Origin of the sequence: Streptomyces sp. NBC_01485, assembly GCF_036227125.1 — a bacterium.
Taxonomy (GTDB): domain Bacteria; phylum Actinomycetota; class Actinomycetes; order Streptomycetales; family Streptomycetaceae; genus Streptomyces.
Map to the genome: position 1 here is coordinate 115344 of NZ_CP109435.1, position 57671 is coordinate 173014.

The 57671-nt window shown below is 69.6% G+C and carries 48 protein-coding genes and 1 pseudogene (2 of these 49 cut by a window edge); 21 read left to right on the forward strand and 28 right to left on the reverse strand.

Going from position 1 to position 57671, the window contains the following annotated elements; all coding sequences use genetic code 11:
* The 11 genes from OG352_RS00390 to OG352_RS00440 form a co-directional block, all read right to left on the reverse strand.
* On the reverse strand, positions 1 to 4532 hold the beginning of the coding sequence (locus OG352_RS00390) for a non-ribosomal peptide synthetase (RefSeq protein WP_329213074.1). It extends 8590 nt beyond the left edge of the window; 4532 of the gene's 13122 nt are visible here — the first part of the coding sequence; it begins with the start codon at positions 4530 to 4532; its stop codon lies beyond the left edge, outside the window.
* A gap of 12 nt (positions 4533 to 4544) precedes the next feature.
* Positions 4545 to 5747, reverse strand: a complete 1203-nt coding sequence (locus tag OG352_RS00395) for an alpha/beta fold hydrolase (RefSeq protein WP_329213076.1) — start codon at positions 5745 to 5747, stop codon at positions 4545 to 4547.
* Between the two features lie 20 nt (positions 5748 to 5767).
* Positions 5768 to 6718 (reverse strand): chlorinating enzyme, encoded by a 951-nt coding sequence (locus tag OG352_RS00400; protein ID WP_329213077.1) that lies wholly within the window; start codon positions 6716 to 6718, stop codon positions 5768 to 5770.
* Positions 6719 to 6736: 18 nt separating this feature from the next.
* The gene (locus OG352_RS00405) at positions 6737 to 8584 is read right to left on the reverse strand and encodes an amino acid adenylation domain-containing protein (RefSeq protein ID WP_329213079.1); all 1848 of its coding nucleotides are present in this window, start codon (positions 8582 to 8584) and stop codon (positions 6737 to 6739) included.
* Between the two features lie 92 nt (positions 8585 to 8676).
* On the reverse strand, positions 8677 to 9645 hold the full coding sequence (locus OG352_RS00410) for a DUF6039 family protein (protein ID WP_329213081.1): 969 nt from the start codon (positions 9643 to 9645) through the stop codon (positions 8677 to 8679).
* 79 nt (positions 9646 to 9724) lie between these two features.
* A complete protein-coding gene (fabD, locus tag OG352_RS00415; protein ID WP_329213082.1) occupies positions 9725 to 12091 on the reverse strand; it encodes an ACP S-malonyltransferase in 2367 nt (788 codons plus the stop codon).
* Positions 12091 to 12870 carry an enoyl-CoA hydratase-related protein gene (locus OG352_RS00420; protein ID WP_329213084.1) on the reverse strand — a complete coding sequence of 260 codons (780 nt, stop codon included), beginning with the start codon at positions 12868 to 12870 and terminating at the stop codon, positions 12091 to 12093. The genes fabD and OG352_RS00420 overlap by 1 nt, the downstream gene beginning before the upstream one ends.
* 2 nt (positions 12871 to 12872) lie before the next feature.
* Complete coding sequence (locus tag OG352_RS00425) at positions 12873 to 14102, reverse strand: hydroxymethylglutaryl-CoA synthase family protein (protein WP_329213086.1); 1230 nt, start codon at positions 14100 to 14102, stop codon at positions 12873 to 12875.
* Positions 14103 to 14104: 2 nt separating this feature from the next.
* Positions 14105 to 15067: a DUF6039 family protein gene (locus tag OG352_RS00430; RefSeq protein ID WP_329213088.1), complete on the reverse strand. Its 963-nt coding sequence runs from the start codon at positions 15065 to 15067 to the stop codon at positions 14105 to 14107.
* Positions 15068 to 15095: 28 nt separating this feature from the next.
* Positions 15096 to 16373, reverse strand: coding sequence for a cation:proton antiporter (locus OG352_RS00435; RefSeq protein WP_329213090.1), 1278 nt, complete (start codon positions 16371 to 16373; stop codon positions 15096 to 15098).
* A gap of 107 nt (positions 16374 to 16480) precedes the next feature.
* Entirely contained in the window at positions 16481 to 17254 is a 774-nt protein-coding gene (locus OG352_RS00440) for a Crp/Fnr family transcriptional regulator (protein WP_329213092.1), read from the reverse strand.
* 433 nt (positions 17255 to 17687) lie between these two features.
* Here OG352_RS00440 and OG352_RS00445 point away from each other — a divergent pair, with 433 nt between their 5' ends.
* Complete coding sequence (locus OG352_RS00445; RefSeq protein WP_329213094.1) at positions 17688 to 19217, forward strand: 4'-phosphopantetheinyl transferase superfamily protein; 1530 nt, start codon at positions 17688 to 17690, stop codon at positions 19215 to 19217.
* On the opposite strand, the gene OG352_RS00450 is transcribed toward OG352_RS00445, so the two are convergent.
* The 8 genes from OG352_RS00450 to OG352_RS00485 form a co-directional block, all read right to left on the reverse strand.
* Positions 19177 to 19845, reverse strand: a complete 669-nt coding sequence (locus OG352_RS00450) for a Crp/Fnr family transcriptional regulator (protein WP_329213096.1) — start codon at positions 19843 to 19845, stop codon at positions 19177 to 19179. The genes OG352_RS00445 and OG352_RS00450 overlap by 41 nt on opposite strands.
* Positions 19846 to 21085: 1240 nt before the next feature.
* On the reverse strand, positions 21086 to 22339 hold the full coding sequence (locus OG352_RS00455; RefSeq protein WP_329213098.1) for a HAMP domain-containing sensor histidine kinase: 1254 nt from the start codon (positions 22337 to 22339) through the stop codon (positions 21086 to 21088).
* A gap of 1 nt (position 22340) precedes the next feature.
* Positions 22341 to 23108: a two-component system response regulator CseB gene (cseB, locus tag OG352_RS00460; RefSeq protein WP_329213099.1), complete on the reverse strand. Its 768-nt coding sequence runs from the start codon at positions 23106 to 23108 to the stop codon at positions 22341 to 22343.
* A gap of 118 nt (positions 23109 to 23226) precedes the next feature.
* The gene (locus tag OG352_RS00465; RefSeq protein ID WP_329213102.1) at positions 23227 to 24849 is read right to left on the reverse strand and encodes a trypsin-like serine protease; all 1623 of its coding nucleotides are present in this window, start codon (positions 24847 to 24849) and stop codon (positions 23227 to 23229) included.
* A gap of 550 nt (positions 24850 to 25399) precedes the next feature.
* On the reverse strand, positions 25400 to 26788 hold the full coding sequence (locus OG352_RS00470) for a serine hydrolase domain-containing protein (protein WP_329213104.1): 1389 nt from the start codon (positions 26786 to 26788) through the stop codon (positions 25400 to 25402).
* Between the two features lie 51 nt (positions 26789 to 26839).
* Positions 26840 to 27553: a response regulator transcription factor gene (locus tag OG352_RS00475; protein ID WP_329213106.1), complete on the reverse strand. Its 714-nt coding sequence runs from the start codon at positions 27551 to 27553 to the stop codon at positions 26840 to 26842.
* Positions 27550 to 28884 carry a sensor histidine kinase gene (locus OG352_RS00480; RefSeq protein ID WP_329213107.1) on the reverse strand — a complete coding sequence of 445 codons (1335 nt, stop codon included), beginning with the start codon at positions 28882 to 28884 and terminating at the stop codon, positions 27550 to 27552. Before OG352_RS00480 ends, OG352_RS00475 begins: the two co-directional genes overlap by 4 nt.
* A 637-nt stretch (positions 28885 to 29521) precedes the next feature.
* A complete protein-coding gene (locus OG352_RS00485) occupies positions 29522 to 30073 on the reverse strand; it encodes a TetR/AcrR family transcriptional regulator (protein WP_329213109.1) in 552 nt (183 codons plus the stop codon).
* A gap of 123 nt (positions 30074 to 30196) precedes the next feature.
* Here OG352_RS00485 and OG352_RS00490 point away from each other — a divergent pair, with 123 nt between their 5' ends.
* The 4 genes from OG352_RS00490 to OG352_RS00505 all read left to right on the forward strand — a co-directional run bounded on the left by OG352_RS00490 (position 30197) and on the right by OG352_RS00505 (position 33775).
* Positions 30197 to 31042, forward strand: coding sequence for a patatin-like phospholipase family protein (locus OG352_RS00490; protein WP_329213111.1), 846 nt, complete (start codon positions 30197 to 30199; stop codon positions 31040 to 31042).
* Positions 31043 to 31566: 524 nt separating this feature from the next.
* A protein-coding gene (locus tag OG352_RS00495; protein WP_443072116.1) for an IS5 family transposase occupies positions 31567 to 32552 on the forward strand; the annotation gives its coding sequence in 2 pieces (ribosomal slippage) (positions 31567 to 31974 and positions 31977 to 32552; 984 coding nt in all).
* Between the two features lie 23 nt (positions 32553 to 32575).
* The gene (locus OG352_RS00500) at positions 32576 to 33193 is read left to right on the forward strand and encodes a DUF4232 domain-containing protein (protein ID WP_329213113.1); all 618 of its coding nucleotides are present in this window, start codon (positions 32576 to 32578) and stop codon (positions 33191 to 33193) included.
* Between the two features lie 303 nt (positions 33194 to 33496).
* On the forward strand, positions 33497 to 33775 hold the full coding sequence (locus OG352_RS00505) for a hypothetical protein (protein ID WP_329213115.1): 279 nt from the start codon (positions 33497 to 33499) through the stop codon (positions 33773 to 33775).
* 43 nt (positions 33776 to 33818) lie between these two features.
* Here OG352_RS00505 and OG352_RS00510 read toward each other — a convergent pair whose 3' ends face one another.
* On the reverse strand, positions 33819 to 34592 hold the full coding sequence (locus OG352_RS00510; RefSeq protein WP_329213117.1) for a TetR/AcrR family transcriptional regulator: 774 nt from the start codon (positions 34590 to 34592) through the stop codon (positions 33819 to 33821).
* 258 nt (positions 34593 to 34850) lie between these two features.
* Between OG352_RS00510 and OG352_RS00515 the strand changes: the two genes are divergently transcribed.
* The 3 genes from OG352_RS00515 to OG352_RS00525 all read left to right on the forward strand — a co-directional run bounded on the left by OG352_RS00515 (position 34851) and on the right by OG352_RS00525 (position 36613).
* Entirely contained in the window at positions 34851 to 35552 is a 702-nt protein-coding gene (locus OG352_RS00515; protein ID WP_329213119.1) for a DUF998 domain-containing protein, read from the forward strand.
* 50 nt (positions 35553 to 35602) lie between these two features.
* Complete coding sequence (locus OG352_RS00520; RefSeq protein ID WP_329213121.1) at positions 35603 to 36304, forward strand: IS3 family transposase; 702 nt, start codon at positions 35603 to 35605, stop codon at positions 36302 to 36304.
* A 129-nt stretch (positions 36305 to 36433) separates the two neighbouring features.
* Entirely contained in the window at positions 36434 to 36613 is a 180-nt protein-coding gene (locus tag OG352_RS00525) for a hypothetical protein (RefSeq protein ID WP_329213123.1), read from the forward strand.
* A 298-nt stretch (positions 36614 to 36911) separates the two neighbouring features.
* On the opposite strand, the gene OG352_RS00530 is transcribed toward OG352_RS00525, so the two are convergent.
* The 4 genes from OG352_RS00530 to OG352_RS00545 form a co-directional block, all read right to left on the reverse strand.
* Positions 36912 to 37613, reverse strand: a complete 702-nt coding sequence (locus OG352_RS00530) for a TetR/AcrR family transcriptional regulator (protein WP_329213125.1) — start codon at positions 37611 to 37613, stop codon at positions 36912 to 36914.
* Between the two features lie 77 nt (positions 37614 to 37690).
* A complete protein-coding gene (locus OG352_RS00535; RefSeq protein WP_329213127.1) occupies positions 37691 to 37831 on the reverse strand; it encodes a hypothetical protein in 141 nt (46 codons plus the stop codon).
* A 409-nt stretch (positions 37832 to 38240) separates the two neighbouring features.
* Entirely contained in the window at positions 38241 to 38384 is a 144-nt protein-coding gene (locus tag OG352_RS00540) for a hypothetical protein (RefSeq protein WP_329224179.1), read from the reverse strand.
* The gene (locus OG352_RS00545) at positions 38368 to 39069 is read right to left on the reverse strand and encodes a TetR/AcrR family transcriptional regulator (RefSeq protein ID WP_329213129.1); all 702 of its coding nucleotides are present in this window, start codon (positions 39067 to 39069) and stop codon (positions 38368 to 38370) included. Before OG352_RS00545 ends, OG352_RS00540 begins: the two co-directional genes overlap by 17 nt.
* Positions 39070 to 39175: 106 nt before the next feature.
* On the opposite strand from OG352_RS00545, the gene OG352_RS00550 reads away from it, so the two are divergent.
* The 11 genes and pseudogenes from OG352_RS00550 to OG352_RS00600 form a co-directional block, all read left to right on the forward strand.
* On the forward strand, positions 39176 to 40243 hold the full coding sequence (locus OG352_RS00550; protein ID WP_329213131.1) for a medium chain dehydrogenase/reductase family protein: 1068 nt from the start codon (positions 39176 to 39178) through the stop codon (positions 40241 to 40243).
* Positions 40244 to 40514: 271 nt separating this feature from the next.
* On the forward strand, positions 40515 to 42746 hold the full coding sequence (locus tag OG352_RS00555) for an MMPL family transporter (RefSeq protein WP_329213133.1): 2232 nt from the start codon (positions 40515 to 40517) through the stop codon (positions 42744 to 42746).
* A gap of 353 nt (positions 42747 to 43099) precedes the next feature.
* Complete coding sequence (locus OG352_RS00560) at positions 43100 to 44350, forward strand: vanadium-dependent haloperoxidase (protein WP_329213136.1); 1251 nt, start codon at positions 43100 to 43102, stop codon at positions 44348 to 44350.
* 370 nt (positions 44351 to 44720) lie between these two features.
* Complete coding sequence (locus OG352_RS00565) at positions 44721 to 45230, forward strand: sigma-70 family RNA polymerase sigma factor (protein WP_329213138.1); 510 nt, start codon at positions 44721 to 44723, stop codon at positions 45228 to 45230.
* A gap of 23 nt (positions 45231 to 45253) precedes the next feature.
* Positions 45254 to 45916, forward strand: coding sequence for a zf-HC2 domain-containing protein (locus OG352_RS00570; protein ID WP_329223640.1), 663 nt, complete (start codon positions 45254 to 45256; stop codon positions 45914 to 45916).
* A gap of 589 nt (positions 45917 to 46505) precedes the next feature.
* A complete protein-coding gene (locus OG352_RS00575) occupies positions 46506 to 47003 on the forward strand; it encodes a sigma-70 family RNA polymerase sigma factor (protein WP_329213140.1) in 498 nt (165 codons plus the stop codon).
* 380 nt (positions 47004 to 47383) lie between these two features.
* Positions 47384 to 47665, forward strand: a complete 282-nt coding sequence (locus tag OG352_RS00580; protein ID WP_329213143.1) for a hypothetical protein — start codon at positions 47384 to 47386, stop codon at positions 47663 to 47665.
* 168 nt (positions 47666 to 47833) lie between these two features.
* Complete coding sequence (locus OG352_RS00585) at positions 47834 to 49300, forward strand: beta-propeller fold lactonase family protein (RefSeq protein ID WP_329213145.1); 1467 nt, start codon at positions 47834 to 47836, stop codon at positions 49298 to 49300.
* Between the two features lie 62 nt (positions 49301 to 49362).
* Complete coding sequence (locus OG352_RS00590; protein ID WP_329213147.1) at positions 49363 to 50079, forward strand: DUF1775 domain-containing protein; 717 nt, start codon at positions 49363 to 49365, stop codon at positions 50077 to 50079.
* Between the two features lie 280 nt (positions 50080 to 50359).
* Complete coding sequence (locus OG352_RS00595; protein WP_329213149.1) at positions 50360 to 50884, forward strand: hypothetical protein; 525 nt, start codon at positions 50360 to 50362, stop codon at positions 50882 to 50884.
* A gap of 90 nt (positions 50885 to 50974) precedes the next feature.
* Positions 50975 to 51282, forward strand: a pseudogene (locus tag OG352_RS00600) (NF041680 family putative transposase); the annotation flags it as partial.
* A gap of 560 nt (positions 51283 to 51842) precedes the next feature.
* Here OG352_RS00600 and OG352_RS00605 read toward each other — a convergent pair.
* A complete protein-coding gene (locus tag OG352_RS00605) occupies positions 51843 to 52676 on the reverse strand; it encodes a PIG-L family deacetylase (protein ID WP_329213151.1) in 834 nt (277 codons plus the stop codon).
* A 423-nt stretch (positions 52677 to 53099) separates the two neighbouring features.
* Positions 53100 to 53285, reverse strand: a complete 186-nt coding sequence (locus tag OG352_RS00610) for a hypothetical protein (protein ID WP_329213153.1) — start codon at positions 53283 to 53285, stop codon at positions 53100 to 53102.
* Between OG352_RS00610 and OG352_RS00615 the strand changes: the two genes are divergently transcribed.
* Entirely contained in the window at positions 53268 to 53618 is a 351-nt protein-coding gene (locus OG352_RS00615; protein WP_329213155.1) for a VOC family protein, read from the forward strand. The genes OG352_RS00610 and OG352_RS00615 overlap by 18 nt on opposite strands.
* 679 nt (positions 53619 to 54297) lie before the next feature.
* Here OG352_RS00615 and OG352_RS00620 read toward each other — a convergent pair.
* Complete coding sequence (locus tag OG352_RS00620; RefSeq protein WP_329213157.1) at positions 54298 to 54810, reverse strand: carboxylesterase family protein; 513 nt, start codon at positions 54808 to 54810, stop codon at positions 54298 to 54300.
* 915 nt (positions 54811 to 55725) lie between these two features.
* On the opposite strand from OG352_RS00620, the gene OG352_RS00625 reads away from it, so the two are divergent.
* Complete coding sequence (locus OG352_RS00625) at positions 55726 to 57579, forward strand: hypothetical protein (RefSeq protein ID WP_329213159.1); 1854 nt, start codon at positions 55726 to 55728, stop codon at positions 57577 to 57579.
* 20 nt (positions 57580 to 57599) lie between these two features.
* On the opposite strand, the gene OG352_RS00630 is transcribed toward OG352_RS00625, so the two are convergent.
* A protein-coding gene (locus tag OG352_RS00630; RefSeq protein ID WP_329213160.1) for a hypothetical protein crosses the window boundary here: on the reverse strand, positions 57600 to 57671 show its end. The gene runs 357 nt beyond the window's last position; the window shows 72 of its 429 coding nt (coding positions 358–429); its start codon lies off the right edge, out of view — the gene reads right to left on this strand; it ends in the stop codon at positions 57600 to 57602.

Sequence of the window (57671 nt, forward strand, 5' to 3'; positions counted from 1 at the left end):
GCGTCCAGCGGCCACGGCAGCGCCTCGCGGTCCAGCTTTCCGTTGGCCGTCGCGGGGAAGGTGTCCAGCACGGCCACGAAGTTCGGCACCATATAGGCGGGCAGCGCTTTCGCGGTACGGGTCCTGAGGTCATCGGCCGCGAAGTCCGCCGCGGGGTCCACGACGACGTAGGCGACCAGCTTCGCGTCCGCGCCCTTCTCCCCGACGCCGTCCTCGCCCCCGCCCCCGCCCCGCCGTACGAGGACAACGGCCTCCTGGACGGCCGGATGCGTACGCAGGCAGTGCTCGATCTCGCCGAGTTCCACGCGGTGACCCCTGATCTTCACCTGGCCGTCCGCCCTCCCCCTGATGGACAGGTTGCCGTCCGCCATCCACAGCGCCCGGTCCCCGGTCCGGTACATCCGCTCTCCCGGACGGTCCACGAAGGGATCGGGCAGGAAGAGCTCGGCGGTGAGCCCGGGCTGGTTGCAGAATCCGAGGGCCAGGCACTCCCCGCCCGTGTAGAGGTCGCCCTCGACGCCGATCGGGCAGGGCCGCATCCGTTCGTCGAGTACGTAGTGGCGCGTGTTGTCGATGGGCCGCCCGTACGGGATGCTGCGCCAGCCGGGATCCACCGTGGCGACCCGATAGATGTTCGACCACACGGTCGTCTCGGTGGGGCCGCCCAGCGCGATCGTCTCGGCGTTCGGAAAGGTCGCCCGGACGGTACCGGGCAGTGACAGCGGGATGAAGTCGCCGCTGAGCAGCACCAGCCGCAGGTTGGCGGTGGCCGGGCCCGGCCGGGCCGATTCGAGCAGCGGTGTCAGCTGGTACAGGGTGGTGGGCGCGGAGTTCCAGACCGTGACCGGTTGCGTGAGCAGGATGTCCAGCAGCAGTTCGGGGTCGCGCTGCTGCTCCTCGTCGGCGAGGTAGACGCCCGCGCCCCGGCCGAGCAGGCCGAGCATGTCGAAGACGGACAGGTCGAAGCCGAGTGACGTGACGGCCAGTCCCAGATCGGACTCACTCAGGTCGAGGACGCGGTAGCAGAAATTGAGCAGGTTGCAGACCGAACGGTGGGCGACCGTCACGCCCTTGGGGGTCCCGGTACTGCCGGAGGTGAAGATCACGTACGCGGGGTCGTCCATGGTCGAGCACGGCTCGGGATCTGCGTCCGGGTCCGGATCCGCGTCCGCCACGAAGGCGGCTCGGGCAGCGTCGACATCGAGTGCGGTCACGCCCGGCGGGAAGTCGACGGCGGGCGTGCCGGCGCAGGTGAGGACCAGGTCGGCGCCCGCGAGGCCGAGCATGGCGCAGACCCGCGCCTCGGGCAGGGCGGGGTCGATGGGGAGGTACGCGGCGCCCGCCTTGAGCACGCCGTACACAGCGGCCACCATGTCGGGCCCCCGGCGCACCCGGACGCCCACCACGTTCTGCGGGCCGGTGCCTGTCGCCCGCAGCCTCAGGGCGATCCGGTTGGCCCGGCGGTTCAGTTCCCCGTACGTCATGGTTCCGCCGCGCCAGCGCAGCGCCACCGCGTCCGGCTGCCGACGGGCCCGGCTCTCGAACAGCAGATGCACCGGACCTTCGTCGGGCAGCGGTACGGCGGTGTCGTTCCACCGGTGGAGGACCTTCTTGCGCTCGTCGTCGCTCAGCCCGGCCGGTTCCCCGTCGTGCCCGGCCGGTTCGCCCCCCTCGTCGAGGGCCATCGTCCAGGTCGCGTCATCCGCCAGCAGGCGTACGTTCCGCTCGAACTCGGCGAACAGCGCGGCGGCCGTACCGGCCTGGAAGTCGCTCTCCACCACGTCCCAGGCGTAGCTGAGCCGGTCGCCCTCGGCCACCGCGACGCAGTCGAGCGAGCAGCCCGGTGTGCTGGTGAGCCATCGTCCCTGTCGGACACCTGCCGGCAGGGGATGGTCCGTCAGGTCGACCAGGGCGGTGTAGACCACGGGGTAGGCGGAGGCGGCGTCCCGGCGACCCTTGAGGACCAGTCTGCGCATCGCGGTCAGCGCGCTGATCCCGTCAGCCCGCAGGTCCCGGTCGAGCTGCGTGCGGTAGGTGCGTGCGGCGATGGTCAGCGGCAGACCGGCCGGTGCGCCGGTGATCCAGGTCATGAAGGAGAACTCGCCCGGCCGCAGGTCCCTGGCCTGTTGCGGCCAGAGCACCACCGGCACGGCGTAGTCCTGGTCGAAGTGACCGGACAGGGTCCGCGTGAGGGCCGCGAGCAGCAGGTCGTCGGGGTGCAGGCCGTGCTCGGCGGCGCGTTCGCGCAGCTGCCGGTATCCGGAGATCCGGCCCGCCAGCCGGGTGCGTCCCCGGCCTGTCCCGGCCACGGGCACCGGCAGTGGCGGGCCTGCCGGCAGATCGGCGAGCCGCTCCTGCCAGTACGCGGCGGACCGCTCGTGCTCGGGAGTTCCGGCCCTGGCGGAGCGCGGCCCCGGGTACTCCTCGGCGGGATCTCCCGGCTTCGGGTGTGCGCCGGGGTCGTCGTAGCGCCGCCACAGTTCCCGGAACAGGCGGTGGATGCTCTGTCCGTCCGCCACCAGCAGGTCGAAGGCGCAGTGCGCTGTGCAGCGGCCGGCGGCGTCCCGGGTGACCCGCAGTTCGAACAGCGGCCAACGGCCCAGCGGGAAGGGCCGATCGGTCATCTCGGCGCTGATTCGGTCGCAGAGCGCCTGGTGTTCTTCCGCGTCCGCGGCTTCGACGACCGGGATGTGCCATCGCTCGGGCCCGTACGGGCGGACGAGCAGCCCCTCGACTCCCGCCTCGGTCCGCAGGACCGGGTGCGCGTCGACGAGCCGCCGGACGGCGCCCGCGAGACGGTCGACGTCGAGGTCGTCCACAGCGAAGGCCTGATAGCACTGGCAGCCCTCGGCGGACTGCCGGCCGGCCGCCGACCGGGCGACCAGATAGGCCTCCTGGAGTTCGCGCAGGGGCTGCGGCTGTCCGGCCGGTTCCGGGCAGGCGGCCACCGCGAGACCGTTGGCGAACGCGGCGAACGCGGTCTCCACAGCCCCCGGCGCGAAGCGGGCCGGGTCGACATCCCAGCGGTAGCGCAGTCCGCCGTCCTGTTCCCACATCTGGTGGTCGAGGGCGACGTCGGAGGTCTGACTGACGCCGTACTCGATGGCGGAGCCGAAGCCCCCGGCGACTCCGGGAGCAGGGCCCACTCCGAGCAGACTCGTGAACACCACCGCGGGGGCGCCCGTGTCGGCCCGGGGTCCCCGGGGGCCGTTGGCGCGCAGCTCGCGCAGGGCCTCGATGCCGGAGACCAGTCCGTGCCGCAGGTGCTCGGAGAGCCGGGTGTGCACGGTCCGTGCGGCTTCCTCGAACGGTTCGTCAGCGCTGTCCTCGATCACGTGGACGGCCGTCGAGGTGAACGGGCCCACCGACTGGGCCGTGTCCGCGGGCAGATGGGGGCGGAGGCTGGTGGTGACGACCAGGGAGGTGCGCGGCTGCGGGTGGGCGCGGTCGAGGGCTTCGGCGAAGACCGTGAGCACCAGCGCGGTCGGAGAGACGCCCGCCCTGAGCGCCGCCGTCGTCAACGCCTGCCACTGCCGGGCCGGCAGCGCGCCGTCCAGCGGGAGCCTCGGGCGGCAGCCCGCCGGCTGCGGCGCCGGGTCTTCCTCAGGAGGGTCGAGGACGATGGCGGGCCCTGGGGGCAGGTCGGCCAGTCCGGCGGCCCAGTACTCCCGGTCGGTGCGGTGGGCCGCGCTGTCCCGTCCGGCGGCCAGGGCCAGTACGCAGTCGCGGGCCGAGAGCGTGCCGGCCGGCAGCGGGCGTTCCGGGTGGTGGTAGCGGTCGTGCCACTGCTGGAGCAGCAGCGCGTAGCCGTGTCCGTCGGTGATCAGGGTGTCCAGGCTCAGATGCACCACGTCGGGGCCGGTGGCGGTGCGGGTGACCTCGACGGCGAACATCGGCCACTCGCCCGGAAGGTAACGGCGGTGGGAGAGCCGTTCGCGCACCGAGGCCCGGTCCGCGGCGGAGCCCGCCGCGTGGACGGCCGGCCGCCAGTCGGGGGCGTGCTGCTGGATCCTCTGGGTGCCGTCCTCCTCGACCACGGCCCTGAGCATGTCGTGGTGTTCCACGAGGTCCTGCCAGGCCCGGTGGAGCCGGTCGGGGTCGAGGTCCGGGACGGTGAACTCCCGGTAGAGGTGGCAGCCGACCGGGTCGGTGACGAGTCCGTCCTCCTTCGCCACCAGATAGGACTGCTGAAGGTCCGTCACGGGGAAGGGCTCGTACGGGCCGTCCGCCCAGGGGCCGCCGGGCGCGGCCTCCGCCGGGCGCGGCCCGGCGGGGCCGGCCGTCGTGCCGCCCTCGGCCGGTACCCGGGCGAGCAGGTCTTCGAGGGTGGCCTCGCCGAGGGACTTCGGCTCCAGGTCGAGGCCGAACTCGCGGCGCAGGCCGATCCACAGCCGGGTCAGGGCCAGCGAGGTCAGTCCCCAGTCGGCGAGACCGGCCGACGGCAGGGGTGCGGCGCCGTCCGGCCGCACCTCGGCCAGCAGCCGGTGCAGGATGCGGGCAGCGCTCTGCCCGGCCTCGTTCCTCGGTTCCATGTCGTCCCCGTCTCAGTGCCGGGCGCCCGCGCCGGTCGGCACGTCACGCAGGAAACTCAGCGCCAGGTCGCCCAGCCGGCCGCCCATCTTGAAGAGAGAGATGTGATCGCCGTGCGGCTCGACCTGGAGGGTCGCGTTCGTGAGCCGCCGTGCCACTTCGGCGGACCCCAGCGGGTTCGCCGTGGTGTCGTCCTCACTGGTGACCACCAGCGTCCGCTGCCGCACCCCGGCCAGCAGCGGGGTGACGTCGATGTCGGTGATCGCGCCGTTGAGCCGGCAGTACCGGTAGAACAGCTCCGCGGTCGCAAACGGGTAGAGGACCAGGTGAGCGAGGTCCGGCGGGGTGCTGCCGAGCATGGTCTGGAGAAAGACCTGGTGCACAGCGGCGGCCGACTCACGGCTCTCGGCCGCCATGGCCATCAGCGCCTGGATGTTGCGGTGGTGGTCCAGCTTCGGCGACGCGGCTCCCAGTTCGTAGGCGCCGTGCCAGAGGCTGAGCGAACCGATCCGCTCCGGCCGCCGGCCGGCCGCGTGCAGGCCGACCACGCTGCCGCCGCAGAAACCGAGTAGTTGGGCGCTGGGCAGCCCCAGGTGGTCCATCACGGCGAAGACGTCATCGGACTGCGCCTGGGTGTCCCATCCGAGCCGGTCGAAGTCCCTCACCTCGCCGAACAGTCCGCGGGTCTCCCAGGTGACGGCGTAGTGTTCGCGGCCGAGCGACTGCAGCCAGGTGTCGCACAGTTCGGCGGGCATGCCGCACGCCGAGGCGAGCAGCACCGGCGGGGCGGCGGGGTCACCGGCGGTGTACACGGGCAGCCGGGCGCCGTCGGCGGCCACGGCGTCGGCGGGTGCCCGGAACCGGTCGAAGCTCCGTGCGGCGACGAGGTCCGCGATCCCGGCCGCCTCTGCCCGGTCTCCGGCTGCCAGTCCGGCCAGTTCCGGCCGGCCCAGCGCGGGTTCCAGCCGTTGCCCGATGACGTGCTCGAAGACACCGAGCCCTTCGTGCGGCGCCTGCGGAGCGGGGGACAGTGCGACCCGGAGCCGGCCGGACAGCAGGTCCAGGAGTTCGGCGGGGGTGAGCGGGTCCTCGGCGGCGGGCGGGGCGGCCGGTACGGGCACCCGGACCGGGCCGCCGAGACCGGCCGCCAGCGGGCGGACGCCACGCACCGCCTCGGCGAGCAGGGCCACGGCGGTGCGGACCTCGTGGTTCAGCATCGGCTCGGCGGGCCCTTCGGTCAGCGTGTCGTGAACGGGTGGTCGAGCGTGGTCCGGGTCACCAGGCGGTTGTGGTCGTAGCGGTTCTCGCCGGCGACCAGCACAGCGCCGTACCGTTCGAGCGATACGGTGCCGCCGTACTCCTCGATGGATTCGGTGTCGGGGTAGACGCGCACGCTGGTCGGCACGTACCGGCCGGCGAAACCGAGCCGCATGTCCTGGCTCTTGCCGGTGTGCGGCCAGGAGGCGTGCATCAGCGTCGACCAGAACATGATGGCCTCGCCCGGGCGCATCACCATGGACACGGCCTGGGACTCGTCCGGCTTCCAGTCCGGGTCCACCTGGAGGTCGCGGTAGTCGTAGCCGAAGAAGCCGCGCCGGACACCGCTCTTGTCGACGCGGTTGATGGTGTCCGGGCTGTAGTGCATCTTCTTGGTCTCGTCGTAGTTCATCCGCTGGTGGCTGCCGGGGATGAACTGGAGGCAGCCGGTGTCCTCGTTCGCCTCGGTGAAGGCGGTCCAGACGGTGATGGTGCCGCCGAAGTCCTTGTGGCCCTCGGGCCAGAGGATCTGGGGCTGTCCCGAGGCGTTGGCGAAGGTGTCGGCCTGGTGCCAGTCGGTGCCCTCGTCACCGGGGTACTTCGGGAAGAACTCGCTGCGCCAGCAGAGCAGATCGGGGCCGAGGGCGCCGCGCACCCGGTCGACGATCTCCGGCCGGCAGATGTGGTCGGCCAGGAAGGCGGAGTCCAGGTGGCGGTCGTAGTTGGAGATGTTGGTGTTGCCGGACTGCGCGGCCTCGTCCTGGTAGACGGCGTGGCTGCGGTCCATCAGGCGCAGTCGCTCCCGCTTCCACTGGAGCTGCATCTCCTCGATCTCGTACACCTTGAACGGGCCGAAGTAGCCCCGTTCCTGGAAGGTGCGGCGCTCCGCCGGGCTCAGTGCGAAGGAACCTGCGCTCTGCTGCTCGGGCACTGTCTTCTTCCTTTCGGCTCAGTTGTGGTCCCGCTGCGACCGCGCGTCCACGCAGGCGGCCAGGGAGCGGACGGTTGCCTCGTCCAGCTCCGCGCCGGTCAGCGCGACCCCGCAGAGCTGGTTGACCGAGGCGATGATGCGCATGAAGGCCAGGGAGGTGGCCCCGGAGTCGAAGAAGTCGTCGTCCGGTCCGATGGAGGGCCTGTCCAGCACCTCGCAGACGGTGGCGGCGACCTTCCGCTGCGTCTCGGTGAGCTCGTTCGGGTCCGCCTGCCGGGCCGCGGGAGCCTCGCGGTACGGCAGGCCGTCCAGCGCCGACCGGTCCGCCTTGCCCTGTGCGGTGAGCGGCACCTCGTCGATGAGCCGGTAGGCGGAGGGCCGCATGTGCTCGGGCAGCCGCGTGTTGACGGTCGCGGACACGTCCCCGACCAGCCGGCCGAGCTCCTCGTCGGTGATCCGCGCTCCCGCCGCCGGCACCAGATGGGCCGTCAGCCGTACGTCCCCGTCGCCGTGATCGTGTGGTGTGACGATGGCCGACGCGACGGCGGGATGGGTCGTGAGGTGCGCCTCGATCTCAGCCGGCTCGATCCGGAAGCCCCGGACCTTGAGCTGGTCGTCGGCGCGGCCCAGATAGTGGTACTCGCCCGATGCGGAGCGCACCGCCCGGTCGCCCGTGCGGTACATCCGCTCGGCCGCCGCTCCCTCGCCGACGGTCAGGAAGCGCTCGGCGGTGAGTTCGGGGCGGCGGTGGTAGCCGCGGGCCACGCCCGTCCCGCCCACGTAGAGCTCGCCGGGTGATCCGTCGGGCACCGGCTGCCCGGTCTCGTCCAGCAGCCGCAGGCTCACCTCGTCGAGGGGGACACCGATCGGGCTCACCGCGGGCTCGTCGAGGTCGCGCCGGGTGATGCGGCGCTGCGTCACATGGACCGTGGTCTCGGTGATGCCGTACATGTTGACCAGCTCGGGGCTCTCGTGCCCGTACCGGGCGAGCCACGGTTCGAGCACCTTGACGTCGAGCCGCTCGCCGCCGAGCACCACCAGCCGCAGGGCGAGGCCCCCCGCGGGACGGGCGAGGTCGGCGGCGACGAGCCGGTGGAAGGCGGAAGGGGTCTGGCTGAGGACGGTGACACCCTCCTCGGCCAGCAGCTCGCGCAGCAGCGCGGGCGAGCGGGCGACGTCCGACCCGACGACGACGAGCCGGCCGCCGTGCAGCAGCGCTCCCCAGATCTCCCAGACCGAGAAGTCGAAGCTGACCGAGTGGAACAGGGTCCACACGTCGTCCGGCGAGTACCGGACCAGGTCGGAGGTCTGTTCGAAGAGCCTTACGGCGTTGCGGTGTTCGACCAGCACGCCCTTGGGTGTACCGGTCGATCCCGAGGTGTGGATGATGTAGGCGAGGTCCTGCTCGGCGGCGGCCGATCCGGTCGGTTCCCCGGCGGGTGTCGCGGGTGCGGCCTCGGTGTCCTCGCCGATCAGGAGCACCTGGGCGTCGATTCCGGTCAGGCAGCCGGCCACCCGGGAGACGGTGACGATCGTGGACACCTGAGTGTCGTCCAGGAGAAGGGCGATCCGCTCCGTGGGGTACGCCGGGTCGGCGGGTACGTAGGCCGCGCCCGCCTTGAGGATGCCGAGGAGGCCTGTCACCAGCTCGACGCTGCGGTCCACGCAGAGCCCGACCAGCTTCCCGGGGCCTGCTCCGAGGGCGCGCAGCCGAGCGGCCACGGCGTCGGCCGCGGCGTCGAGTTCGCGGTAGGTGAGGCGGGTGCTGCCGTCGCTTACCGCGATCCGGTCACCGGAGCTCGCCGCCTGGTCTTCGAAGAGTGTGTGAAGGGTCTTGCCGGAGACGGACGACGTGCCGGAAGCCATGGAGGATCTCCCATCCGGGTACGGGGTCGTGGAGAGGCGGAGACGCCGTGCCGCGCCCCCTGGGGCGTAGGGCGGAACTCCGAGGACGGGACTCAGCCCTGGTCGGCCGGCTCGCCGGCCGGGGAGGCCTTCGTGGCGTACATGCCCCAGTGCTGGGGTGTGAGCGCCATGTCCTTGAGGCTGCCCTGGACGAACATCCGCTCCCAGCCGCCGCCGCCCTTCTCCTTGGGGATCCACTCCTTGGTGAAGGCCTCACGGGCCTTCGGGTCGGTCCTGGCCCGCAGCCCCATCAGGTTGTAGTAGGTGCTGACCTGCTTGAGGTGGATGAACCAGTGGATCCGGTCGGAGAGTCCGAACGCCTCCTCGTAGAGGAAGATCGTGGCCAGCCCGCCGAGGCTGGAGTTCCAGCTGTCGGTCAGCGCCCGGGCGAACTCGCGTCCCTCGGAACGGAACTCGTACTTCAGCTCGCCGGTCCGGTGCATGACGATGCCGCAGTTGGCGGAGTGCAGCACCTCGTCCGGCTTCTGCGAGGTCTGGTGCTGGGCCGTCGGGACTGCCAGCCACTCCATCCCGCCGTCGGGCGAGACCAGCGTCTCCGGCTCGCTGTCCGCGGTTCCGTACATCCCGAAACTCTGCGGGATGAGCACTGTTTCCTTCAGTCCGCCGTCGAGGAACATCCGGTCCCAGGAGCCGCCGCCGCGCTCCTGCGGGATGCGGTTGCGGAACATCACCTCGCGCCAGCCCTCGTCGGTGGAGCCCATCTGCACCAGGTGCTCGTAGGCCTCCAGGGAGCGCATGTGCAGCAGCCAGTGGAGGGTGTCCTTCGTTCCGAAGGTCTCCTCGTAGACGAAGGTGCTGGCGATGCCGACGTACTGCCGGTTGAGGTACTCGGACAGATCACGGGCGAACTGCCGGCCTTCGGAGCGGAATTCCGCCCGGAGTTGACCGGTCCGCTCGACGATCACACCTGAGTTCGCCGAGTTCAGGGTATCGGCGGCGGGCACCGAGGTCTGCAACTGCGCGACCGGAAGAACGAATTCAGAATTTGACGTTGCGGCCATCGGACGGGCTCCTCTACCGGGATGTGAAGTGTTCGCTTCCGCAGTGCAATTACCTCATCCCGGCAGTGGAGCGCGCCGCTCACTTTTGAGCAGGGGAACCGGTCGGAAGAATGCTCGCGAGACGGTCTCGCAGAACTTCGGCCGCACCGTTCATCAATGCCTCTGCAATGGCGTCCACATGACGATTCCGCCAGTCCTGCAGCGAGGTGTCGCGTACGAAACGATTGAATGCGCCCATGGCCGGTCCGGTGTGAATCTGGAAATTCGCCCGCTCGCCGTCGTCCCCGTCCATCGCCAGTCGTGTGCTGTGGACGAAATACCAGCGGAAGACCAACGCCATCAGGTGTTTGGGGTCGCTCTCGGCCCGCTTCACCTCCTCGGAGCGGCCGACCCGCAGGTAGTACTCGCGAGTCTCCTTCCACACCTGGTCGAAGCCCCGGCGGAAGTAGGTCTCCTCGATGGTGCGGCGCAGGCGGCCGTCGATCGCATCCAGGCTGTCGTACTGCCGGTAGGTCTGGTAGAGCTTGCTCGCCCGCGCGCAGAACAGTGAGCCCCTGCGCAGTACCTGTACCCGTGCGCCGATCTCGAACATGTCGCCCGCCGGGGCGTATCCGGTGTCCTGGACATCGGCCCCGGCGAGGAGTTCCTTGACCGCGTCGGAGGTTCCGGCCTCGGGGGAGCACTGGTTGACCGAGCCGGTGAGCACGAAGTCGGCGCCCAGGACGAAGGCGGCGGCCAGGCTCTCCGGCGATCCCAGCCCGCCGGCGGCGCCGACCCGGATGGCGGTGGTGTAGGCGTGCTCCCGCTGGTGGCGGTCCCGCAGCCGCGTCATGGCGGGCATCAAGGCGTAGGCGACGCCGGCATCGGTGTGGCCGCCGGAGTCCGCCTCGACGCAGATGTCCTCGCTGACGGGCAGCCGCAGTCCCAGCCGGGCTTCCGTCTCGGTCAGCGAGCCCTCGGCGACGAGCCTGCGCACCATGGACTCGGGGGCGGGTGCCATGAAGGCGCCGGCCACCTCCGGGCGCGAGACCTTGGCGACGACTCGCCGGAGGGCGGCCGGGCGGCCCTCCCGGTCCTCGTACGCCCCGCTCAGCCGGTAGTGGACCAGGGCCGGGGTGAGCTGCATGAAGCCGGCCGCCTCGACGAAGCGGATGTCGTGCCGCAGGTACAGCCGCACCGTGTCCGCCTCGATGGCGGGGTCGTGCATCGCGTGCAGCAGGTTCATCCCGAAGCGGCCCTCGGGGCCGAGTTCCTGACGGATCGTCCGTATGGCGCTCTCGACGCGGTCCAGCGAGAGGCCTCCCGCTCCGAAGAACCCCAGCAGGCCCGCGCGGGCCATCCGCACCACGAGAGCGGTCGAGGCGACGCCCTTGAACATCGACCCGGCGAGATAGGCGTAGCGGACGCCGTAGTCGGCGCGGAAGGCCGCCGAGCCCAGCCGCTCGGCGGCCTTCACCGGGGCCCCCGATCGGGGCGGGGCTGAAGGGGCGGCCGGGAGCGGTCGCACGGGCCGAGGGGGGATCGCCGCGACGGCCTCGGCAGCGGGCACCGCCGTCACGACCGCCGGAACAGGCGTGGCCGCCGGCTTCTCGGCGGCGGTCTTCACCGCCTCCTCCCAGAGTCCGGTCAGCACCCGGCCCGGCCCGAGCTCAGCGCTCTCACGGACACCCTGGCCGAGGAGGTAGTCCATGCTCTCCGACCACCGCACCGAACTGCGCACCTGCGCCGCCAGCAGCCGGCGCACCGTGCCCGCCCGGTACGGCATCGCGGTGACGTTCGCGATCACCGGCAGCCGGGGGTCGCGCAGTTCGAAGCCGGCCAGGAACTCCTCGAACTCCGCCGCCGCCTGCGCCATGTACCGGGAGTGGAAGGCGGTGCTGACCCGCAGCGGCACGCCTCGTCCCAGCTTCTCGGCCCTCAGCAGATCCGTCGCCCGCCGCACCGAGTCCAGCGGGCCCGACAGAACGATCTGACGGGCCGAGTTGAAGTTCGCGACGTCGACGTCGTCCAGTCCGTGCCCGGCGAGGAAGTCCGGCACCCGGTCCACACCGGGGCCGATCACCGCGGACATTCCGCCCCCGGCGGGTGCCTGGCTCATCAGTTCGCCGCGCCTGGCGACCAGCCGAAGTCCGGTCTCGAAGTCGAAGGCGCCCCCCGCCAGCAGGGCGTTGTACTCCCCCAGGCTGTGGCCCGCCAGGAAGTCCGGGACGCCGTCGCGCGCGGCCCGCTCCCGTCGGGTGAGCTCGTTGACGACGAACAGCGCGGGCTGCAGGAAGCGCGTGTCGGTCAGCCGGCCCTCGGGATCCTGCAGACACAGCTCGCGTACCGAGAAGCCCAGGATGGCGTCGGCGCTCGCGGCCGCCTCGGGAAAGCGGTCGAACAGCTCGCGTCCCATCCCCCGGCGCTGTGCGCCCTGTCCCGGAAAGAGCCAGACTCTCGGTCCCATCAGCTGCCGCCCTCCCAGGGGAATCGCTGCCGTTCGGCGAAGTCGGCGATCCGTCGGCCGACCCCGGCCGAGGACATCAGCCGGGCGAACTCGTCCACCGCCGTCTGCTCCTGTTCGGCCGACAGGATCCACATCTTCGCGAAGTACCGCTTGAGGTCGCCGATGGTCGGCCCGCTGAGCTTGGAGGCCCGGAAGGTCAGTTTGCGGATCGCCGGGCCGAGGTCGTCGGCCATCTGGTCGGCCAGCGAGCAGAGCACCGCCTGGTCGGCGGTCACGGGCTGTGTGCTCAGACTCATCGCGTACGCCTTCTGGAAACCGACCCGGCGAATCAGGAACGGTGTGACGCAGCAGGGCAGCAGACCCCACAGCGCCTCCGGAAGGCTGAAGGTGCTGGCGGGCGTCGCGAAGACGAAGTCGGCGGCGGCGGCCAGGCCGACACCGCCGCCCGCCACACGGCCGTCGACTTTGGCGACCACGACGCGCGGCGTCGTGGTGAAACGTTTTAGCAACTCGAGGAACTCGGCTCCGCCGCGGGCCGCGCCGTCCTGGTCGGGAACGCCCGCGGCGGCGGCTCCGAGCAGGTCCATGCCGGTGCAGAAGACGCCGTCACCGCCCTGCAGGACCACCACCCGGCAGTCCGTCGCGGCCTCTGCCTGGTCCAGGGCCTCGTGGAGTTCGCGGATCATCGTCGCGTCGATGCTGTTCTGCCGCTCCGGGCGGTTCAGGGAGATGTTCAGGGTGCCCGGCCCACTGGAGAGATCGATCGTCCGGTGCCCCATGGTCAGCTCCAGCGGTAGCGGCGGTGGTAGTTGACGACCCGGTCGAGCACCAGCAGCCCGCGGCCCGCGAGGGCCTGCTCGTAGACGTCCTGGTAGGGACCCACGTCCACCTCGCTGTCGGCGGCCCCGCCGGCGTGCGCGCCGTGCCGTCCCAGGCGGTCGTAGTCGCCCATGGTGAGCCGGTGGCGGTTGTCCAGCCTTTCGCCGATCTTGAAATCCGCGAGCCGGGCGGGGGCTTCGGGGCCGACGACGCCGCTGTAGAACTCGGACGCGCACCCGGATCCGTACGAGAAGAGACCGATCCGGCGGGGCTCGGTGAAGTCGCCGTGCTCCACCAGGGAACACAGGGCCATGAAGAGTCCGGCGGCGTAGGTGTTGCCGATCCGCGCGGTGTAGCCGAGCGAGCCGGCGACTCGCGCCCCGAAGTCCGCCTCGATTCCCGCGGGTGCCATCCGCTTGGCCTTGCGCAGCAGTTGACGGTGCGCGCCCTTGACCATGCCGCCGAACGGGCTGTGGAAGACCAGGTGGTCGAAGGTGTCCACGATGTCTGCGCCCGGCACGGTGGCCCGGTAGTCCGCGAAGCTGCGGTCCAGGCACTCCAGGTAGGCCAGCAGGGAGAGGTCGGAGTCGCCCGCCGCCAGGTCCGCGCTCGGGCGGCAGGTGTCCATCACCTCGTAGCTGTACAGGCCTGCGGCGCCGGGGTCGAGCTCCAGCACGTCCGGCCGGTCCCCGACCAGCAGCGCCACCGCGCCCGCACCGTGGGACGGCTCCCAGTACGGCATTGCGGTGACTGATCCGCCGGCGTCGGCGGCGACGACCAGGGCGCGGGCGCCGGGGCGCGGACTCTGGGCGAGCAGTCCGAGCGCGGTGCGCAACGCGGCGGTGCCGCCGTAACACGCGTGCTTGACCTCGAAGGAGCGGCAGCGGCGGCCCAGTCCCAGATAGTGGTGCACATAGGTGCTGAGGGGCTTGCCGAAGTCCAGGCCGGACTCGGTGCCGACGATCACCGCCTCGATGCTGTCGCGGTCCTCCTCGCAGAGCGAGTCGACGAGCGGTTTCGCGGCGTTCACCGCGTTGGTCACCGGGTCCTCGCACGGGAGGTTGACCGACTTCTCCGCCATCATCAGGTTGCCGAACCTGGCGAGGTCCAGACCGCGGACCTCGAACAGCTCCCGCACATCCAGTACGGCCCGCCCGACGTAGGCGTTGGCGGTCTCGACTCCGAGGGTCATCCTCAGCTCCGGCCGCCGTGCAGCGGCGCCCAGAGGGTGTCGGTCATCGAGCCGTCGAGCACCGTGTCGTGCCAGCTTCCGCCGCCCTTGGCCGCGGAAACGACGGGCGACGTCAGCAGCTCGCGCATCTTCGGATCGGTCTCAGGCAGGGCCGTCAGCTCGTGGTACGCGTCCATCGAGGACAGGTGGATGAGCAGGTGCAACCGGTCCTGCTGCCCCCACATCTCCTCGTACAGGAAAGCCGTCGCCCGTCCGGCCATGGCCTCGCAGACATGACCGGCCCAGTCGAACCAGAACTTGCGGGCCTCCTCTCGCACGGCGTACCTCACCTGGAGCCGGCGGTGCACCGTCAGCGCGGAGTTGACGGAGTGCAGCAGTCTGTCCGGGTCGAGGCGGGACTGGTACCGGGCGGGGGGCTGGAAGGTGTCGAGCGGTTCCTCATCGGCTTCGTCGTGGTGGCCGAGGCCGTGCTGGGGACAGATGACGGTCTCGGACATGCTGCCCTCGACGAACATCCGCTCCCAGTTGCCACCGCCCTTGGTGGGCAGCCGGTCACCGGTGGAGACCTCCTCCCATTTCTTGGAGTGGTCGACCATGTCGAGCATGCGCTGATAATCGTTCGGCTGCTTCAGGTGGAGCAGCCAGTGCAAGCGGTTCTGGGTGCCGAACAGTTCTTCGAACGCGAAGATGGAGGCGTATCCGACCTGAGCCTTGTCGATGAGATCGACCAGGTCGGCGGAGAAGGCCAGGCCCTCCTCCCGGAATTCGTTTCTGAGCTGTCCGACCCGGTGGACCAGGAATCCCGCGTTCGCCGAATTGAGGAGCTCGTCCATCGGCACTGATGTCTGCCGGGACGCCGGAGGGAATCGGAGCGGAGTGCTGATCAAATCCTGTGCGGCCGTCAATTGTCCGCCTCCTTCTACTGAGAGGTCCGGTCCGTACTGGCCATGGGCGATGCGGCCCACCGTACGAGCCCGCCAAGGACGGTGCTGCTCAATTCTGCGCAGGGTCGCGGGATGTCGCCGGACTGTCCGACCAGGCCGACAACTCCACTTCGCGCAGGCGTTCTTCGGAGCGGTGCTCCACCTTGGCCATGGCCCAGCGCAGCACCGGCGGCGCCATCACGGAGGTCAGCACGGCGGTCAGGATGACGACGGAGTACATCTCCTCTCCGATCACCCCGATGCGCAGTCCCACGGTGGCCACCACGACCTCCACCGCGCCCCGCGCGTTCAAGCCCGCGCCGAGTGCCAGCCCCTCCGCGCGCGTGAGCCCGCCCAGCCTGGCGCCGAGGTACGCACCGGCGAACTTGCCGCTGATGGCCAGCACGATCACGATGGCGCCGGCCGTCAGCGTGCCCGGGTCCCGGAGAGTCCTCAGGTCCATGTGCAGACCGGCGCCCGCGAGGAAGATCGGCGCGAAGACCGCCAGCGTGACGCTCCGCAACGGCGCGAGGCGGGCGGCGAGTTCCGGGGACGGCGAGCTGAGCAGGCAGCCGGCCACGAAGGCGCCCAGCGCCGCCTCCAGGCCGAGGGCCTGGGTGACCGCGGCGGAGCCGAGGATCGTTATCACCATCAGCCCGATGGCCGGTGCCGAACCCTCCGCCCGCTGCGCCCGTCGCAGCCCGGCCCGCGCCACCGGCCTGAGCAGCCACGCGGCCAGCAGGAACAGCGCGAGATGGGCGATGCTCTCCGCGAGGTCCCCGGCGGCGAACCCGCTGACCGTCATCGCCGAGACCACCGAGAGCAGCAGCCAGGCCACCACGTCCTGTCCCGCCGCGGCGACCAGTGTCAGCTGACCGATGTCCCGGTGCAGCATCTTCAGGTCCGTCAGCGTCTTGGCGATCACCGGGATCGCGCTGACGCCCATCACCACGCCGAGCAGCAGCGCGAACGAGGGGCGGCTCGCATGCGGGCCCATCATCGCGGCGGGCAGCATGAGCCCCGCGGCGACGCCGAGCCCGAGCGGCAGCAGCAGCGCGCAGCCGCTGACCGACAGCACGGTGCGCGGCCGGCGGCGCAGCATCCGCAGATCGAGATGGGCGCCCGACACACCGACGAACAGCAGGACACCCACCAGGCTGAGCGCGTCCATGAGTTGGGGCTGCACACCGTGCTCCGGCCACAGCCGGCCGGACAGGCCCGGGGCCGTCCAGCCCAGTACGGACGGGCCGAGCAGCACCCCGGTCAGCAGTTCACCGACGACGGCCGGCATACCGAACCGGGAGGCGGCCCTTCCCAGGGCGAGCGCGAACAGGAGGAGCACGGTCACCTGGATCAGGAAAACCAGGGACTGATGAGAACTGAGCGACATGTTGCCCTTTCCACCCGGCCGCGGCCTTTCGTCAAGGCTCGGGCGGACAACTGCCGCCGCGCCGCTCAGGATTGAGCATCGGGCACGTACGGGGGCGTCGTCGACGACAGAGGGTCCCCGCAGTCGACGTAGTCCGCCAGCCGCGCACTGTCGACGATCAGCGACGTCTGGGTGATGCGGACGAGGCCGGCCTCACGGAAGCGCTTGAGGAAGAACCCGACGCGCGACCGGGTGGTGCCGATCATGTCGGCCAACTCCTCCTGGGTTATACGGGCGTTGATCAGCACCAAGCGTCCATGCCGCGTTCCCAGCTGTCCGGCGAGGTACAGCAGCCGCGCGGCGAGGCGGCGCTCGCTCCCCATCGTCGCCATGTCGGCGATGATGTTCTGCTGGTCCTGGACCCGCTCACCGAGGTGGCGGACGAACGCGGGCAGCAGGTTCTCCGCGGTGAGCGCCGCCAGAAACCGCTCCCCGGACGCCTGGCGAAGGGTGCAGCGTGTCATGGCCGCCGCGGACTCACGCCGCTCCTGCCCCAGGAGCCCCAACTCGCCGATCACTTCTCCGGCGGTGTAGATGGAAAGCAGACATCGTTTGCCGCTCTCGGTGGTGACGAATGTCTTGACCTGTCCGCTCTCGATCACGTACACCTGACCGTTCTTGGAACCGGACGTGTAGACGTGATCGCGGCGCGGAACGGTCACGGTGGTGGCGTCGTTCAGCTGTGTCAGGCAGAGAGTGCGCAGTCGTTTCCTGAAACGCATCGCGTCTTCGGACGAACGGGCCGCGGGACGGCCGGCGGTGACGGTCCAGTCGGATGAGTGGTAGAGGGTCGCCCTCATTGTCAACCTCAACCCTTCGTGGGGGCCGGTTCGATCCGTCGCGGACACCGCGTCGACCGGACCGGAACGGCAGGGTGGGCAGGCGGAGACTGCTGTCCGCTGAATCACAGCACCGTCCCCCTGGCGCAAGACCTGCGTGGACGATACCGGAGCCTAAGGGGCGATCCGCCGCGCGCCAAGGTCTCCGCACGGGGGACCCTCCAGCGCCCGGCCCCGCCGCGGCGGGACACCGGAACTCCCGCCCACCTCGGGTTCCTTCGCACAGGCGCCACGCAGACGCACGCCCGGCGGGCCGATCGCCGCGGTTCTGCGCCCGGGTGCTCAATCCGGAGCAGAGCAGCCGCCCATCACGGTTCTAGCATCGGCGTCACACCACGAGATTGACTCATTCATCCTCAGGTGACCTGGTAAGCCAGGGAAACGGAGCATGTCCGTGAGCGACCGGTCCCCGCAAGCCGATGCCCAGGAACCCCCGATCCTGCCTACGGGCCCGCGGGTCGACCCGTACGAGATGTACGCCAAGATGCGCGCGGACGGCGTGGTGCAGCTCATCCGCGAGCCCAACGGCCTCCACCGGCAGATCGTCCTGCGCTACGAGGAGGCCAAGGCCGTGATGGCGGACCCGCGCTTCGCCAAGGATCCGGGCCTCGCCTGGGACCAGTTGCGCGAAGCGGGGTACGTCAAGGGCGAGCGCGACAACCGCGAGGCCTGTCTCCAACACCTGGTCAACACCGACCCGCCGGACCACACCCGGTTGCGTCGGCTGATCAGCAAGGCGTTCACCAAGCGGCGCATGGAGGAGACGCGGCCCCGCACGCAGGAGATCGCGGCTGAACTCCTCGACCGGATGGACCCGTCGGGGACCGTCGATCTCGTGGAGGACTACGCCCACCCGCTGGCGACCACGGTCATCTGCGAGATTCTCGGGGTGCCCGACAACGACCGAGGGCCAGGTCGGCGTCTCCGCGCTGCTGCGCCGCTTCCCCGAGGCCTCACTCGGCTGCTCGCCCGACGAGCTGCGCCGGCGCCCCACCCGCATCATGCGGGGCCTTGTCGAACTGCCCGTCCGCCTGGGACCGCACAAGCAGTAGGGGACAGGGGTCGAGTGGACCGCCGTCCGCGCATGTCCAGAACCCGGCAGGCCCATGTGTGGACCTGCCGGGTTCCGAGGTCCCCCGAGGGGGGAGACGACCAGGCCGCCCGGTGGCTGCCGTTGCTCTCGGTGAGCGAGCGGGACCGAATGGACCGCTTCCGCCACGCCGCGGACCGCGACCTCTATGCCACCGCGCACGGCCTGCTGCGTACCGCGCTGAGCCGGGCCGCACCCGGGGTCGATCCCACCGAGTGGCAGTTCCGCACCGGGCCGCAGGGCCGCCCGGAACTGGCGGGCGAGGCGGCCGGCACGGGGCTGCGGTTCAATCTCTCGCACACCGCGGGACTGGCCGCCTGTGTGGTGACCCGGGGGCCGGACTGCGGGATCGACGTCGAGGCACTCGGGCGTCGCAGCGCGGACCACCGGTCGGTGCGCACGGTCCTGGCCCCGTCCGAAGCGGCGGCGCTGCTCGCACTGCCGGAGCCGTCGCGCGCCGCGGGGTTCCTGCGCTACTGGACTCTCAAAGAGGCGTACGCCAAGGCCATCGGCCTCGGCCTGTCCGTTCCCTTCGACCAGTGCTGTTTCTCGTTCACCGGGGCCCCCGGGAGCAGCGGCCCGGGCGCGGACACCGGGGCCATCTCGCTGTCCCACGACCACGCCGGGCGTTGGCAGTTCCGGCAGTGGCTGCCCGGCCCGGAACATCTGCTGGCGCTCGCTCTGCGCCGGGGTGCCGGCGCCGACCTGACGGTGGTCGGCCACGGTGTGGACGCCGGCCTGCCGTCGGACCCCCGCCGGTCCCTGTCCCCGCCCGCTCGCGCCGCAAGGCCGGTCAGTCCGTCGCCAGGTAACGGACAAGACGTGGTTCGTTGACGGTGAGATGGGCGCTGCCGCCGCAGGCGATCAGCCCCTCGCGCCGGAAGTTCTTGAGGAAGAAACCGACGCGCGAGCGCGTGGTGCCCACCATCTCCGAGAGATCCTCGTGAGTGATGCGCCTGTCGATCCTCAGCTCGACGCCCTGTCGCTTACCCACCTTCCATGCGAGCTCAAGGAGAGCGGCGGCCAGACGCCTCTCACTCGTCATGGTCACCCTGTTGGCGATCACCCGCTGCTGATCCGACAGCAGGGACAACAGATGGAGGGCGAAGTCCTCCGCGAAGTGCTCCCTCTGCAGCGCGGCGGCCAGCCTTGACGCCGGAACCCGGCGAAGCACCGTCGGCTTCATCGCCGTCGCCGTCTCCATACGGGTTCCTGAGAGGATCGCCAGCTCTCCGAAGAACTCCCCTTCGACCATCACCGAAAGCAGACATCGCTTTCCATCGGGTGAGTCGGAGACGAGTTTAATCTGCCCCTCCTCGATCAGATAAAGATTTCCGTCCTGCTGCCCACTCGAGTAGGCGCTGGCTCCCCGGGCGAGGTACATCACAGACGCGCTGCTGCCATCTCGGAGCACGGCGCTTCGCAGAATCTCCGTGAACGGTATGCGCTCGACCACACCCATAAAGAATTTCCCCCCGGCCTAGCTGTCACTCAATGTTCGGCAGATCGACGCATTCCTCTTCAGGAAAGAGACTTCGAAGGAGACCCGGCCTGCGCACTCGCCCCATCAGGCCCATCAGGCCCATCAACAACTCCAGTAGTACCTCCGGCCAAGCCGAAACGGGCCGCCGGACGGGTGGAGGCGGTTACGACGGAAGCGCACCACGGCATAACGGGAGCCACCGGACGGAGCCCCTGCCCGCTCACCTCGCCGACCTGCGGGCGAGCACCCCCCGTGGGCCCGCTGCCGCCGTAGATGAAATGTCCACGCCCCGCACCCTGCGGGCATCATGGAACGGAGAACAGGCCCGCACACAAAGCTCCCCCTTATCACCCGGAGCGCCCTTCACCGAGCAGCTCCCGATGGTGCCCCCAATCACCCGAGAGGATGAACCGCTGCATCCCCTCGTTCTCTACACCCTACGACCGCGTTCGATTACTTCAGAGGCCACGTTCAGCCAATGCGTCTAGAAGTGCACCAGGCCGGACGGTCTACGATCGAATCAGGACAGAATAGAACACGATCGGCGCCACTTCCCCACCGTACGAGTTTTAAACCTTGGATGACCCACGTCATCCGACCCCGAATTTCAGCCAACCAGTGCGCGGGTTCTCGCAGAGCACTTGATGAGTGACCGGAATTCCGCATGAGCACGCCAAACGGAGATCCCATGGCAGGAATTGGGCCGCCTTGACTCAAGTACGGTTGACCTTTTGCCGACTTTTTATGTCCGAGTTAAGCACACCATTGATCGATTGTTGACCTCGATTCGTCAGCAGGATTCGGCGGCTGACCTGTTCGGCAGTCCGCCCGTAATGTCCTCGGGCCGCTCGAGGCGGGCCGTCGCGTGACGCCGCGGGTGCACCGGGTTCCACGGGCCCGGAGTGGGATCCTCCCGGCTCATCCACCTCAGTCCCGCCGAGATCCGACGCCTGATCACCCGCCTCACCGACCGCCGCCCCACCCCGGTCGACGACATTCTGCACTGGTCACGCCGGCGACGACGACGTCAGCACCGAGCCCGCACCAGCCACTGCAAACGACGCGGACACAGTCCCTGAAAACTGCCCGCAATCAGGACAAGCACCGTTGCGGTACCAGCCGGCGGACCGGGGCCGGCCGCACCGCACTCCTGCCGGTCGTTTCACCGTTGTGCCGCAGCCGCCGTCATTGAGTACTCACTGCGACGTTCCGCGCCGCGTCAGTCGGCCGCCGGGAGGCGAAGCGTGGCGACGGCCCCGCCGTCGGGCGCGTTGGCGAAGGACAGCGACGCCCCGATGACCTGGGCCTGGCCGAGCGCGATGGTCAACCCGAGGCCGTGACCCCGGCCGCGTTCCGACGCCCCGGTGCGGAACCGTTGGGGTCCGTCGGCGAGCAGTTCGCGGGAGAAGCCCGGGCCGTGGTCCCGTACGGTCACGCAGGTCCCCGCCACCTCGACCTCGACGGGGGCGCGACCATGCCGGTGGGCGTTGACGACCAGGTTGGCGACGATCCTGTCGAGCCGGCGCGGGTCGGTCTCGGCGGACAGGGCGCCGGCCGTGGTGAGCTGTGTCTGCAGCCCGGTGCGGGCCAGCGACTCCCCGACCGCCTCGGCGAGCGGAACGGGCCCGACGTCGGCCCGCTCGGCGCCCGCGTCGAGCCGGGAGATCTCCAGCAGGTTCTCCACCAGCGTCCGCAGCACGCCCACCCGGTCCCTGACGAGATCCGTGGCCTCCCCCTCGGGGAGCAGCCCGCTCGCGATGACCAGACCCATCAGCGGGGTGCGCAATTCGTGAGCGACGTCGGCGGTGAAGCGCTGCTCGGCCAGCAGCCGCCCGAGCAGGCTGTCGGCCATGGAATCGACGGTGGCAGATATCTCGGCGATCTCGTCGCTGCCGCGGCCGGCCGCGGTCCTGGCAGCCAGGTCACCGGCCGCGATCCGGTGCGCGGTCCGCGCCACCCGCCGCAGCCTGCGGTTGGGCAGTTCCGCGGCGAGCGCTGACAGCGGTACGACGACGGCCAGCGCGACCAGGGAGTACTTCCACATGTGCCGGTCCAGGGCGCGCCGGGTGAGCAGGTCGGACGTCATGTCGACTTCCACCGCGACGGGGCTGCCTCGGTACGTCTGCGCCGCCCACATCGAGGGGTGGTCCCCGGGGCCGTCACCGTCGTACCAGGTGGCATACCCGTCCCTCAGACCCTGCGGGTCCCCGAGCCGGCGCAGCAGCTCGTCGGGCATGGCCCCGGGCGGCATCCGAAGCGCGTCGGGCGGGGCGCCGTCCCGCTCGTAGTCCTGCACGTCTTGGGACAGCTGCGTCACGGCCTTGGACCTGCCGTCGTTCAGCGACCGGGCCAGGGTGCTGAGGTGGACCAGAATCCCGACGGTCAGCGCGATGGCGCAGCAGGCCACGGCGACAAGCACAGCGATCTTCCAGCGCAGCGAACGCCAGTTCAGCAGGTCGCGCAGGGTGTCCACGTCAGCGCCGCAACTTGTAGCCGAACCCGCGGGCGGTCTGAATCCGCTCGGCTCCGATCTTCTTCCGCAGCCGGTGGACGCACAGGTCGACCACGCGGCTGTCGCCGTCCCAGCCGTAGTCCCACACGTTGCGCAGCAGCATCTGCCGGTCCAGAACGACGCCGGGGTTCGCGGCCAGTTCCAGCAGGAGCCGCAGCTCGGTGGGGGCCAGCGCAACCGGTTCGCCCGCCCTGAACACCTCGAGACCGACGATGTCGATGGTCAGGTCGCCGAAGACCAGCGGGGCATGTTCGTCCGGGCGGCCGGAATCCTCCTGCCGCGCTGCACCGCCCACCGGTTCGGTCGGGGGGTAGTGCAGCGCGGCAGGGTTGAAGGTCGCCCGCCGCAGCAGCGAGCGGATCCGGGCCACCAGCACCGCGGTGTCGACGGGTTTGACCACGTAGTCGTCGGCACCCGCCTCCAGGGCGGAGACCACGTACAGGGCGTCGCCGCGCGCGGACATCATCAGGATCGGGTCCATGCTGGTCTCCCTGACCCGGCGGCACAGCCCGATGCCGTCGAGGGCAGGCAGCATCACGTCCAGCAGCAGCAGGTCGTGGCGGCCTTCCCGGAACAGCTCGAGTCCGGTCAGGCCGTCGCCGGCGGAGGTGACACGGTAGCCGTAGCGCTCCAGCGCCATGGTGACCGATCTGCGGATCACCTCGTCGTCCTCGACGAGCAGGATCGCCACGGGCGCCAGGGCGTTTCCACCGGCCACTGGAACCGACATCTCTCCCCATCGCACATAGGTAGTGAAGGACCATCATGCGACAGGGGATACCGCCCTGCCGAATCCTGTCTCCACCGCGCCTGCACCAGGGCTGAGTTCGCCGGTGATGTCGACCGGGTCAGGGTTTGTAGGTCTGGGAGCCGCCCTGCCGGCCCTGGTCACTGGGGCGGCCGTCGCGGTGGCCGGAACGCGGCGTGGCACCGGTGAGGGTGCAGCCCCGGTGGGACAGGTCCAGTCTTGATCCCTTGGCCAGGCAGTCCGTGATCATGTAAACCTGCTGGCCATAGCCACGGCCCTTCTCGGAGGTTACTTCCCCGTTCGGGCCCACTTCGCAGGGGTTGTTGTCGGTGCACTGCTCGCCGGCATCGTTGTGGGTGTTGTGGATTCCCACGACCGTGGTGCCGTCGGGGGCCAACAGCGCCGAGCCGGAGTCGCCGTGCCAGGGGGTGCAGTCTTCGGTGGTGGTGTAGCGGATCGAGTTGTTCAGCTGGTAACCGCCCTCCCGCAGGTGTGGGACCACGGCCTCGGCGGTGCAGTTGTAGCGGATGCCGGTGGATGCCACGGTCAGTGGGTCGCCTGCGCGCACGGGGGTGGAGGTGAGCTGGAAGATTTTCGCGCCTTCGGCCTTCAACTGCGCGTAGGTCTTGTCCAGGCGGTAGAGCGCGATGTCGGTGCCGGTCATCGTCGCGTACACCAGCCGTTTCGCACGGGCGGTGGTCTGGGGGTAGCCCTGACGGTCGGCGACAGGCACCTCGCGGTCGGCCTGCTGGTCCAGCAGCGCGGTTCCGGGCGCGGGCCACTGCCCTTGCACGCAGTGGCCGTTGGTCAGCAACAGCGCCGGGTCCTGCGGCCGGGAGGCGGGGGTACGGACCACTGAGCCCACGCAGTTGCTCAGGTCCGCCGCACCTTCCACGTCCGGGATCTGGTCATCGGGGGGCACGTTGGTGCCGGTGATGATGCCGTTGATCCAGTCGGCGTGCCTGGTGACATCGGTGTACAGCGTCTTGCCGCTTTCGTCGGGGCCGCTGACCACACCAGCCACCGCCCACTGACCGCCCTCGCGGACCAGCGCAGGACCCCCGGAGTCCATGTTCGACGCGGCGACGCTGCCGTCGGCGCTACCGATGCACAACTCTCCGCTGGGCTCGGCTGACGGACACGTCGAGACCGGCTGCGCCACGGTGTCAGCCTCCCGCAGCCGCGTGGGGGAACACGCCTGATTGGTGCTGTCGTCGCAGGTCATGCCCCAGCCGATGATGCGGACGGGAGTGTTGTCCGGCGGAGTGGTCGAGGCGATCCGCACGGGCTTGGCCCGAACCGGGGTCCGCAGGTGCATCAACGCCATGTCCCGGCCCCAGAAACCCCCCTCGTCTCGACTGGTCGCCAGCCGGTAGTAATGGTCGACCTCGGCGACCTCGCCTCCGGACGTGGTGTCCAGTGACCCGACCCGGACCTTCCAGCCGCGCGGGACACCCGCCTTCGCGCCGGTCGGGTTCCTGCCGGCGCAGTGGCTGGCGGTCAGAACCCATTGCGGCGCAAGGACCTCCACCCCACAGCCGTGTTTGTCCGGGCGTGGCGGCGCGGGATAGGACGGCTGAAAAGAGCCCATGAACGAGTACGCATGGGTGGACTCGGTGCCACCCACGATGGCCTGCGCCGGTAAGGCGGCCATCAGGGTCGCGGTCACCGCGACCCCCGTCGTCAGGACGGCGGCCGCCCTTCGGCCTATCGACGTGCGCATGAGTGACTCCCCTTTCGTCGGCCGCCGGCCATCGCTCCGGCGGGCTGGTACGGGGGAACAGCAGTCGGCCGTCCCGTCCGGCCTCGATCCTGGACCCAGCGGTCTACCGGCGGGTCTCCCCCGCGTATCAGGCGCCGCACGGCAACCGCTCAGTTGTGTATCAGCGCGTCCAACAGGTCGGATGATGCCGTGGACATGCACGGGACGCGGTCCGCGGCCGTTCTCGAAGTGCGCGTCGAAGTGCGCGTCGAAGTGCGGGAGCCCGCGGCTGTTCATGAACGGAGTGCCGGCTGCCAGGTCCCTCTCTCCGGTCGGCCTTCGATGCGTGCCGGAATGAAACGGCGGCAAGGCGGCCCAGGAGACCGGGCCGAGGCACCGCTTCCGGCTCCGGGACAGGACTTCGGACCCAAGGTGCGGTCGGAGTGGGCATGATGACTCTCTTTCAGAAGTGCGCCGGCGAGATCAGGAAGGCAAGATCAACGCTGGGAGTCGTCGACCGTTCGGCCATCGCGCCGCGGTGGACGGTTCGGGCGGCTCGCTCGGGGACGCGTCAGCCGGCCGGGATGGGTTTGTCGAGCATCGTGCAGATGGCAGCGTTCACCAGTGCGTCTTCGGCAGCGCCGGTTTCCGGATCGGTCATGAGGCCGAAGTGAGTGGTGCTCAGCACCGAAACCGTGCGTTTCCCGGAAAGGTCCGTGTAGTTGTCGCTCTGGTAGCCGGGCAGGGCGCCGTCGTGACCCCATACCGTCCCGCACGGCGTCTGGATCTTTTCCAGGCCCAGCCCGTAGCTGCGGCCGGGCCCGTCCGAATCGTCCTCCGGGACGACGACGCGCATCTCGTTCAGCAGGGGCTCGGGGACAAGCCGGCCGGACATCAGGGACTGGTCGAAGCGCGCCCAGTCACTCGCGGTGGACACGATCGCTCCGGCCGCCCCGTTCCAGCTCTGGTTGATCGCCGTGACGTCGACATGCTCGTTGCGCGTGGGTCCGACGAAGCCGAAGCCCTCCGGTGTGCCGGGCGGCAGGATGGGTGCCAGGTGGGTGGCATCGGGCTCGTAACCGTGCGCCGCCGGGCGGGTGTGGTGAGAGGGGACGGCAGTGGACAGGTAGGTGTTCTTCATGCCGAGCGGCCGGGCGATTCGCTGCTGGACGAGGTCGGCCAAGCTGTGCCCGGTGGCCTTCTCCAGAACCAGGCCGAGTGCGATGTACCCGGTGTTGCTGTACGACCAGCCCTTGCCGGGCGCGAACAGCACCGGCCGCTTGGTCCCTATCGCCAGCACCTCCTGTGCGGTCGGCAGTTCGTCCACCTGACCGGTCATCAGCGCCAGGGCCTCGGGGTCGTAGGCGAAGTCGTCGAGCCCGCTGGTGTGGTTGAGCAGCATCCGCAGGGTGATGTTCTGGCCATTGGGCACCAGGCCGGGCAGCCACTTCTCGATCGAGTCGCTCAGCTTGACCCGGTGTTCGGCGACCAACTGCAGGATCAGGGTTGCCGTGACCGTCTTGGTGTTGGAGGCCATCCGGAACTCGTCGTCCGCCGCGAGGATGTGATCCTTCCTGCTCCAGGCAGCCTGTCGGACGATTGTCTTCACCGGTCCATGACCGTCATCCACCCGCACGATCAGACCCGGAGTTCCGGCGGCCACGGTCTGATCGGCGATCGCGGCCAGCCGCTGGTTCTGGTCCTGGTTTGCGGGCTTCTGGTCGACCGGCGTTGCGTCGGCCGGCCCGGTCATCATCGTCGCGGCTACGCCAACGGCCAAGGACAGGGCCGTAACCCCGGCCGCTCCGCGACGGTGCCAGGACTGCTTGCGGCCGTCTGTCCGCGGTGTTCCGTCGTGCCTCGCCATGACGACTCCTCCTGGTGGCTGCGGCCCTTCCGCAGCGGCGAGATCGACACTAGGAGTGCGCCCGGGACCGCCACATCGCCCGACGGTGGACACCGCGGGTAGCTCTGTCGGGGGATGGCCGAGGTGAGTCGGCGGCCGGACGGCTCAGGTCTCGGGCGTGGCCAGCCCGATCCGATAGGCCAGGATCACTGCCTGAACCCGGTCGCGCAGGGAGAGTTTGGCCAGGATGCGGGACACGTAGGTCTTCACCGTCTCCGGGCTGATCACGAGCGCGGCGGCGATCTCGGCATTGGACAGCCCCTCGGCGATCCGCTTCAGGACCTCGACCTCGCGGGCGGTCAGAGCGGTCAGCGCATCCTCGACCCGCGACGCCGGAGCCTCCTCGTGTCGGATCCGGTCACCGAAACGGCCTACCAGACGACGCGTGACCTCGGGCGCCAGCAGTGCGTTGCCTGCGGCGACCGTGCGGATTCCCGCGATCAGTTCCGGGGGCGGAGTGTCCTTCAGGAGGAACCCGCTGGCTCCGGCGCGCAGTGCGTCGAAGACGTACTCGTCGAGGTTGAACGTCGTCACCACCAGCACCTTGATCGCGTCGGTGGCGTCCGGGCCGGCGATCCGCCGGGTCGCCTCGATACCGTCGAGGCGCGGCATCCGGATGTCCATGACGACGACGTCCGGTCGGAGTTGGGCGGCGAGCCGGACCGCCTCGATACCGTCCCCGGCTTCGCCGACAACCTCAAGATCAGGCTGGGCGGAGAAGATGGTGGCGTAACCCGCCCGCACGAGAGCCTGGTCGTCGCAGGCCAGGACACGAATCCGAGGCTCTTCACCGTTGGTCCGCCCGGTCTCCGCGCTCACGCCGTACTCCCTGTGGTCCCGATGTTTCCCATGCCCCCGGCTTTGCCGTTGATGGGCAACGTCGCGCGCACCACGAAGCTGCCGTCCACACTTTGCTCGGCGACCAACTCCCCCGCGACCAGTGCCATCCGGCGACGCAGCCCATCGAGTCCCCGACCGGAGGGAGCCGGCCGAGGACCGCGAGCCAGTCCGCTCGTCGGCCCGTTCGTCGGCCCGTGACCCGGACCTTCGGTCCTCACCTCGACGATGACGTGATCAGGGACGACGGACAGCACGCGAACCACCGTTCTTCGACCGGGCGCATGTTTCAGCGCGTTCGTGAGCGCTTCCTGGACGACGCGATACACCACCAGACCGGTCCCGTCGTCGATGACTCGCGACGGACGGTCCTCGACCAGTTCGATCGGCTGCCCGACCAGCCGGGTCTGCTCCACCAGCTCGCGCAACGAACCGGCGGTCGGCTCCCGCGGAGCCGCTTTCGCGTCGTGCGCGGGACTGAGCACGCCCAGCAGCTCCCGCAGATCCGCCAGCGCCCGGCGGCCGGTAGTACTGATCGACGACAGATCGGTCTCGGCTCGCTGCCGGCCTTCGGCGGAGGCCGTATCCAGCCGATACGGCAGGGCGTCGGCCTGCACCAGCATCGCCGTCACATGGTGGGTCACGACATCATGCAGTTCCCGCGCGATCCGCTCCCGTTCGTCCTGCATGGCCGCCTCCAGTGCGAGCTGCTGCAGCTGCTCCTGCTGCCGCAGACGCGTCCGGGCCCAGACCCCGAACATCCAGCAGGCCGCCGGGACGGCGAACAGCTGCGGATACTCGACCGGCTTGTTCGGCGACCCCGACATCTCCAGACACACGGACAGGACGGCATACGCGACGACACACGCGGCCAGGAGCCGCCGCCGATGCCGGACCACGAGCATCCCGGCGGTGTAGAGCGCGAGGTAGAGCCCGAGACTCGCGACCGTAGCCCGGTAGCCAAGGCACTGGTAGGCGAAGAACGACACAGAGATCAGGGTCAGACAGAGCGCGGGAGCGCGGTGGCGTATCGCGAGTGGCAGGGAGTGCCCGAGCACGAGCAGGGCCGCCGGCACATCGAAGGAGCGCTGAGGCGTCACCCACCCCAGGGCGGTTCCCTGCTCGGCCAGGCCCGGAGTGAAGGCCAGCACCGTGAATCCGACGGCCAGCGCGGCATCACGACGGGCCATGGGCTGAGCCCGAACCCAGACGATCAGGGACTGCCCACAGCGCATCGTCTCCGCCCCCACGCGCATGGACACAGCGGAGGATTTCTTGATCGACGCAGCCAATGGGTCCAGCCAGAACTGCAAGTTCACCTCGCTGGGAGCAACGCCCGGCGTCCTCGGCCCCGAACTTCGCCGCTGCCGCAGCCGGGCCTGCCCGAACACCGCCGCCGACCGACACATACCGACCGAGGGCTGCCGCGCCGCTGCAGGATTCAACAGCCCGAAATCACACGCCCTTTCATGAATCGTAGGTCACCTCCGGGCCCGGGCGCGACACTGGATCGGGGGTCTGGGCCCAGACCCGGCCCGACGGCCATCTCCTCGGGGGCGCGGGTGCGTGGTGGGAAGCAAGGGGTCAGGAACCGGCAGGGGTCTTGATCTCTTCGCGCTTCGGGGGCAAGGCGTGCCAGACGTTCCTCACACGCTGATCCTTGGTGTCGTCCGCGGTCAGGTCGGGGTGCTGCTGATCGTGAGCTGTGCGGTGCCGTCGTTGCGGGTGACGAACCCAGGACGATGCGGGCCCGAAGAGACGGCTCGTGCCTGTGTCCGGGCGGAGCCGGCCACCCGTGCCAGATGGTCGCGCGGTTCCTGATCCAGTTCCACGACCACTGCCGCCCTACCCACCCCCGGTGTCCCGCTCGCCCGCCCGAGCAAGGGAATGATCATGGTGTGTGGGAGCGGGGCCCGGCAGACCCAGGAGGCGCTGTGTGGCCGGATCGACTCAGTGGGGTCGCTGCAGTGGCATGATGCGGTCGCGGATCTCGTCCTGACCGGGAGGGTGTCCGGTGGTCATGGTGGTCAGGATGATGAGGGCCGGTGCGAGGGCGGCGCGTTCCTCGAAGTCCGGCGGTGATCCGATCACCCGGCGCAGTCGCTGTCGGTGCGCCGCGCCGAAGGGGTCGATCTTGGCTTCGCGTATCGCGTGGGACAGTTCGGAGTCGGGCTTGGCCAGGAGGTGGGCCAGCAGGGGGCGTGCGCCACCGTTGAGGCTCTGGGCCAGCAGGACCAGTCCTTTCAGAAGGTCTGCCTCAGGGTCGTCGGTGGGTGTGACGTCGATGCTGCGGGCGGCGGCGCGCAGGGCGGCGACGACCAGGTCGTGCTTGCCGGGCCAGCGCCGGTACAGGGCGCCGAGGCTGGTGCCCGCGCGTTCGGCGACCTCACGCATTCCGAACGCCTCGTAGCCGCGTTCGTCGACCAGTTCCCGGGTGACCCGCAGGACGGCGTCGTCGATATCCCGCTTGCGGGGTCGCCCCCGCCCGTCGCCCGTCGCCATGGGGACACTCTACCGGAACTCTGGTTCTCGAAAGTCCGGGCCGCTGCTACGCTTTCAACGAGAATGAATGTTCCTGTATTTGTGGTGGCACGGGGACGGGCCGGGGACGCGGAGGGGCGAGCCATGAGCGAAACCAAGCGAGGCAGTGCGATCGTTCTGGGCGGCGGAGGTGTGACCGGCATCGCCTGGGAGATCGGTGTTCTGGCCGGTCTGCTGGAGGCCGGGGTGGATCTGGGTGCGGATGCCGTGTTCGGGACCTCGGCCGGTTCTTTCGTCGGCACCGCGCTGGCCGCGGGCGCCGACATCGAAGAGTTGTACGCGACCCAGCAGGCGCCCGCCGTCGAGGAACCCACCACCAAGGCGTCACGCACACTGACCGCGGCCTGGGGCTGGGCATTCCTCCGCGGACACGGCGACCCCGAACGGGTGGGGGCCGGATTCGGGGCTGTCGCACGCCGCTTCACCCCCCAGGTCTCCGTGGAGAAAAGGCGCCGCATCGTGCAAGCACGGCTTCACACCATGCAGTGGCCGGACACGCTGCACGTCGCCGCGACGGATGCCGACACCGGCGTTCTGACCGCGTTCGACCACACCTGCGGCCACCTGCTGACCGAGGTCGTCTCAGCCAGCGGCGCGGTACCCGGCATCTCGCCGATGGTCCGGTTCGGCGGCCGGAACTGGATCGACGGCGGCATGGTCTCCGCCGCCAACGCACGACTGGCCGACGGCTACGAACGGGTCCTGGTCATCGCCCCCATGCCCAAAGGCCATGCAGGAATCCCCTCGGCTCAAAAGGACGTGGAAGCCATGCGGGCCACCGCGAAGGTCGAACTGATCACCCCCGACCCGCAGTCCGTCCAAGCGATCGGCCCCAACCCCTACGATCCAGCCCGCCGGGGGCCGGTGGCCGCCGCAGGCCGCAGCCAGGGCCGGCAGGCCGCCACCAGAATCGCGGACCTCTGGCTCTGAAACACCGCCCGCCCACAGCCAACGGCCTCGTACATCCCAGGGGCCTTCCCCCGTGAAGGTGGGCACGCGGTTATTGATCACGCGGCGAGCGTGAGGTCACGAAGATCGGCGACGGCTGGTACCGCGCGCAGATCCTCGGTGACGACGGCGCGGTGGACGCCACGCTGAACACGAACGAGCACGACGCCCGGGTCGACGCCAACGGCGCATACATCGTGCTCGGCTTCGCCGGCGTGCTCAGCTCCGCCGGCGTGATCAGTGCCCACCCGTAGACGTGCTCGGCAAGGAGGGTCCGGGAGCAACCTTCAGAAGCCCAACTGCCGTTACACGGAGCCGAGATGACGATACAGAATGCGGACATCCACGAGATCGTTTCAGGACCGCCTCGGCCGTACTGTTGGCGACGTCAGCAACACAGACCGTAACCAGTAAGTCGATGGAGATCTAGGTCCTGTCTGGAGTTCGGATCACGAGTTCGGCAGATCGCCTGCGCGCGAGGGCTCGGTCTTGATAGGCCGTCAGTCATGGCGCGAGGCGATCTCACCGATGAGCAGTGGGCCCTGATCGAGCCCCATCTCCCGATTGCCGCGGTTGGGCCCATCCCTGACCTGCGGAAACATTTCAACGCGGTGATGTGGCGGTTCCGGACCGGTAGCCCCTGGCGTGACCTGCCGGCCGAGTTCGGGCCCTGGCAGAGCGCCTACGACCGCTTCCGGATCTGGGCGACGCGGGGCGTTTTCCAGGACCTGATGCAAACAGTGATCGCCGAGGCCGCCGCCCGCGGCCAGGCCGACTTGGGCCTGGTCAGCGTGGACTCGGCGACCGCCCGGGCCCACCATCACGCCGCCGGGATGGCCCTGGACTCCGAGCAGCTGGCGGCCTTGGAACTGGCCGTCGAGGCCGAAAAGGGGGCGAGGACAAGGAGCAAAGAACGCAAGACGGACAGGCCGAGGATGAGGCGCGCGTCGAGCGGCGACGGGTCCGCCGACGACACCGGGCCCGCTTGAAAGCCGCCGAGCTGGGGCGTTCCCGGGGCGGACTGACGAGCAAGATCCATGTGGCGGCTGACCGACGCTGTCGCCCGCTTGCGTTCGTCCTCACGCCCGGGCAGGCCGGCGACAGTCCGCAGTTCGCCCCGGTCCTGGAACGGGTAAAGGTGCGCGGCCCGATCGGGCGCCCGCGGACCCGGCCGGATGCGGTGGCCGCGGACAAGGCGTACTCGTCCCGACACAACCGCCGCTACCTGCGACGACGCGGGATCCGAGCCGTGATCCCGGAGAAGGTCGACCAGGCCGCGAACCGCAAGAAGCGTGGCAGCGCCGGCGGCCGGCCGGTCTCGCACGACGCGACACTCTACAAAGAGCGCAACACCGTGGAACGGTGCATCAACCGGCTGCGGAACTGGCGCGGCATCGCTACCCGGTACGACAAGACCCCGGAGAGCTACGAGGCCGGACTGCACCTGTGTGGTGCGATGCTCTGGCTCCGCAGCATCGCACCACACTCGTGATCCGAACTCCAGACAGAACCTAGATGCGTTCGCACCTTGGCACCCGCTCCGCCCGCCTCGTTCTGGCCGCCACGGCCACGGTGGTCCTCACCGCCGGTCTCACCGCCTGTGACCCCAATGACGCTGCTGCCGAAGGCTCCACGAAGCCCTCGGCCTCGACCACGGGCGGCTCCGACGGTTCGTCCCAGGAGCCCATCGATTCCGACAAGGCCAAGACGGACAGCCACGGGCAGTCCTGCGGCACCAACGACCTGGACTACACGGTCACCAAGACGGCCCTCGACGGCATCCTCCTCATCACCGCCAAGGCACAGTCGGGCATCACCTGTTACCTGGACGGCCGCACCCCCGTCGTCCTCTTCAGCTCCGCCGAGAAGACCATGGCCTACCCGCCCGAGCTGATGAAGACGGCTGCCGAGGACTCCATCAAGCTTTCGGGCTCCACCGCCGCCTACGTCGCCCTCATACCCAACACCACCAGGGCCGAGACCTCGTTGGAGTTCGATCAGATGGACCTCACTCTCCACAGCGAAGACTCCCACACCGCCCACCTCAAGCTCCCGGGGTCCTACACCGTCGACAAGGCCGCCGTCACCAACTGGTACACCAGCGCTGAAGCGGCCACCCCCGACGCCAACTAACGTGCTCCAGGCATGCCACCACGCCGGGTCGCCGATCTGGACGCCGTGGCTCGATCCCAAAATCCTCTTCTTCCGCACCGGCTGTTCCTACCGCAGGTGTCCGGAGAGCGTCCTGCGCGCACGGGGCGCCGCCGGCGTCGGCTGCATGGAGATCGCAACCCTCGACGGCATCCTGGGATGCGTATGGGCGGGGAAAATACGGCGCACCGCGTCGCCGGCGGGTACTCGTCTGGCCCTGCGCCCTGCTGTGAGACACGGCGTGGCGTCTGTCGGCGGGCTGTTGTCCGGTTGGACTGTGCGGACTTGGCCCGTGACCCGAGGCATCTGATCGCGCAGGTCCTCGACCCGCCCTTCCAGGCCACGGTGCAGTCGCCGTTCATGACCCTGCCGCACGCGCAGGACCTGTCGGCGTTGCAGGAGCGTGCGCGCCACGACATCGGCGCGCGGCTGGGCGTCCTCGCCTCACAACAGGAGCGGACATCGTTCGCGACCTTGCCCCGCCCATGGCTCTGTGCGGTCGCCGATCTCCTCGGGCAGCAGGCGGTCACTCAGGCGTGGGTCGGTGAGGCGGCGATGTCCTGATCGTGGAGCACGCCTCTGCCGACGGGCGTGCTGGGTCCAGGTGTCACGGTCGCAGTCGGAGATCTGGCGACGCCGAATATGGTGCGGCGGCGGGGATCCGGCCGTGGATGTCCGTGAACAGGTTGTGCATTGCCATGCGGAATATCTCGGCCTGGTGGGCACCGAGGTAAGAGGTGTGCCCGAACACCTCCAGGATGACGAGGCCGTGCATGTGCCCCCAGGCGCTCATGAGGAGAGCGGCCGCGGGGGGCGGCAGAACAACGCCCAGGCCGTTCGGTGGCAGCTGTTCCAGGCTCGCCGTAAGTGAAGGCGTGAGGGTGGGGATGTCGGTCGCGGCGAGTTGGGCCGCGGTGAATCCGCCGAACAGTTCGCGTTCGAAGATGGCGCCCATCCGGCGCATTGCGTGTGTGGTGGGGCCCCAGGCGGGTGCTGCGTAGTGCCGCAGCGGTGTTCCGTAGAGAAGCTGGAATCGCCCGGGATGGGTGATGGCCCATCGGCGGTATCCCTCCGTTGCGACCAGCCAGCGCGGCAGGGCCGAGTCGTCCGCAGCTGCGTCGACACAGGCCTGCACCGCATCGGCCAAGTCGTCGTACGCCTTGGTGATGAGCACCGTGACGAGGGCGTCCCGGTTCGGAAAGTAGTGGTAGAGCGCCTGCACGGTCATACCGAGGCCGCGGGCGACCGCGCGCAGGGACAGAGCCGCGGGTCCGTGTTCGGCGATGTGGCGCTCGGCGGCGTCCAGGATCTCCCGAGTGGCGACGGCCCGACGCCGCTGACGTAGGGAGAGCGGAGCCGTTACCTGATCGTCTTCTGGCATGCGGTGACCTTACGACGGTGCTCCCTACGGGTCTTCGGGGATCCGCATCCCGACCAGAAGAATCTGACACTGTCAGGTAAATCTCCCACTGCTCAAGACTCCGCCGCCTCGCTAACGTCGTTCACGCGACGAAGAGTGCGACACCGTACCCGCCGCCCTTGAGGGGCGAAATCCGCGGGGCGCTGCGACAACGTCCCCTGGAACCGGCTGACTTACGTCGGTTTCATCGCAAGGACACAAGGGAGATCGTGCACGACCATGTCATCCACCACTACTACCCCGCCCCGAGTCATCGCGCGCTGGGCCGGGCCCGCCCTCATCGCCGCGGCTCTTGTCAGCCTGGTCACAGAAGCGATCGTCGCCACCGCGTGGGACAGGCGTCCCTACAGCTACGTCGACGACTACGTGAACTTCCTCGGTAGCCCCTTCGTCGGCGAATTCCGCGGCTTCCTCATCTCCTCTCCCCTGTGGTGGCTGATGAGCATCGCCTGGATCGTCAGCGGAGCACTTGTCGCCGCCGCGAGCATCGCCTTCAGCCGCCGCCTCACCGGATGGAGACAACGGACGATCGTCGGCCTCGGCACGGCGCAGGCGAGCGCCCTGATCCTGTTCGCCGTGTTCCCTCTCGGCCCGGCGCGCTTCGACGACGGGACCCTGCCGCTCTACCTGCTCGGAGCGTTCCTCTCGATCATCGCCGGGAACGCCCTTGCCGTCGTCACCGGCCTGTCCCGCCGGCCCTTGGGCCTCCCTCGATGGCTCGCGACCGCCAGCATGACCACCGGCGCCATCGGGCTGCTCAACATCCCTCTCACCTACGGATGGGTACCCACCGGGCTCGCCGAACGCATCTCCCTCTACAGCTACCTCCTCTGGGCTCTGATCACCGGCTCCACGTTCCTCCGGTCCGCCACGGGCAAAGCTGACAATCAAGAGTCAACAGTCGCGAGCGACTGTTCATAACGGCGCACTGAACACTGTTCGGTCACGGTGTGCGAACCGCCCCGGGTCGAATGAAGGCTCGATTCTCTGAGGGGATTGAGTCATGGCCCCCCTACTACGCCCACAAACAGCGCCAGGCCCTGCCGTCGGCCCGCCACATCCGCGATACGGAACTGAAGATCCTGGTCAAGGAGGCATACGACGCCAACTACCGCGTCTACGACGCCAGAAAGGTCTGGCGCGAGCTGAACCGACAAGGCCACGCCGTGGCCCGCTGCACCATCGAACGCCTCATGCGAGAACTCGGCCTCACCGGCGCCGTGCGCGGCAACAGGGTCATCACCACCGTGGCGGACCCCTCCGCCGAGCGAGCCCCCGACCTCGTCGACCGCAAGTTCGTGGCCGACGCGCCGAACCGCACCTGGGTCGCGGACTTCACCCATGTCGCAGCCTGGGCCGGCACGTCTTCGCCGCCTTCGTCGTCGACACCTTCTCCCGCCGAATCGTCGGCTGGTCCGCCGCCACCACCAAACACACCGAACTCGTGCTCGCCGCACTGGAGATGGGCCTGTGGCAACGCGACCGCACCGGCACCCCGCATGGCGCCCAAGGCGCTGATCCCGCCGCTGGCGCCTGTGGTCGGGTACCAGGCACCGAGGACCGCGGACGGACGGGCCGGAAACTCGTCTCCGGGACGCTACGGAGCACACGCGGATGCACAGCCGCCGCCCCCGGGCCCCGGGACGCGGTCAGCTTCACCGTGCCGTCGGTGACCCGGACCTTCACTCCCAGGGTGTCGGCGATCAACTGGGAGCCTTGTCGCCGAGCACGCCCACCCACCCAGCTCGCGAACCTGTATCCGCGACCACTGGAAGATCGAGACCCTGCACCGTGTCCGAGCCGTGACGTTCGCCGAGGACGCTTCCCCGCTGCGAACGGGCACCGCGCCCCGGGCCATGGCCACCTGGCGCGACCTCGCCATTGGCGCCCTCCGCCTGGCCGACAAGACGAACATCGCCTCCGCACTGCGGCACAACGCCCGCGCCAGCAGCCGACCGCTCGCCCTCCTCGGACTCACATGATCACGAACCGGACATCACTACACTTCGCCGAGGCCCCCTCACGCAGGAGTCACTGGAGAGCCGGATGACCGGGAAACCGTCATGTCCGGTTCGGCGGGAGGCCGCGCGGAACAGGACCTGCCACGGCAGGCACCTCACCGCGCGGCCGACGCGACCGCCTGGCTGATTCGCTCGCGCCGGCCGGCCCGCGACTACGAGCGGCGCCCGGTCTCCAGCGAGGGGACGGTCATGTGGTTGTCCGTTCGCTCACATGGGCCGCATGGCGGCATCGTCCAGGCTGCAGCCGTCCGCCGGCTGTTCAGGGGCCGGCCGGCTTCAGGGACTGGATGGCGTTGTCGACTTCCAGGTCGATCAGCCGCTGTGCCTCGAGCGTGTGGTTGTCGAACACGCCGGTGAGTTCGAGGCTCACGATCCCGTGCACCCGCGTCCAGATCAGGATGGCGGCGCGGGCCACGCCCGGCGAGATGTCCGGCCGTTCCTGCGAGCGGGCCCAGAGCCGGAGCTGTCCGTCCAGGGTACGGTCGCCGCTGGTGCTGTCGGCCTGCGTGGTGCCCTGGACGGCCGTCAGCATGTCCATGAGCATCGCCATCGCCTGATCGAGCGGAGTCTGCGTGGTGACCTCGCTGGGCAGGTCGCCGGCCCGTTCGCCGAACAGCATGCCGTAGCGCCGCCGGTACCGCAGCGCCCAGTCGCGGTACGCGGTGACCACCAGCCGCATCCGGGTGCGCGGCGCCCTCCTGCCGCCCTCCACGGCCTGGCTCATCGCCGCCGCGAGCTGCTGGTAGGACAGGGTCACCAGGTGCGCCACGAGCGCGTCCCGCGACGGGAAGTAGCGGTAGACCGCCGGCGCGGACATCGCCATGCTCCGGGCCAGCGCCGCGACCGACAACGCCTGCACGCCGTCCGCGTCGATGATCGCGAACGACGTGTCCTCGATCTCCTGAAGCGTCTGGGCCCGTAGCCGCTCACGCCTGCTCACCGTCCGCGTTTCATTTGTCACCGTCACATTGTAACGGACCGTGCAAATACTGGCGGGTCCAACAGCATGCTACGAGCAGTAACGCGCAACCCCGGGAGTCACGCCGTGCTGCCGGGCCGGCGGCAGGTGTCCGGCATCGCCTCGATCGCGGTGCCGTAGGGCAGCCCGGGGCCGAACCCGGTGGCGGCGAAGTGCCGGCCCGGCTCAAACACCCGCCTCTGCGGAGCGACGCTGCCCATCGGTCAGAACAGCACCCCTCGGGTCTACTGTTCATCGCCCGCCCGCAGGACGAGGCAGTTGGCGAACCCGGAGAGGCACTGACCGATCGCCCCGTTGTTGGACGCTGGACATGACAGTCAGTCCCGGCACTTGCTCAACGAAGGTCACCTCCGGACGGGCCACGTTCTCGGTACAGACGGCGCACACTCAAGTCGATCTGAACCGAGCCTGCCTCCCCGGCGCAGCATCGACGAGATACCGCACATAGCGGCTGTGCACCCACTCGCTCAGCGTGCCGCCCCCCTGTACACCCCGCCGGAGCCCGGGAGCGCGTCCGGGCCCGAACCGCGACGACCGGACCGGAAACATCGACCGGGACCATGAGCACGTCCGCCAACTTCGGTAATAACATGGCCAGTTCAAGCGAACTCAGCCGGAGACTGCGGCGCGGCGGGCCACCGCCTTGGCCATCGCCGCCTTGGCCACCGCCACCTTGGTCTCGAAGCCGACCTCATCGCCGATGTCGGCCCGGCGGCACCTTTCGCGGGCGTGGGCATCAGGATTGGGTGCCATTCGGGTGGTGCAGGCTGTTCAGCATGGTCTCGATCTCGGCCTGGTAGAGCAGGGTGGGGTCGACGCCGGTGGCTGTCAGGTGTCCGCCCAGTTCGAGGCTGACCAGGCCGTGCAGCCGGCTCCACCAGACCAGTCCGAAGTGCCGTACCGCGGCGGGCGGGGCGTGGTGTTGTCCGTTGCCGTTCCAGTCCCGGATCTGGTTTTCCAGTGCGGGCGGGACCGGCAGGTGGGGCGGCTCGCCGGCTCCGGCTATGACGCTCAGCAGTACGTTCATGCTCCGCCGCGCGGCCGGCACGATGCGGTCCGTGGCGTGTTCGAGGCCGGAGCCGTGGGTGGACTGGTAGGCCAGGTGGTATGCGCCTGGCTGGGCCAGTGCCCAGTCCCGGTAGGCGCCGGCGACCGCCCGGACCCGTGACGCGGGGGAGGCGTCCCGCGTGGCGGCGGCTTCGAGAACCCCGGCCAGTGCGAGGTGGGCGTCGACGGCCAGCTCGGCGAGCAGCTGGTCACGGCTGCCGAAGTAGCGGTACAGCGCCGGGCCCGACATCGCCATGCTCCGCGCGACCGCGTTGAGCGACACCGCCTCCGTGCCGCCCTCGTGCACCTGGGACATGGCCTCGGCCTTGATCTGCGCCACGGTCTCGCGCCGGTACCGCTCGCGCCGGGTCAGCCTCTGCTCGGCCGTCATGGGTCACCTCGCTTCGAGTTATCGGTTGACTCAGTATGACAGGTAGGTGCATAGTTACGAGCATTAACAGAGCGACGGATAGTCGCCAGATTCTGGAGAGTCGACCATGCCCGAGACCAACCCTGCCGCCACCGTGACCGCCACCGAAGTGGTACTCCCGGGCAAGGTCGCACCCTCCGGCCTGCGCCTGACCCGGCGCGAGCTGCCGGCGCCCGCCGCCGGCCAGGCCCTGGTGCGCGTCGAGTCGACCGCCGTGTCCTTCGCCGAGGGCGCGATGCGCCGGGGCCGCTACTACGGCCAGCCCGCCTTCCCGTTCGTCCCCGGCTACGACCTCGTCGGCGTCGTCCAGGCCGTCGGCCCCGGCGTGGACCACGCACTGATCGGCCGGCGGGTCGCCGCACTGACCAAGACCGGCGGCTGGGCCACGGCCGCCCTGCTGACCGCCGCCGATCTGGTGGAGGTGCCCGACGGGATCGGCGCCGACGACGCGGAGACACTGATCGTCAACGGACTGACCGCCTACCAGATGCTGCACCGCAAGGCGAAGGTGCGGGCCGGGCAGACCGTCCTCGTCACCGGCGCCGCCGGTGGCGTGGGCTCGGTCCTGGTCCAGCTCGCCCGCCACACCGGCGCCCACGTCATCGGCACCGCCAGCCCCCGCCACCACGAAGCACTGCGCGCCCTGGGCGTACAGCCGGTCGACTACCGCGACCCCGACCTCGCCGCCCGCGTCCGGGAACTCGCCCCCGACGGCGTGGACGCCGTGTTCGACCACCTCGGCGGCGCCAGCGTCAGCCTCTCCTACCGCCTGCTCAACCGCACCGGCACCCTGGTCTCCTACAGCATCGCCGCCGCGCTCGACGACACCCGCCCCGTACTGCTCGACTTCCTGCCGCTGCTGGCCAAGCTTGCCTACTGGAACTACCTGCCCACGGGCAAGCACGCGAGCTTCTACGACATCTGGGCCGGCGCCGGCAAACCCGACTCGGCCAAGCGCGAGGCGTTCCGCGCCCAACTGCGCACCGACCTCACCCACATCTTCGGCCTGCTGCGCGACGGCGTGCTCACCGCGAAGATCGCCGCCCGCTTCCCGCTGAACGAGGCGGCCGCGGCCATGGAACTGGCAGAGTCCTCCACCCGCACCAACCTCGGCAAAATCATCCTCGCGCCCTGACCGCCAACGGCGGTGCAGTCCCAGCCTGTCCTGCGGGTCACCAGGCCGAGTTGCCGGCGGCGAATTGCGAGCGGGACACAAGCTGTGTTCGCGCATTCGGACCGCCCAGACCCACCGCTCGCGGGGGCAGAGGCGCAGGCCCGCGTTCAGCGATGTGACGCCCGTAGCCGGCGCAGCCCATCCCTGACGAGTCGTTTCTCATGGGGCGAGCCCCCTTTCATTCGGCTGTTTCACGCGACTTTCCCTGTAAGAGAGCGTAAGGAGAACGCACGTGTTTGAACGTTTGGCTGAACTGGCGATTCGCCGGTCCCGACTGGTCCTTGTTATCGCCGTCGTGGCCGTGGCTCTCATGGGTGTGGTGGGAGTCGGTGCGTTCGACAAGTTGCTCGGGGGCGGCTTCGACGACCCCGCCTCCCAGTCCAGCCGGGCCGCGAAGGTCATCGAGGAGGAGTTCGGTGGAGAGACGAACCTGGTCCTGCTGGTCCGTTCCCCCGACGGCCGCGTCGACACCCCCGCCGCCACGCGCAGCGGCCAGAGCCTGGTGGCAGACCTGAGAAAGGAGAAGGAGCTCACCAACGTCATCTCGTACTGGGAGACGGACAGCCCCGGCCTCCGCTCCCGGGACGGCCGCGAGGCCATGGTGCTCGCCCATGTGAGAGGCGACCAGACACAGCAGCGGGAGAACGCCAAGAAGATCCTCGGCGTCTACACCGGTACCTACAAGGGCACGCTCACGGTCCGGGCCGGAGGCGGCGCCGGTGTGGGCAACGACCTGGCGACACAGGTCGTCGACGACCTGGTCCTGGCCGAGTCCATCGCCCTGCCGCTCACCCTCGTGCTGCTCCTGTTCGTCTTCGGCAGCGTGGTCGCGGCCCTGCTGCCGCTGGCCATCGCCCTCATCGCCATCATCGGCTCCTTCGCACAGCTCTCCCTTCTCGGCAGCATCACCGACGTCGCCGACACCGCGACCAACCTCACCACCGCCCTGGGCCTCGGACTGGGCATCGACTACGCCCTGCTGATGACCAGCCGCTTCCGGGAGCAGCTCGCGGCGGGAGCGAGCGTGGACGACGCCGTCCGGCGCACGGTGAGCACCGCGGGCCGCACCGTCGCGTTCTCCGCCGCGACCGTGGCCGCCGCGCTCGCGGCACTCCTGGTGTTCCCGCAGTACTTCCTGCGCTCGTTCGGCTTCGCCGGGGTCGGCGTCGTCGCCATCGCCGCCCTCGCCACCCTGTTCGTGATGCCGGCCCTGCTGAAGGTTCTGGGCCACCGGGTCAACAGCGGGCGGCTGCCGTGGGCGAAGCCGGGGCGCTCCGGCGCCCGGGCGCCGATGTGGGGACGGCTGGCCCGCACCGTCATGCGGCGGCCCGTGCTCACCGCGCTTCCCGCGCTCGCCGTGCTGCTGGCGGCGGCGAGCCCGCTGCTGGGCATCACCTTCGGCACCCCGGACGAACGCGTCCTGCCCAAGGACGCCGCCAGCCGCCAGGTCGCCGCGGCACTGCGGGAGAACTTCGGCGGCAGCGAGGACGCGGCCCTCCACATCGTCATCGACCAGCCCGTGAGCAAGGCCCCGCTGGAGTCGTACGCGGTCGAACTGTCCGCGCTCGAGGGCGTCGTACGCGTCGAGACCAGCACGGGCACCTACGTCGAGGGACAGTCCACGGCGGCCGGCCCCGGCAGCACCGCCCTCGGCCGCCCCGACGCGCAGCGCCTCAGTGTGGTGAGCTCCCTGGCACCGAAGTCGGACGCGGCCCAGAACCTGGTCGAGAAGGTGCGGGCACTCACCCCGCCCGCCGGGTCACACCCCCTGGTGGGCGGAAACGACGCGGTGCTGGTCGACGCCAAGGACTCCATCGGCAGCCGGGTCCCGATCGCCGTGGCCCTGATCGCCCTCACCACCTTCGTCCTGCTCTTCCTGTTCACCGGCAGCGTCGTGCAGCCGCTGCGCGCACTGGCCCTCAACATGATCAGCCTCGCGGCGACCCTCGGCGTCATGACCTGGATCTTCCAGGACGGCAACCTCTCCTCCCTGCTGGGCTTCACGGCGCAGCCGATGGAGATGTCGATGACCGTGCTGATGTTCTGCATAGCCTTCGGCCTCTCGATGGACTACGAGGTGTTCGTCACCAGCCGGATCAAGGAACTCCACGATCTGGGCGAGGACAACGAGACCGCCGTGGCCGACGGCCTGGGCCACACCGGACGCATCGTCAGCGCGGCAGCCTTCCTCCTCGCGGTGAGCTTCTTCGCCTTCGGCACCGCCAAGATCAGCTTCATGCAGATGTTCGGCCTGGGCAGCGGACTGGCCGTCCTCATCGACGCCATCGCCGTACGCGGCGTACTCGTCCCCGCCGCGATGCGCCTGCTCGGCCGCTCGGCATGGTACGCGCCTGCCTTCCTGCGCAAGCTCCACGACCGGTTCGGCCTCAGCGAGGGCGGCCCCGAACCGACGACCACGACCGCTCCGCAACCCGCGACAGCGACACCGCCGTACGCGAAGTAGCCGGCAGAACTCCGACCACGCAAGGCCCACCCCACCACGTACCCGCCTCCACCACACCGGAGGCGGGCACAGTCCCGCATCGGCGCGCAACCGCCGCAAAGCAGCCTGCCTGCGGCGGAGCCCCCGCTCCACCCTGACCACGAACGGCGCCCACCGGCCGTCCGGCAGCGGCCCCGAATCCGGTCCGAAGCCGAAACAGGCAGCTCTCCCTGCTGCCGACCACGAGCCTGAACGGACGGGAACTCCCCCGCGAAGCGTGTGAGTTGTGCGGTGAACCGGGCACAGCTCGCGGGCGTACACGCCGGAGAGGGCCCGGAATTCGACCCTCTCCATGAGAGGCAAAAGGAGCTTCTGTGAATCCACTACAAGCCCGCGCAGCCCTGGTGGCCGTTGGGGCCACGGCGCTGCTGGCCACCTCGGGTATGGCCCCCATCGCCACGGCGACCCCGGAGCACGAGCGCCCGTCGACGGTGCTCGACTGGTACGACACCACAGCGGAGACGATCGCGACGGGAGGGTCATCGGCCCAGGTCACCAACAGCCGTACCTGGGCGATCAGTTGGATCGCTGCCGCCAGAGCCGTGCAGGAAGTGCCGCGCGGTGTCGACCGCAGCGACTATCAGGACGCGGCGCTGGCTTCTGCCATGCATCGTTCCCTGGCAGTTCTGGCTCCCACGCGTGCCGCGGAGCTGGACACAGCCCTTCAGCGGACCCTTGACGGTGTCCGCGACGGTCGAGCCGAGGAACTCGGTAAGGCGGCAGGTGAGCGTCAGGCGTTACAGGTCCTCACGTCACGGGAGGGCGACGGTCTCGACGCGGCCTCGGTGAACGCCGCTTTCCCCGTGCCGCCCGCCGCCCCCGGTGTCTGGCAGCCGACTGCGCCTGCTTTCGGCCCGGCCATCCAGTTCGGCAGTCGCGTCGCCCGCCCCTTCTTGCTGAAGGAGGCCGACCAGTTCCGTCTCCCCCCGCCCCCCGCGCTGGATTCCAAGCGGTACCAAAAGGATCTGAAGGAGGTGCGTGCGTACGGCGAGCTGAACAGCACCGTACGCACCCAGGATCAGACGGATGTCGCCAACTTCTGGTACGACTCCTCGCTCAATCTGCTCACCAAGCCGATCCGGATCGCACTCGTCGCTTCGTCGTCGAAGTCGGTGACGGACCAGGCAGAGCTCGTGGCGACCGTCAACGCCGCGCTGGTGGACACGCAGATCGCCACATCCGACAGCAAGTACGCCTACCAGTTGTGGCGTCCTGTCACCGCGATCCGCACCGGCGACAGTCCTGACCCGTCCTGGACGCCGCTGCGCAACACCCCGGCGCACCCGGACTATCCGAGCGGTCACAACTCCTACGCGGGGGCGGCGGAGAGGCTGCTCACGGCCTTCGTCGGGCCGCGGACCGTGCCCTTCACGCTGACGAGTTCCACGGCGCCCGGCATCACCCGTACATACACCAAGTGGCACCAGATCACGGCGGACAACACAGAGGCCCGGGTCCTTCAGGGCATCCACACTCGCTTCGCGGACGAGGCGGGCGTCAAGCTGGGCACGGCAGTGGCCGCGTATGCGCTGAGCAAGTCCGAGCGGCTCTTCCACTCACACTGAACAGCGGCCGTGAGGTCGTGTCGGGGGCCGGGCACCGCCGTTCCCCGCCATGGCGCATTGAGCGACCCTGTCGGGGAGCTTGAGAATCCCAGGCACGACGGCCCGACCATCGTGGATGCTCGGGCCGGTTCGAAGGCCGGCGGCTGTACGCGAGGCCCCGGGCAGTTGCGGCTGTGGGCCCGCTCGCAGGAGCGGTCGGACACCGCACCGGGCGTGGTCCGCGAAGCCATCCTGATCCGGACGCGGGAGCCGGCGAACCCCGTTCACTGAACCTGCCCGGGGCCCTGGCGCGGTGTCCCACGTCCCGGTGGCCGGGGCGGACGCCGGGTGTGGACCAGGCCCTCATGGCCTGCGAGACGAGGACGGTGGAGTGACTCCCGACGAGCAGTTGATGACCACGCTGTACAACGAGCACTACGACGTGTTGATCTCTTTCGCGCTCCGATACGTGCACAGCCGGGAGCAGGCGGAGGACGTCGTGCAGGAGACGCTGCTGCGGGCCTGGCGGGTCGTGCACAAGATCCATCCGGGATCCGCCTCCGTCCGCTCATACCTGTTCACGATCGCCCACAATGTGATCACTGACAACTGGCGGGCCACGCGGCGGCGCCCGTGGCTGGTCTCCAACGATGCGGCCATCGCGGCCGTACCGTCCTCCGACGATGTGGAATCGGCGCTGGAGGGCCAGCTCGTCGCCGCCGCGCTGGAGCGTCTGTCCCCTGAGCATCGGATGGTCATCCAGGCCTTGTACTATGACGGGCTCACCGTCGCCGAGACAGCCGTCCGGATGACCGTGCCCGAGGGGACGGTCAAATCCCGCGCCTATTACGCCGTCCGCAATCTCCGGGCGGCCTTTGAGGAATTGGGGGTCCTTCGGTGAGCGATGACCACGAAGACGTGCGCATGCTTCTCGGCGCGTATGTGCTGGGCGGTCTCAGCGAACCCGACCGCCGTGTCGTCGAGGCCCACCTGCCCACCTGCGACGAATGCCGGGACGAGCTCGCTCGCTCGGCACCCCTGCCGGGGCTGTTGCGGCGGGCTCCAGGGACGTACGCGCAGCAGGTCCTGTCCGCCGAGTCGGAACCGCAGTCTCCCTCAGCCCCCGCGGAAGGCTCGCTCGATGACCTGCTGGCGCGTGTACGCGAGACCGACACCGTGCGCCGCCGCAGGGTCCGGTGGCACTGGCTGACGCTGGCGGCGTCGCTGATCGTCGTGGCGGGACTCGCGGTGAGTCTGCTGATGCCCTCCGGGTCGGGCGGCCCAAGCGATCCGAGCAGCAGGTTCAACGCCGCCGCGGGATACGCCGTCGCCGGTCGCGCCACTCTCACGGCCAAGCCGTGGGGAACCGAAGTCAGCCTCGACGTGACCGACCTGCCGGCGATGGGCCCCTTCACCATGCAGGTCGCCGCGGACGACGGCCGCACCGAGCAGGCAGCCACTTGGGCGGCGACTCCCACGGCCACCGCCAGGGTGACCGGAGCCAGTTCCGTCCGGTTCGATGACATCCGGTCTCTGGTCATCATGGACCGCGCCGGCAACGTACTGGCCACCACGCGTCCCTCCTGAACCGCTCTCGGGCGTCGACGCGTAGACCTGGACGGGCGGACGAAGCGCCGTCGCCCCCGGGGCACTGCACTACGCGGACTGCTCAGCGTGCGACGGCGGGACGGCTTGGCGGGTATGCCCATGTGACGGCATCCGCTGGAAGCGCGCACGAGTGACGACTGACGCGCCCGGGGGAATCGGCAGGCCCGGTGCACGACACCGGCGGTACGGGCACGCCCCGCTCCGGCAGCCGAGCTCGAAGGCCGCATGGCCCCCGGCCTCCACCCGGAGCGCGGCGCGGACCTGCCATGGCTCCGATGAGTACGGCCCGGCCGGTGACCGCGACCGGGCGCCGCACACGCACGGGAGGAACGACGTGACCCGGGTCGCAGAGCGGCCGCAAGGTTCTTTCGCGGCCTTTCAACACGCGCGGTGGGCCGCGCGTATCCCCTGATGAACACGTCTTCTCCGGAATTGGGGACCACCATGGCAGTGTGGCGCGGAACGCATGTGGGTGACCGTGGCTGTGAGCGGTAGTCCCCTGCGGTGGTTACGCCGACGTTCCGGGCCGACGGACTCGGAACCTGCCGGGCTGAGGACCGAGCGCGAGGTGCGGGCGGCCTACGAGCTCTATGGCGAGGAACTGTTCGGGTTCGCCTGCAAGGCACTGGACGACCGGCAGCTCGCCGAGGATGTGGTGCAGGAGACCTTCGTCCGTGCCTGGCGGTCGCCCCGGGGCTTCGATCCGGACCAGGGCAGTATGCGGACCTGGCTGTTTGCCATCGCACGCAACGGGGTGGTGGACGCCATGCGGAGGCGCAGGGTCCGTGAGGGACCTGGTCACTCGTCGTGGGATGCCGTGTCCGAGTCACCGTCGGCGTTCGACCCGGTCGATCAGCTTCTCGAGCGCATTCAGCTGGGGGAGGCACTGGATCGGCTGAGCCCGCAGCACCGGGAGGCGGTGGTGGAGGTGTATTTCGGCGGCCGTACCTGCGCCGAGCTGGGCGAGGAGCTGGGCGTCTCAGCTTCCACCATGCGCAGCCGGCTGTACTACGGCGTGCGCGCTCTGCGTCTCGTCCTGGAGGAGAACGGGTGGCTGGCATCATGAATCCGAATCAGGAATGCTTCTCCTTCCGTCCGTTGCTGGCCGAGCGACTGCTTCTCGGGATGCCCCTGACGGAGGATCTGTCCCGGCATCTCGACCGGTGCCCGGAGTGCTCCCGCGAGGTGCCCGAACTCGGTGATGTGGTGCGGACACTGCGTCGGGCAGACCCACTTCTCAGCCTGGCGACCGCACGAACCGCCGCGACCGATGGCCGGCCCTCGAAGGACCTCGGTGACCGGATCCGCCGAGACGTCGCTGGAGCGGGAGCTGCCCGGCCCAGGCGCCGGCGGCGGATCGCTCTGGGGGTCGCTGGTGCCTTCCTGGCGGCGGTTGCGGTGGTCGTCCCACTCGCGGCACGACAGGATCAGGCACCTGCTGCATCCGTGGCACTGGTCCGCCAGGGCCAGATGGTCACTCGCCCCTGGGGCACCGAAGTGCCGGTGGCGTTGTCCGGGCTGCGGTCGGGAGAGACCTACCGCATGATGACCGTCAACGCCGCCGGCGCACGGACTTCCGGCGGCAGCGTGCGGGCCGCGACCGACGAACCGGTCTCCACTCGCATGGTGACCGCGATGCGCCGGGACACCATCACGGCTCTGATCGTGGAGGACGAAGAGGGCCGGGTCGTGGCCCGTGTTCCCGTGAAGCCACCCCCAACGGCCTGACGGCCGACACACATACTTCCTGCCGCTGGATTCCCCTGGGCGATCAGGCGATCCGTCATGCCAGAAACACCGGAACCATGGAGAAGAAGAATGTCTTCTGCGCGTCGTGCCACATGGATGCTGATTGCCGCACTGGGGGTGGGAGGCGGAGCGCTGACTGCCACTTCCATGGCGCAGGCCAGCCCCGAACCTGCTACCTCCAAGGCCACTGCAGCGCTCCGCCACCAGCCGGTTCCCGTCTCCGGCCGGGACCGCGTCTACACGGCCGATCAGTCGTCCAACACGGTGTCGGTGATCGATCCCTCGACCAACAGGACGCTGGGCACGATCAAGCTGGGCGACCAGCGCGTGGGCGGCACCCTGAGCCCGCAGTACCTCGGCGACGTCGGGGTGCACGGCCTGGCGTTCTCGCCGGACCGCCGGCGGCTTGCGGTGGTGAGCGTCACGAGCAACACGGTCGACATCATCGACACGACCACGAACAAGGTCGTCAGCACCACCGACGTCGGCCGGGCCGCCCACGAGGGCAGTTTCACCGCCGACGGCAAGCAGTTCTGGGTCGCGAACCGGGGCCGGGGCACGGTCACGGTCGTCGACGCCGTGCGTGGCGGAGTCGTCGCCAACCTGCAGGTCGGCGAGGGCCCGTCGAAGGTGCTGATGAGCCCCGACGGCAGGACGGCGTACGTCAACCACATCAGCAAGCCCGAGATCACCGTGATCGACGTTCAGTCACGCAGGATCAAGGACCAGATCACCGGACTCGGTGACATCTTCTCCTCCGACCAAGCGATCTCGCCCGACGGAAAGGAACTGTGGGCGGCGCACAAGCGTGCCGGCAAAGTTTCCGTGGTGGATCTCGTCCACAACAAGGTCGCCAGCGTCCTCACCACCGGACCCGACACCAATCACCCCCAGTTCGCCGACATCCGCACCGGTAAGTACGTCTATGTGACCATGGGCGGGCTGGACGAGACCTGGGTCTACAGCCGCACCGGGGGTGCCCCCACCCTGGTCGACAAGATCAAGAACAATGGGCACGCCCCGCACGGCGCCTGGGCCAGCGGCGACGGCTCCCGGCTGTATGTCGGGCTGGAGAAGTCCGACGCGGTGGACGTCATCGACACCGCCACCAACAAGGTGACCGACACCATCAAGACTGGGCAGGAGCCGCAGGCCGTCGTCTACGCGCCCCGGGCCGCTGCTGCCGGCAACGCCTCCAACCTCGGTCGCCAGGGGCTCGACCAGCAAGCCCGCAACGTCCCCACCGTCCTGCCGGACGGCACAGCCGGCGACACCCTCGACCCGGAGAAGGGCCGCGTCCTGGAGGCCACCATCCGCCCGCTGAGCGGACTCGACATGATCCAGATCCAGGCACGCCGGCTCCGTCCCAACACCGTCTACCAGGCATACTCCGTGGGTAGTGACGGCCGTAAGAACCCCGTCCTCTCGTTTCCCACCGACGCCAACGGCAGGACTCCCATGGCGCTCGCTTTCGGGGCCTTCGACGGTCGGAGCATCTCGATCCAGGTCAAGGGTGAGGCGACCCCGGTCCAGAAGGCGGCTTTCGCCGCTCAGGGTGCTGTGCACGGCCACGGTGTGAAGACCGCCGACCTCCTGTACTGCGACTGCTGCTGATCCCGGCACTGAACCGAGAGGACATTCCCATGCCCTGCCGCACTCGCCGGCACATCGCTTCTTTGATCACCGTCGCCGCCAGTGCGGCGGGAGCAGTCCTGCTCTCAGCCGGGCCCGGCGCGGCACATATCCGGGTCATCGGCGATGTCATCCCCGGAAAGCCCGCCACTCTCCAGTTCCGCGTCCCCAGTGAGCTGGCCGACGCCACCACGGTCCGTATCGCCGTCGCCGTCCCACCGGAAATCGCGGTCACCGCGGTGCCGACACCCGACGGATGGACCGAGCAGACCATTGCCGGGTCCACTGGCCAGGGCCTCCGACTGGTCTGGACGGCCGAGGCCGGCCACGAGATCAGACCCGCCGACAGCCGGATCTTCAAGGTGAAGGTCGGACCCATTCCCGATCAGTACTCCGTCACCTTCAACACCGAACAGACTTACTCCAACGGCACGATCGCCACATGGAACGAGAAGCAGACCGGCAGCAAGGAACCAGAATTCCCGGCACCGGTCCTCGTCATCGATCCGGATGCCGGCCCCCCGCCCGGCTCCGCCGGTGACTCCCCGCAGCCGGCCACCACAGAATCGCCCGCACCGGATGCGGGGCCCACTCCTGCGCCGTCCGTCGCCGCAGCGCCCGCCGACTCGGCCGCCGCCGGGCAGACGGGGCCATCCGCCGGTCTGCTGACGGTGATCGGGGCAGGAATGGTAGCGGTGGCCACGATCGCTGCCGCCGCGGTGCGCCAACGGCGCAGGAGGAACGGGATGTTGCGCTCGTAACGCCCGACCGTGGCCGGTGCCCGACGCGTGCGCGTCAGCGCCGCACTGGACGAGAACGACTACCTGGCGCGTGCTCACCAAGACCGAGCGCAAGGCCATCATGCAGCGGGGCAGGCGTGACGCCTTCCACGGCGAGTGAAACCGCATCCTCCGTGATCAGCGGTCACACCGAGCGTCTCACGGTCCCGGCAACACCGGTTGAAACCATCCCCGATCGTCCCGCTGTCAGTGGCCACTGGCACAATCAGCGGTCAAGTCGACTGAAACGAGGGTGTGTTCAATGAAGGTGCTCGTCAGTGGTGAGGTGCATGTCGATTACGGCCAGGTCTTTGTGGAGAGCGGCGGGGACGAACACGACCTGCACGACGCCTTCACCGGGCAAGATGGTGTCGGGCTCTGTGGGGGCGGGACGGACGGGGCGCTGTTGCTCCTGACCGGTCTGCGCATCGGTGGCGTCGGCTTCACCGTCGAGCTGCATGACAGCCGGCCTGAGCTGGATGAGACCTGGGAGGAGATTGTCGAGATCCCGTTCCGGCCGGTGTCGGATGAGACGAAGCTGCGCCAGTGGGACGGAAAAAGCTCGTGGGAGTTGGGACTGGAGGAGCGCGATTATCGCGTGCGGTATTCCGCCACCGCCATGGATGCCGGCAATGGTAGGAATGTCCGGGAGGACGACGAGCCTCCGACTGATGACCGGTATCTGCTGCAGTTCTGGCCTGCCCCGTCCGAACCGGCCCGGCTGCTCAAGCAGACCAGCGTCGTAGCCGGGAACTGGCACCGCTTCGCCACGTCGCCCGTGGGCTGACCGGCCTGAACGGACCCGCCGCCGAATGCCAGGTGCGGATCAGAGCCTCGAAGACAATCCCGTCTGCCTCGCCGCCCCAGCCCCGCAGCATGGCCCCGCCCGAGACTCCGTACGCCCGCGGCGGCGGACCGGTGGACCTGGCTGATCATCGCCGCCCACACCCAACTCCGCCTGACCCGACCGCTGGCCGCCGACCTCCGCCGCCCCTGGGAGAGGCCGGCCGAGCTCGGTCGTCTCACCCCGGCCCGGGTCCGCCGGGGGTTCAGAACCTCCGCCCGCATCTCGCATGCCCGGCTCATGCGCCGAAACCCAACCGGCCCGACCCCGGACGCCCGCTCGGATCGAAGAACCGGCATCCCGCCACCCGCTACGACGTGGGCAAAACGACCAGACGCCCCGGCACAGATGCGGCAGCCCGTCGGGGCCCGGGTGGTGGGCGAAGTGGCAGACCCGGTCGGTGTAGAGCCTCGTCGTCAGCTGGATGCCGCAGCCTCCAAGCAGCAGCCCGCACCAGAACGTGTCGTTCTCATGCCGACGGCGGAAAGCATCCAGCTCGATCGCCTCGAGCGGCAGCATCAAAGGCTCCTCCGAGGCCGAGCTGCCCAGAACCGCCGTCTGAATGTGACGCCTGTCACGGCGCACGAACCCCCGCCTTCCGTCCCAACTCATCGTGCCACTGGAGGCGTTGACCTCACAGACCATCACTGTGATCAAGCCGTCGTGCGCAGCGACCAAGGTTGCGTAGCAGATGCCGCCGTATCGGCCTCCGGGCGGGCCGTTCCACCCGTGCCCCGCGCAGCGCAAGGGCACGTGCGGCCTCCACCGCGCGGCCAGCACGTAGTCCCAGCCGCAGGCGGGCTGCCGGAGCGGAACTCGCGTGGACCAAGCCTCCGGGTGTGTGGCCCGCTCGATCGTGCCGTGCGGTCGATGCGCTGTCCCGGCCGGTCGGACGGGCGGATCAGCGCAGTCCGGCGAAGAGATCGTTCTCGGGTACGGCCGCGCCGGTGGCGTCCTGGACACGTACGAAGGTCTCCATGCCCATCAACTCGCCGAACCTCTCCTTGCCCATCTTGAGGAAGAAGATGTTCTCGCCCTGACTGGCGTGCGCGGCCAACGCGTCGAACTTCTGACCGCTGAACGCGGTGGTGTCCACCCACGTGGTGATCTCATCGTCGGGGAGGCCGATCTCGGCCATCGCGGCGGCCTCGGCAGGATCCGGCTCCGGCATGTCCTCATGAAACTCGCGCATGATCTCGCCGAACCGCTGCATCCCCGAGCGGGGCATCGTGGTCCAGTACACCTTCGGTGTCAGCGCGGTCATCTCCAGCGCCGCCATCGTGATGCGGTGGGCCTGGATGTGGTCGGGGTGGCCGTAGAAGCCGTTCTCGTCGTAGGTGACGACCACATCAGGTCGGTAGTGCCGCATGAGTTCCGCGAGTCGGGCCGCGCCTTCCTGCACGGGGGTCTGCCAGAAGGATCCGGGGGCGTCGTTGCTCGGCCAGCCCGTCATCCCGGAGTCGGCATAGTCCAGCATCTTGAGATCGCTCACCTTCAGGACGTCACAGCTCGCCTCAAGTTCTTGACGGCGCATCAAGGCGACCGCCGCCGGATCGTGCCCGGGGTCGCCCGGCTTGACACCCCCCGGCCCGTCACCGCAACCGCCGTCGGTACACGTCACGAGAACCGTGCGGATGCCTTCCGCCGCGTACCGCGCGAGGACCCCTCCGGTTCCGGTCGCCTCGTCGTCGGGGTGGGCGTGTACTGCCATGAGCGTCAAGGGCCGGTCAGTCATGAAACAGTCCTCCTGCAGAAATACGTCTTGGTCCAAGTAGCGCGGCTGGCATACCGCGATCCGGGGGCCCGGATCCTGGTGGGGCGGACGACCTTGTGGTCTCCGTGTTCCCCGCCTGTGCGGCGCCGGTCCCTCGGTCGATGCAACCGTGCCGGCCAGACCGACTGTTCCCGGCGCGGCCAATTGTCCTTCCAGGCGTCGGCGTTTCAACGCGAACGAGGTACAGGCACGACCTGCATGTCCTGTCGAAGTGCAACTGGCAGACAGCGGTTCGCTGACCTGCCAGGTGGTTTGAGAACCCTGATGGTCGGTGTTCTCAAACGACTTGGCTGTTGCGGAAATCTCGTTCGCGATAGAGGCAGAAGCGCCGGTAGAGCGGGTCCCGGGTTCCAAGGGCGGTGTAGATCCGGGTGAATCGTCGGCTCAGTCTGCTGTCGTGGCGAGGTAGAGGACTTTGGGGTCGATGATGTGGGTCGGCTGGGTGAGGATCAGGTTCGCCAGCACCACGATCTCGCGAAACGCCGCGAGGTGAGAGCGTGTCAGGATGCCGGGGACACGAACCGCCAGCACGTCGACGGGCAGGAGCCAGCCATGATCAGCGGTGCACATGTCATCCTCTACAGCCAGGACGCCGAGGCGGACCGCGCCTTCATCCGTGACGTCCTCGACTTTCCCGGCGTCGACGCGGGCGGCGGCTGGCTCATCTTCAAGCTGCCCCCGGCCGAGGTGGCCGTGCACCCGACCGACGGTCCGCCGCAGCACGAGTTCTTCCTGATGTGCGACGACCTTGATGCCCAGCTCGGCGAGTTCCGCGCGCAGGGCGTCGAGATCACCCGTCCGGTCAGCGAGCAGCGCTGGGGCAAACTGACTGCGATCCGGCTCCCCAGCGGCGCCGAACTCCCGCTGTACGAACCGCTGCACCCCATCGCCCACAGCCTGTGACCCACAGCACTCAGCTCAGCGTGACGAATCTCAGGGTGGCCGCAGAGCTTTTTCGGTGGCGCCGCCACAGCAGGGAGGCCGTCCGCATGGGGATCACGTTCGTAGCGGTTCGTAATAGTTCGTAACAGTTCGGCCCAACGCGCGACCCGGTTCCGTCGGCCCCGCACAGCATGTCTGACATCGCTCGGATCGAGCTGGGGTCGAAGATTCACGCCACCGCCTCAGATGTCGGGCGGTACGTGCGGATGCTGACCGAGGACCTGGCCGTAGCCGGTGACTGCGTACGCAAGGCGGCGCGGCCGTGCGTAGATCGATGGAGTCCCTCGCGGACCGAGCGGTGCTCACTGAACGTGTGCGGGGCACCCGACTGGTACACGATCGGCGAGGCGCTGGGGATCAGGGCTGCGGACGCGGAAGCCCGGTGGGGCGATGCGGAAACAAGGTGGCGCCAAACCAGCCGTGCGCAGGCCATCTACCGGTGGAACCCCGTCGATCTTCCTGGCGCGCAACGACACCGACGCCCTCCCCGAACACAACGTCGGCCTTCACGACCACAACGGGTCATGAAGGCCGACGTCAGGTTCGCCCTCAGGAGTCGCCAACGGTTACCCGGCCGGGGTGTCCCTGCTTGCCGAGGGCGCCGGACGGGCGCGGCGCAGCCGGGACGGTGTCCGCCGGTTCAGCCGGTGGCCGCGACCGCGTCCCACAGCGCGCGGTGGTGGGCGGAGGTGAAGTCACCGGCCGGGCGCGGGCCGCCGGCCGACGCGGTCCGAAGGACCATCACCTCGCCCGGCCGGACGCGCTGGTCGGCCATGTCGGGGAGGCCGGGGGCACGGGGGACTCCGTGTGCGACGAACGACGACCAGCACTGGATCATCTGCCGGGACAGCTGCCGCTCCTCGGCGTTGAACGGCGCCTCGCGTCCGTTGTGCCGGAAGAGGTACTGGAGGTCGTTGGTGTGTGTGGCCCCGAAGTCGTAGTCGGTGCTCTGGTCACGGAGATTCTCGGCGGGCGGACCGGTCACGTCCGCGAACTCGTACTGATACACCGGGGCACCCTGGGCGAGTTGCAGGCTCACCCGGGCGGTCGGACAGGAATAGTCCCGGAGATCGGCGGCGTACGGAACGCCGAGGAACTGCCGCCCCTCGACGGTCGCCTGGCCCCGGAGCGGGCCGGTGGTGGTCTGTATCACCGGGGACCTGCCCAACGCGGTCCGCGCAGGATCGGCGACAGAGGCAGAGGCAGGGGTGAGCACAGCCAGCAGGGTCGCGAGACACGCTACGGATGCTGTGCGAGGGGCTCTGAACATGGGGGGTGTCCTTCCACCGCTCGACGTACTGCAGTTGTGCAGTAAGCAGCACTGAAAGGAAATTGAAGTCTCAAGGTCTTGTGTTCGAAAAAGCGGAACTGCCCACTCGCCGGGAGAGCGACTGGTTCCAGGTGTTGCCGACGGACACCGTCGACGGCGCCAGCTCGGCCGCCCCCTTGTTGCCCACGGCGCGGTTCCCCCTCGGAGCCGCGCCTTGCCCGTGGCGAAGAAGAAACCAGTGCTGGCGCAAACGGTATTGCGGTGAAGGGCACCGGTGTTGGCGTTCTCCCGTCAGATCCGCCGCGTGGTCCGTCGGGTAGTGGCTGTCCCGGGCCTGCGAGGACCGGCCGTGCCGCGCAGGTCCACGGCGATGACCCGGTGCTCGGCGGCGACGGGGCGAGTTGCATGGCCCAGTCGTGTGAGTCGCAGGTCCCGCGCCGTGGGTGAGCAGGGCGGTCTCCCGGCCCTCGCCCTCGTCGGGGTAGAAGATCCGGCCGTTGTCGATGTTCGTGCACGCCACCGCCGTGCTCCTCGAAACGGTGATGAACGGCGGCCGTGGCCGTGGCCGAGGCCGAGGCCGCCAGAGGCGGAGCCTGGGCAGGGCGGTGTGGAAGAAAACTGCGCGATGTGTGGAGCAGCCCTGGCGCCCGCGGAAATCCGGGGCGAGGCGTCGGGCGTCGTACGGCGACCCGGCGCAGTCACTCTTTCTGCACATCCACCGGCCTACGATTCGGCGCGGGCCGGGGGATGTGCCGTCCGCGCAGCCCGCGTACGGGCAGGCGGGCTCAGGAGGTTGCGGTGTCACGGCAGGTGCCCTTGGTCTGCCCGGAAGAGCCGGACGGCTGCCGCACGACCGGCGAGGCACGGGCACAGGCGCGCTCCGGCACGGTGGTCCGGATCCGCTGCCGGCGCTGCGACGAGAACCTCACCGTCCGGCACCGGGCGACGCTCGTGGCCGAAGACGGCCCGGGCAGCGTCGAGAGCTGCCCCCGGTTCGGCAGCGCCCGCGGCCTGGTCGGCGAAGAGGCGACGCTCACCGGTCCGCTGCTGCGTGTCGGCAAGGAGGACGTCCCGGTGGTCGACGCTCCCCGGGGCCGGGCGGCCATGGAGGGCCGCGCGGTCATCGGCACGGCCCGGACCGCCGCGGCGGCCCGGTTGACCGGATCGCCGGCCATGCGGGGCAGCCGGGTCACCAACCCGGGCGGCGCCGGGATCGTGGACCTGTCGCCGGGAGGCAGCGTGATCGAGGACTGTGTGGTCGTAGGCCTCGGGTCCTGCGCCGTCGTCATCGGCGAGCAGAGTCGCTCCGCCGTCCAGACCCGCCGCCTGCGCGACACCCGCGGCAACGGCGTCCTGGCCGAACTCGGCGTGCTGCGCTCCGGGCACACGGTGGCCGCCGACGCCGGCCGCCCCGCGGTCGTACGTCGACGCGCTGCCGCGCGACCGCTCGTTCGGCAGCGCCCGTACCACCCGGCAACTGCTCCAGGAGACGACCACACGTCAGGCCAGGAGGCTCGGCGCCCTGGCCGCGCCCGGCATCGACGACCTGCGGCAGCTGCTCCCCGAAGACCTGCCGGGCGGACCGCGCCCGGAGACCGGAAAGGCCGAGATCACATGACCACCAGCTACCGCGGCGGCGAGGGCCGCCCGCCCGAGCCGGCCCCCGGGCCGACCCCGAACCCGCTGCCGTACCACGAGACCGGGGCGAGCCGGGGACATGCCCCGGGCACGTCTTCGGCCATCGGCGGACCCCGCGCCGTACCGGCCCCCTTCCACCCTGCCCCCTTCCACCCGGCCGCCGCCCGGGCCGCGCACGTCGCCGGGACGGTCCCCGCCGAGGACTCCCCAGCACCGGAGCCGGGGGAACCGGACACCTTCGGTCCCCCCGGCTCCGGCGCTCCTCCCGTACGGCTGCCGCCGCGCGTCGGCAAACCCGCGCTGGCCGGGGCTGTGCTGCTGCTCACGCTGGTCAGCGGTACGGCCGTGCCGCTGGCCGGCCCCGCCCTGCTGCTCAGCGTCTCGGCCGCGCTGTCGGGCCTTTCGGGGAACAGCGTGGAAGACAGGTCGGACAACGCGCGGACCGTAGGCGAGGACGCCGGCACCTCGGTCACGGGGGACAAAGCCTCCGGCGAGCCGACGGCATCAGGAAGTGCTACACCCCCGGCGAAGACACACGACGAGAAACAGGCGACCGGCCGACCAGCATCCCCTGCCGCGTCCCCGTCGGGAAAGTCCGGCGACGCCCACCCGAAGCAGACCTCCGCCGCCGCCCCTCCGGCGACCACCCCGGAGCCCTCCACCCCGACGACCGTCAAGCAGTGGACCAACCTGACCGTCCACGGCACCAGCGTGCTCACACCCGGCCAGTCCTGGCGCTCCGACCGGACCACCCTGGCCATGACGGCCGACGGCGACCTCGTCATCCGCGACGAGAACGGCATGGTCCGCTGGTCGGCCGGGACGGCCGGGAGAGGCTACAAGACCGTCTTCCAGGGCGACGGCAACTTCGCCGTCTACACCAAGGACGACGTCACCGCCTGGTCCACCCGGACCGAAGACCACAACGGCGCCGGCCTGGTGCTTCGGGCGGACGGCGACGTCGTGATCGTCTACGGCGATACGACGGTGTGGTCCGCCGGCACCGCTCACTGACCCCGGCCCCCCGGCCCGCCTCAATTGTCCGTCCGCGCCTCTGTGCCCGAGCCCATCAGCGCGGCGGCGAGGTCAGCGGCCGAAGACCGGCC

What these genes read in the sequence shown, in the direction of transcription:
- OG352_RS00550 (WP_329213131.1), top strand. Translation starts at nt 39,176, where the DNA reads ATGCCCGAGACCAACCCTGCCGCCACCGTGACCGCCACCGAAGTGGTA.
- OG352_RS00545 (WP_329213129.1), bottom strand. Translation starts at nt 39,069, where the DNA reads ATGACGGCCGAGCAGAGGCTGACCCGGCGCGAGCGGTACCGGCGCGAG.
- OG352_RS00440 (WP_329213092.1), bottom strand. Translation starts at nt 17,254, where the DNA reads ATGAGGGCGACCCTCTACCACTCATCCGACTGGACCGTCACCGCCGGC.
- OG352_RS00570 (WP_329223640.1), top strand. Translation starts at nt 45,254, where the DNA reads ATGCTTCTCGGCGCGTATGTGCTGGGCGGTCTCAGCGAACCCGACCGC.
- OG352_RS00405 (WP_329213079.1), bottom strand. Translation starts at nt 8,584, where the DNA reads ATGGCTTCCGGCACGTCGTCCGTCTCCGGCAAGACCCTTCACACACTC.
- OG352_RS00410 (WP_329213081.1), bottom strand. Translation starts at nt 9,645, where the DNA reads ATGGCCGCAACGTCAAATTCTGAATTCGTTCTTCCGGTCGCGCAGTTG.
- OG352_RS00500 (WP_329213113.1), top strand. Translation starts at nt 32,576, where the DNA reads ATGCGTTCGCACCTTGGCACCCGCTCCGCCCGCCTCGTTCTGGCCGCC.
- cseB (WP_329213099.1), bottom strand. Translation starts at nt 23,108, where the DNA reads ATGTCGGTTCCAGTGGCCGGTGGAAACGCCCTGGCGCCCGTGGCGATC.
- OG352_RS00615 (WP_329213155.1), top strand. Translation starts at nt 53,268, where the DNA reads ATGATCAGCGGTGCACATGTCATCCTCTACAGCCAGGACGCCGAGGCG.
- OG352_RS00420 (WP_329213084.1), bottom strand. Translation starts at nt 12,870, where the DNA reads ATGGGGCACCGGACGATCGATCTCTCCAGTGGGCCGGGCACCCTGAAC.
- OG352_RS00450 (WP_329213096.1), bottom strand. Translation starts at nt 19,845, where the DNA reads ATGGGTGTGGTCGAGCGCATACCGTTCACGGAGATTCTGCGAAGCGCC.
- OG352_RS00610 (WP_329213153.1), bottom strand. Translation starts at nt 53,285, where the DNA reads ATGTGCACCGCTGATCATGGCTGGCTCCTGCCCGTCGACGTGCTGGCG.
- OG352_RS00485 (WP_329213109.1), bottom strand. Translation starts at nt 30,073, where the DNA reads ATGGCGACGGGCGACGGGCGGGGGCGACCCCGCAAGCGGGATATCGAC.
- OG352_RS00465 (WP_329213102.1), bottom strand. Translation starts at nt 24,849, where the DNA reads ATGCGCACGTCGATAGGCCGAAGGGCGGCCGCCGTCCTGACGACGGGG.
- OG352_RS00515 (WP_329213119.1), top strand. Translation starts at nt 34,851, where the DNA reads ATGTCATCCACCACTACTACCCCGCCCCGAGTCATCGCGCGCTGGGCC.
- OG352_RS00535 (WP_329213127.1), bottom strand. Translation starts at nt 37,831, where the DNA reads ATGGGCAGCGTCGCTCCGCAGAGGCGGGTGTTTGAGCCGGGCCGGCAC.
- OG352_RS00395 (WP_329213076.1), bottom strand. Translation starts at nt 5,747, where the DNA reads ATGCTGAACCACGAGGTCCGCACCGCCGTGGCCCTGCTCGCCGAGGCG.
- OG352_RS00520 (WP_329213121.1), top strand. Translation starts at nt 35,603, where the DNA reads ATGAAGGCTCGATTCTCTGAGGGGATTGAGTCATGGCCCCCCTACTAC.
- OG352_RS00595 (WP_329213149.1), top strand. Translation starts at nt 50,360, where the DNA reads ATGAAGGTGCTCGTCAGTGGTGAGGTGCATGTCGATTACGGCCAGGTC.
- OG352_RS00605 (WP_329213151.1), bottom strand. Translation starts at nt 52,676, where the DNA reads ATGACTGACCGGCCCTTGACGCTCATGGCAGTACACGCCCACCCCGAC.
- OG352_RS00585 (WP_329213145.1), top strand. Translation starts at nt 47,834, where the DNA reads ATGGCGCAGGCCAGCCCCGAACCTGCTACCTCCAAGGCCACTGCAGCG.
- OG352_RS00540 (WP_329224179.1), bottom strand. Translation starts at nt 38,384, where the DNA reads ATGGCACCCAATCCTGATGCCCACGCCCGCGAAAGGTGCCGCCGGGCC.
- fabD (WP_329213082.1), bottom strand. Translation starts at nt 12,091, where the DNA reads ATGGGACCGAGAGTCTGGCTCTTTCCGGGACAGGGCGCACAGCGCCGG.
- OG352_RS00510 (WP_329213117.1), bottom strand. Translation starts at nt 34,592, where the DNA reads ATGCCAGAAGACGATCAGGTAACGGCTCCGCTCTCCCTACGTCAGCGG.
- OG352_RS00490 (WP_329213111.1), top strand. Translation starts at nt 30,197, where the DNA reads ATGAGCGAAACCAAGCGAGGCAGTGCGATCGTTCTGGGCGGCGGAGGT.
- OG352_RS00425 (WP_329213086.1), bottom strand. Translation starts at nt 14,102, where the DNA reads ATGACCCTCGGAGTCGAGACCGCCAACGCCTACGTCGGGCGGGCCGTA.